Here is a 57,671-nt window from a genome sequence, read left to right as displayed (position 1 = left end):
GATGCAAAAGAGTTCCAATTTGGTGAATATAAATCAGTAGTTGCTCAAGTAAACGCTGTGGATGTTAATGACGTACTTGGTCGTCAAGAAGAACTAGAAAATCTTTTAAACAAAAGTGTTGCTGAAAATGGCTTAGATTTATTCTTCTTCGTTGTAACAGATATTTTAAACAATGATTCAACGGCAGTAGCAATTGGACAAGTTGCAGATGCATCAGCAAAAGCATTTGGTGCTGAAATTGTAAATGGACGTATTGTACTACCAGGTGTTGTATCTCGTAAAAAACAAATCGTACCAGTATTAACTGATGCCTTAAAATAAAAAAAATCCGAATGCTCCTAGGAGTCTTCGGATTTTTTATTGTTTTGTTGAATATAAAATGTAAGTTTATGATTCCTCGAGCTTCAATGGGTAGACAGCAGGACCTTCGATGACTTCTCCTTTAGCATTGAAGCGAGAGCCGTGACACGGACAATCCCATGTTTTATCAGCTTTATTCCATTTTGTTTTGCAGCCCAAATGTGTACATTTTGGTGCTTTTTTATGCTTTATATAGCCGGTCACTAATTCCTTCGATACAAAACCACCGACCTTAAGCATTTGCATAAATGAGGCACCGAATTTAGTATGTGAAGGTGAATAAAGTGCCTCTGCTCCAGCATCTACTTTTTTTCCTGTAATAAGTGAACAGAGCAAATCTCCCGCAACAAATGAGTTTGAAATGCCCCATTTTCGATAGCCTGTTGCCATAAAGACGTTTGGAACAGATTTTGAAATGTTTCCAACGTACGGAAGCATGTCGGGCGTTTCAACATCTTGAGCAGACCATTCATAGAGTGGAGGATGTTGGTCAAATTGTTCCTTTAAATCTTTCTGTAATGCAACATAAAAAGGCATTGTGTCTGTTAATTGCCCAGCAATATGATTGGCACCTGCTATTAGCAAGTAATTTTCGTCATTAATCGTCGTTGTACGAACAGATCTAGAAGGGAAGTCTACGGATAAATATTGAGCACGTAATGTATCGGTAATTTTACTAGCAACAATATAAGATCTACTATTTGAGAGTTTTAACAGCTGCAATCCTTTAATCGCTTCTATTGGGTAATGTGTACATAAGATTAGTCGTTTGTATTGGACACTCACGTCATTTTGCGTCTGCACTTCATCTTGATTAAGTAAGAGTTTTTGTACGCGTGTACTTGTGTAAAGTTTCGCACCTGCCGCTTGCGCTTTTTTTGCGAGTATATTGGCAACTTCAACAGGGTTAATTTGGGCTTGATGTGGCATGAGTAACGCTTTTTTTATAGTGAATGGCAGTTCAATATCGGTGGTCAGTTTTCCGTCTATTTTCAGGCCATTATATGCACTCCATTCATCTAATAAATCTGAATTTCCTAAATCTGTTTGGCTATAAAGTACAGAATCTACTTTACGAACAGCTGTCGGTGGTAGTAGATGCAAAGCTTTGTCAATGGCTTGCTGATTGAGTTGGTAGTAAAGTTGAACATCGCTAAGAGGTAGCTTTTCCATTAGTTTAGAGTAGATGATACCGTGCTGAGCGGTCAATTTTCCTGTTGAATGACCTGTAGTACCATGGCTAACATGCGAATTTGCCTCGAGTAGTACAACATCCACCCCGGCATTTGCTAGTGTATAGGCTGTATATAATCCAGATAGCCCCCCTCCAATAATACAAACGTCGCACTTGATTGATGTACTAAGGGTCGGTAAAGAAATTGAATCGGTAGTCGCAAGCCAAAGTGATTGTGTCATACATATGCCTCCACAGGTTTTTACTTTTAAGTATGGAAGACAATTTGAAAAATTATGCAAGTAAGCATATAAATTGCTTCATAATGGTGGGGGTCTATACAATGGGTGAAAGGGAGTGTGTTCATCTATGAAAATTGAAATTTGGTCAGATTACGTCTGTCCGTTTTGTTACATTGGTAAAAAACAATTAGAAAAAGCAATTCAAGATACGGGCTTTACAGGTCAAGTGGAGCTAGTCTATAAAAGCTATCAGTTAGATCCAAATACGCCAACTGATTCAAATAAGTCAGTTTATGAAGAGTTAGCTGGAAAATATGGAATGTCTATTGAGAAGGCAAAGGAAATGACATTAGGCGTAGCGGCACGTGCAAAAGAAGTCGGACTTGATTATAACTTTGAAGATTCAATGGTGGAAAACACATTAAAAGCACATCGTCTTGTAAAATGGGCAGAGAAACAAGGGGATGCATCGCCACTTGTAGAAGCATTATTACATGGCTATTTCATCGAGGCGAGTCGTATTGGACAGGATGAAGTATTACTAGCAATCGCCAAGCAAGTTGGCTTAAACCGAGAAGACGCAGCTAAAGTATTAGCGAGTGATGTTTATGCAGAAGAAGTAGAAGCGGATATTCAAGAAGGCTTACAACTTGGTGTTCGTGGCGTACCATTCTTCGTGATCAATCAAAAGTATGGAATTTCTGGTGCACAACCTCAAGAAGTGTTTGAAAACACGTTACTTCAAGTAGCAGAAGAAGAAGGTTTACAACCTGGATTAAAGATGCAAGGGTCGGCTACTACTAGCTATTGTACAGATGATCATTGTGAATTTTAAATCTTCTAAAGCCTCAAATCTACAATAAGATTTGGGGTTTTTTATTGCGCAAAAGTAATTACACAACGTAATTCGGTCAAAAGTCTGAGGTTACTTGCATTGACTTTTAGTTATTTTTTTCTTAAGATACTAATATATCTTGAATTCGAGATATCGAAAACTCGTAAACTAAGGGAGATTATATAAAATGAACGTATTAGTAGTAAAAGCAAACAACCGCCCAGATGGTATCTCAACAAAAATGTATGAAACTTTCATGGAAAACTTACAAGGTGTTAACGTAACAACTTTCGACGTATTCGCTGAAGATATGCCTTACTTCGGCCAAGATCTTTTCAACGCTTTTGGTAAATTACAAAACGGTGAAGAACTATCTGAAATCGAATCTCGCATCTTAGCTGCAAAACAAAAAGCAACTGACGCATTATCAGCTGCTGACGTAGTAGTATTTGCATTCCCACTTTGGAACTTAACAATTCCAGCTGCATTACAATCTTTCATTGACTATACTTATGCTGCAGGTTATTCATTCAAATATGATGAAAACGGCAACTTAGTAAGCTTAATGACTGACAAAAAATACATTGTACTTTCTGCTCGTGGTGGTATTTACTCAACTCCAGAAACAGCACCAATGGAAATGAGCGTAAACTATATCAACACTGTAATCGGTGGCGTTTATGGTATGCAAAAAATTGATGAAGTTATAATCGAAGGTCACAACGCTGCTCCAGATCAAGCGCAAGAAATTATCGCTGCTGGTTTAGAAAACGTGAAAAAGGCTGCGCAATCTTTACAAGCAGTAACTGCATAAGAATATTGTTTAAATAAAAGGTTCTTTAAAATTTAAGGACCTTTCATTTAAAAGCGGAGAGAGCGAAACTAATCGTAGCTCTCCTTTTTTTCGTTTAAATGTTTGGAAATGTGTCTCTTAGAATGTTGGTAGACCAAAAATATTTTCAGCCAGTTGACCATATTCTCGGGCACTCGACTTGTACGCGTTCGATTTGTGACTACTTTAGCAAGTACTGTTAATCCAGGTGAGCCGTTATGTTTGACCATTCTTTAAGCTTACTCAGGTCAATTGTATAATTTATAACAATGAAAAAAGCTAACTATAAAAAATAGTTAGCAGCAGATTTAAATAGGGTTTATTTCAAGATCGACGTTGATATCGATTTCATCACTTATTAATACACCACCAGTTTCAAGTAATGTATTGTAAACTAATTTAAAGGCACGTCGATCAATTTGTGTTTCTGCTTGGAATCCATGCACCTCTTGTCCCCAGGTGTTAATGGCGCTACCAGTGTATGTAGTATTAAAAACAACAGGCTTTGTGGTATCCTTAATCGTTAAATCGCCATGTAAAGCGAATAAGTTATCTTTAATTTTTTCAATCTTAGTTGAGGCGAACGAAATTTTAGGATAAAGATCGGCATCAAAAAAATCTGGTGATACGAGATGTACATCGCGATCAAAGTTTTTCGTTGAGATACTTGCTACAGCAATTGAAAACGAAATTTGTGCATCTAACATGTCTTCAATATTTGTTACAGCTAATGTAGCGCTATATGACTCAAATGTCCCGTAAATTCGTGATACCATCATATGTCGTACCGAAAAACCAATCGTTGAGTGACTAAAATCAATCGCATATTTCTTCATCGAATCCCCCCTAAAACATTATCTTACACGAATCATAAATTAAATAATTCACTGATTCAATGAGTTTTAATGAAAGAAATGAATTATACGGTGAATTAGAGTTAAATTTGTGAATTTTTGTAATTATTATTAAAAAAAGGTGCTTGGAAAATGATTTCATTAATGTTGAGGTCAATATTAATGAAGCGACGAAATTTAATTGAGCATTAATGAGAAATCGTATTACTTTTGAAGTTTGTCATAATAATAAAGCTCAGTGCATCTATATAAAAGTAAGTCGTTTTTTTACTTATTATTTTGAAAAAAAATTTGTCTAACATTGCATCTGAAAAAATTTTCACAGACGATTATTTAAAGCTACAATACGCCAGAAGTAGCCTGCTTATCCATTCAGTAGTGGAAGAATAGGTTCGATTTCTTCTGGCTATAATAGTAGAATGCAGTTTGAATTACTAGGATTAGAAATTAAACGTATGCAGGGGATGGTTGAAAGTCTTCGAGTATATAAAATGTGATAATTTCTGAGGACATTTAAAGAGTCACTAGAATTTTAATTACTTTTAATAATTAGGTATAAAAAAGTAAATAAGTTACTATAAATTTACTTTCACCATAGAAATCGTTACAATAGAATACATAAGAGGTGAAATATATGAATGAGACAGGTTTATGTCCTCGTCTAGCAAAAGCAATGGATTTGATAGGTAAACGCTGGACTGGGCTAATATTATATCAGTTATTAGACGGTCCACAACGTTTTAATGAAATCGAATCTTCACTACCAGTAAGCGGACGTTTATTATCAGAGCGTCTAAAAGAGCTCGAAAAGGAAGGGATCGTTGAACGCAAAGTTTATACTGAAGTACCAGTGCGTGTAGAATATTCTTTAACCGACAAAGGGCAATCGCTGGAAGGTGCCATTCGCAATATTGAATCCTGGGCTGCAGATTGGTTATAAAACCCACTTCATTTTACTTGTCAAAATGATGTTCTAAATCCATACTAGTGTAGAGTAAAAAGGACTTTAGAAAGGAATTAGCTCTATGACAAAAGAACAATGGGCTGCGGATTTAGCGAGAAGCATTAATCCAGCCAACATCAAGTTAGATGAATCGTTACAAATATATACAATGACAAAATTGGGTGGTAAGGCAGATTTATTTATCTTACCTGAAACTGAGCAGGAAGCGGCAGCGGTTATTCGCTACGCATATACAAATAATATTCCATTATTAATGTTAGGTAATGGTTCCAATATGGTGGTACGTGATGGCGGTTTACGCGGCATCGTAGTGACATTTACACATTTAGATGAAATTCGTATAAACGGAGATCACGTTTATGCACAAAGTGGTGCACTTATTAAAGATGTATCTAAATTAGCAGCAGAAGCATCTTTAACAGGGTTTGAATTTGCATGTGGTATACCTGGTTCAATTGGCGGTGCGATGGCGATGAACGCTGGCGCTTACGGCGGAGAAATTAAGGATATTATCATTTCTTCTAAAGTAATAACAAAAGAAGGAGAAATCCTAACGCTAACAAAAGAAGAGCTTGAGCTTGGTTACCGTCAAAGTATTATCGCTAAAAAGGGTTATTACGTATTATCTTCCGAATTCCAATTAGCAAAAGGTGTGAAAGAAGAAATTGATGCAAAAATTGCTGATTTAACGTATCAACGAGAATCGAAACAACCGCTAGAATATCCATCGGCAGGCAGTGTATTTAAACGTCCACCGGGTCATTTTGCTGGTAAGCTCATTCAAGATAGTGGCTTGCAAGGGCAAGGTGTCGGTGATGCAGAGGTATCAACCAAGCATGCGGGCTTTATCATTAATAAAGGAAATGCCACTGCAACTGACTATATCGAAACAATTCGTATGGTACAGCGAGTAGTAAAAGAAAAATTCGGCGTCGATTTAGAAACTGAAGTGAAAATCGTCGGTGATGAATTAAACGAATAGAGAATTTTGAGCGCTCTTCGCTAGCTGCGAGGGGCGCTTTTTAGGAGTGTAGGATAATGAAGTTTATCTCATGGAATGTTAATGGAATTCGTGCTTGCTTAAAAAAAGGGTTTCTGGATTTTTTTCATGACATTGATGCAGATTTTTTCTGCATTCAAGAGTCAAAATGTCAGGCTGGACAAGTTGAGCTAGAACTGGAGGGGTACGAGCAGTATTGGAATTATGCAGAGAAGAAGGGGTATTCTGGGACAGCGATTTTTACGAAACATACACCTCTATCTGTACACTACGGCGTAGGTGAAGATGAATCGCAGGAAGAAGGACGAATTATTACGCTTGAATATGCGGACTTCTATTTAGTCAATGTTTATACGCCAAATGCCCAGCGTGATTTAGCGAGGCTGCCGCTTAGATTAGCATGGGAAGATCGTTTAGCGCTTTATTTAAAGGAGCTAGATGCGAAGAAACCTGTTATTTACTGTGGCGATTTAAATGTTGCACATATGGAAATAGATCTAAAAAATGCAAAATCTAATATTGGTAATTCAGGATTTACATATGAAGAACGCGCTAAAATGACGGAGCTATTGGCAGTTGGTTTTGTAGATTCCTTCCGTTACAAGCATCCAGATGAAACAGATCATTTCACTTGGTGGTCGTACATGAATAAAGTGAGAGAGCGTAATATCGGCTGGCGCATCGATTATTTCATTGTATCGGAGCGTATTAAGGAGCGAATCACGACAGCAACAATTCATCCACATATAATGGGGAGCGATCATTGCCCGATTGAATTACAGTTGTCGTAACGGATAAAAAAATAGTGATACTTAGGCGAGAATTGCTCGCGTAAGTATCGCTATATAACATTATAGTGCCTCTCGGATGACCTTTTTATAATATAAAACAGACAACACACCAAAAATAGAGTACAAGCATGTGTAAACAGCCATAACGATGAACATGGGTGCCCAAACTTCAGTACCAAAGAGGAACCAACCAGATTGAACAGCAAAGTAGCTATGTGAAAGGCCAACAACTAGTGGAATACCAAAATTGAAAAGTTGTTTAATCTTGATCCCTTGTAGTAAATCACTTTGTGTGTAGCCAAGCTTTCTTAAAATCGTATAGCTATCTTTCTCATCTTCACATTCATCCATTTGTTTAAAGTATAGAATACAACCAGAAGTGATAAGGAATGCTAGACCTAGAAAGCCAACAATGAACATTGTCAGTCCCATCATTGATTTTTGGTTTGAAATGGAGATGAGTTGAGAAGCTGACAATCGATTTTCATGTAACCCAAGCTGGATGAAAACATCGTTCGCTTGCTCCATTTGTTCTTTGCTATTTACATCAATGCCGATGTAAGTTGACAAATCTTTTTGAATAGATGGATCGAGATCCTTTTTTAATGCTTCAAAAACTCGGTCTTTAACAATGGCAGTCGGGATTCCTCCAGCGGTAAACTGCCATGAAAGAATAGGCTTCTTGTCTAATCCGATAAAGTACTGTTCATATTTGAGTGTGGAACCTAATAATTCAATCTTCCCGGAATCTTTCATGGGCATAAATTTTTGTATGATGTCACTAGCACCTGAAAATAATACCTCGCCATCCGCAAGGTTCGTGCCTTCCACATCCTTCTCGCTAACAATAGGCAATAATGCACTTTCGGATTCAACCATCTCTGGCAATGCAACATCTTCTAAAATGTTTGAGATATTGGCTTTGATTAGCACGACATCAATATTTTTTTGACTATAGGCAATATTCTTTTCAGCTAATGCCTTTGTAAATGTTTCTACTTCCTGCTCATTACCAAAGGTGAAATGATTCGGTACGGTGCTTTCCGCCATTTTTTCAGCGGAATAGTAAGAAATGTAACTCAGTGACAATAACCCAATTGCGAGTGCTGACACCGTAGTGATAATCGTCAATAATAGAGCATTGGACTTCATACGGAACATAATAGACGATAGTGATAATACTTCTTTAATGTTTAAGTAGCCGCCTTTTTTCTTACGAATGATATTTGCGACGAAGCGTACAGACCCTTTATAAAATAAATACGTACCGATAATGACTGCCGCGAGAATAAAGATCATAGCCCCGAATAATTCGTTTATTGTGACAAAATCACCACTAAATAATTGTTGCGAGACATAGTAACCTGATACAATTAATGTGATGCCTAATACCCCGATAAGTATTTCTGAAATTGAGATTCTTTTCACTCTTTCTTCCGTTTTTGAAACAGCTTTAAATAACGAAAGAATGCTTTGGCTTTTTATAAAGATATAGTTCGTCAGTAAAATGAGTACATAGATAATACTAAAAACAATGAGTGTCTGAATCAATGCTTTAGATGAAAAGTGAAGCTCCGAAATACTGGCTACTCCCGTTAATTTAAACAATATCATCAAGAAAAATTTTGAAACGGCAAAGCCTACAAACGTTCCGATGAATAATGAACTGAAGTAAAGAATAAAGTTTTCGACGCTTAAAATGCGGAAAATTTGGTTTTTTGTCATCCCAATCAGCTGGAACAATCCAATTTCCTTACTACGGCGTTTAATGAATATTTTATTTGCGAATAGAAGGAAAATACCTACAATTGCTACAAGTAAGACAGAGGCTGTTTTAAACGCAGCAGCTCCCTTAACAGATCCCTTGGCTGCATCCATCGATGGATCATATTGTAATGTTACAAAAGCAAAGTACAATGCCGCACTAAATACTAATGCAAAAACGTACAAATAGTAGTTTTTAAAGTTCTTTTTCAGATTTCTGAAGATGAGTTGATTAATGCTCATGATGCACCCCGCTCAATACTTCTTGCGTTTTCATGATGCCTTGGAAGAAAGTTTGTCGCTCCTCCTGACCTTTGTTCAGTTGCGTATAAATTTGTCCGTCTTTTATGAAAATTACACGACTACAATAACTCGCTGCCACTGGATCATGAGTGACCATGACAATGGTAGATTCTCGACGCGCGTTTAGATCACTCAACTTATTTAATAAATCCGACGCGGCTTTCGAATCGAGTGCTCCAGTAGGCTCATCTGCAAAAATGATGCTAGGCTCATGAATGAATGCTCTTGCGGCAGAAGTACGCTGCTTTTGCCCCCCTGAAATTTCATTTGGGTATTTGTCCTTTAATTCATGAATACCTAGCTCTTTCGCTAAAGTTTGAAACTTATGATCTGCTACTTTTTTCGGAACCTTTTGGATCGACAGTGGTAGTAAAATGTTCTCTTTCACTGTTAACGTGTCTAGCAAATTGTAATCTTGGAAGATGAATCCTAATTGCTGCTTGCGAAACGTTGCTAGCTGCTTTTCCTTCATGCTCGTCATTTCAGTCTCATTAATATGAATGGTACCCATGCTGACTTTATCAATAGAAGAAAGCACATTGAGTAAAGTCGTTTTACCTGAGCCAGATGCTCCCATAATGCCAACAAACTCACCTTTTTCGATACTTAGGTCGATTCCTTTTAACACCTCTTGCTTATTGAATTTGTTGCCGTAGCTTTTGTGAATTTTGGTCGCTTTTAAAATCGTCATGTTAATCACTCCTTGATATTTGATAACGCTAATAAATGTTAAGTTCTAGTTCATTATAAAAGGGGGTGGTGTAATTTTCCTTCGATTCACCGAACAAAACCGTAAAATCATGTGACATTCTTGTCACTCCTTGTATGCATAATAAAACGCTGAACATTGACGTTCAGCGTTTTTTATACATGCAATACTAGAAGATAACCTCGAGAAACTACGGGTTGCTTATATCACAAAATCATTTCGTTTAGGAAAGGTGAGTGTAAAGTTGGTTCCTTTCCCCAGTTGTGATTGGACTGTAATCTGAATGAGCAAAGACTGTGCCACATTCTTTGTTAAATAGAGACCCATTCCAGTAGCAGCATTGTCATGGTGTACGGTCGTAGAAGTAAATCCTTTGTCAAAAATACGTGGTAAATCCTTGGCATCAATTCCGCGTCCTGAATCTTCTATAACAAGAATCACTTGTTCATCTTGTTTCTCGCTTCGGACGTGTATATCGGATGCATCGCTATATTTCACGGCATTAGTTAGTAGCTGGCGTAAGATAAAGGCAAGCCATTTCGCATCGCTCACCACAGTTGCGACAGCTAAGTCGATATCAAAGCCAATCCCTTTTTGAATGCACCATGATTGTAGTGTTTTAATTTCTTGAAAAAGAATGTCCTCTAAATCCATTTCTTCGATATATATATCATTCTCCATGAATGGAATCCGTCTTTGATGGAGCTGTTGATCGAGAAGTAGGTGTATACGTAGCCATTCATAAGTCATAAGTACTTTGAGTTCCTCGTCTTTCATTCGCTCGAGCATTAAATGCATAGCAGTCAATGGCGTTTTCACTTCATGAATCCAAGCTAACAACTCATCCTTTTCCTGCTCGAGCAATAGGCGATTATATGTGGCTTGTTGCTTCAACTTCTCGGTTTGAGTAGTCATGCTTTGCTCTACAATGTGTTCAAACGGACTATTAGGTATTGGCAAACTATTCAAATCCAAGTCGTTGCTACGTTTATCTAAGCTTCTATAGAATTTGGTTTCTTTGCTAAAACGGACAGTCAAAAAGATTACAAAAACGAGCAGTGACAAAAACACAATATAGAACATTGACTCTAACGGGATGGTCGTGTCGACAAAAGATATAGAGAGAACAAGTAATTGAAGAAACAAAAATAATAGGATCCAGCTAATACGTTCTAGTAAGAATTTTCTAACCATCGCTTTAATCCTCGCCCATCGCTAGATAGCCTTGACCGACCTTCGTGACGATGAAATGCCCCAACTCAAGCTCATCTAATTTTTTTCGTAAACGGTTCAAATTGACCGTCAATGTATTATCACTAACAAATCGTTGGTCATCCCATAAGCTATTAATAAGTTCGTCACGACGGACAATCTTATTCTTTTTCTCCAACAAGCACTTTAAGATAAAAATCTCATTTTTCGTCAGTTCAATCGACCCAGCTTCATTAGATATAGTATTTCGTTCAAAGTCTACGGTCGCACCATTCCATCGGTTTAGCTCTATAGGCTCCGCGCTGTAATTATAAACACGTCGCAGCACTGCTTGAATTTTCGCAATTAACACATCAAAATGGAACGGCTTTTGCACGTAATCATCCGCACCCAATTGCATCGACATCACCATGTCCGTTGGATGATCACGTGATGACAAAAATAGAATCGGCACTTTCGACTGTGTTCGAATAACACGGCACCAATGGAACCCGTCAAACTTAGGAAGCTGAATATCAATGAGCACTAAATCAGGTTGTATCGCGGTAAACTCCTCTTGCACCTCACTGAAATTAGAAATCCCATATACATCGTAAGACCATTGACTCAACCTATCTTTAACCTCTTTAAATAAGCTAGCATCATCCTCTATTAACAGAACCTTGAACATTCCAAACACCACTCTTATTTATAGTTTTCTATCTTAAATTGTATCGAAAAAAGACAGCATGCGCTAGGAGGTCTCTGAAAAGTCCATTTATCTGTATTCAGAAAAACTTGTTTAGGGACAAGTACAGGTGTATTTCACATGAGATTGAAGAGGTTTATTGGAGGCCCAGAAGGACGCTTCCTAATTTATGGTGATAAACCATATTTATCTTGACCTTCAAGTTGGTTGAAGGTTTAACATTGTATTTGGGGGTGTTGGAAGTTTGAATAAATTCATGACGATACAAGATTTTTCTGAAAGGACAGGCGTTTCCAAAAGTACATTAAGGTTTTATGAGTCGAAGAATCTACTTCTACCAATTGAGAGAAGCGCGAATGGTTATCGAGTTTATGCTGATCATCAAGTAGAGACGGTGAAACTAATAGCAACTTTACGTGTAGCTGAAGTATCGATTAATGAGATACAAACTTATTTGAATGAGAATGACGATACAGTTCGCCAAAAAATGAAGGAGGAGTGGATTCAAGATATAAAAAAGAGGCGAGATCTTTTGGATGTCAGCTTACGCTATTTAGAAAGTGATTCTATTCGTGATCAAATTTATTTAATAGATAAAAGTGAGGAAAAGATTATTTGGTTTGTCGCGGAATCCAGAACAGGTAAATTTGGAGAGCATTTTGTGAAAAGATCTGATGAATTAAAGAAGTTAAATATACGGATTAAAAGTTATTATTTAAATTATTTATCAGGATTAGATTTAATAAAAGCGCAAATTGGTTTTGGTGTACCATTGGATGTTAAAACGAGTGATTTATTAGAAGTTGACTTCGTGGAATATATGCCTCCATGTATATGTTTAGCATTACCATTTAAAGAGCATCCAACTAAATTAAAAGAAGGCTATCATAAATTACTACACTACGCCGTCGAACATAAATGGATTCCAACACGCTCAATTTTAGAGTGGTATCGCGGAGAAGACTTTACAGATTTGGATTTATTATTGCCAGTGATACAAATTGAGCAAAGTGAGAAATGAGTTGTCAATCAAGGTGAAGCGCGCGTGTATACTTCTCCTTAAAAATAGCACTTATTATTTTGTTGGACATTAAGAGGTGGGGACTATTCTTGTGGATAAAATAGTGTGGGTCGTTTCGTTTATGTTGCTTGTATTATTTGTTGTAGTGGTTGTAGACTGTTCTGCTCCAACAAATTTAGAGGATTACAATTTTGATTTTAAACAATCTTGTGATGTTCCCAATAGTTTAGTAGAAGTAAGTGCAATCATTCCAAAGGGAGATACCCCATTTGAAGGCTATGGTTCTATTACGTTAATAAATAATTTTACCTGGTTGGAATCTAAGGGATTTCAAGATGAGTCTGGTCAATATCGAAGGGGATTATTGAAATAATGGTCTATATAAATATTGAAATTTGAATTTTCTGTATTTCATTGATTTTTATAATGAAAATAGCGTATTTTAAGTTGAGTAGTCCATTTTTTTGAAAAGGATTTACTAAAAAATAAGAATTTTGTCGAAAGTAAGCGGGGTGTATGAAGTGAGAAAAGGAAAGTGGAAAAAGTGGCTCCTTGGTGTTGTTGGCTTTTTAGCAGTTGTACTGGTTGTAGTCTTTATCGGTTTTACCTGGTTTATGAATAAATCAAAGCCAGTCATTGAGGGAGAACTTGCTGTAGATGTGCTCGAACAAGATGTTACGGTGACAAGAGATGAAAAGGGTGTGCCGCATATATTTGCGGAGACGGATGCTGATTTGTACCGTGCACAAGGTTATGTACAAGCACAAGATCGTCTGTTCCAAATGGATTTAGCTCGAAGACAGGCAAGCGGTCGACTCTCAGAAGTTATTGGAGAGGCAACGGTAGATACGGATAAGCATTTCCGTACATTTAGCTTACGCGATGCAGCAGAAAAATCATTAGAAGCATATGATACGGAAAGTAAACAAGTACTTGAGTGGTTTGCCGAGGGGGTTAATGCCTTTATTGCTCAGGCAAAGGCAGATAACAAGTTAAGCTATGAATTTACATTACTAGGTTATGAGCCTGAGGATTGGGCTGTTGTAGATTCACTTACCATTGGTAAATACATGGCGTATGATCTAGGTGGCAACTGGGATAAGCTTGCTTTCCGTCATTGGGCTTTGCAAAATTTTAGTAAGGATAAAGCAAAGGAATTATTTATAACGTATCCTGAAAATGCATCATCTATTATCGAGGCAAATATAGAGAAGCCCGTAGCGGTGGCAGGTCAATTTGATGCAGACTTGTTGCCAAATGAATTTAATGGTAGTAATAACTGGGTCGTATCAGGCGATAAAACAAAATCAGGTGCACCATTATTAGCAGATGATCCACATTTAGGGTTAGGGACACCGTCTATTTGGTATCAAATGCATTTGCAATCACCTGAACAAAATGTCAGTGGTGTTATTTTTGCAGGGATCCCAGGTATTATTTTAGGGCATAACGATGAGATTGCTTGGGGAGTAACAAATGTGGGTCCGGATGTTCAGGATTTATATATTGAAACGCCAAACCCAGATAATCCAACGCAATTCCGCTATGATGGAGAGTGGGAGCAAGCAGAAGTACGTGATGAGTCGATCAAGGTAAAGGGCGGAGAAACTGTCGACTTCGAAGTGGTTGTGACACGTCATGGACCTATTATGACAGATTTAGCGTTTAAGGAGACAGAACCTTCAGCACAGTTTTCAATGCAGTGGACTGCGCTCCAATCAACAGCAGAGCTGCGCGCAATATTAGGCTTTAATAAAGCAAAATCATGGGATGAATTTGAGTTGGCATTAGAAGACTTTAAGGCGCCAGCACAAAATTTTGTCTTTACATCAACGGATGGTACGATTGCCTATAAAGCGAATGGTCAAATTCCGATTCGTAAGCAGGGAGACGGACAATTACCTGTGCCTGGCGATTCAAGTGAATATGGTTGGGAAGGCTTTATTCCATGGGATGAACTACCAAAAGTAGTGAATCCGAAGGAAGGCTTTATAGCGACAGCTAATAATGAAATCATTGGTGAAGAATACCCTTATCATATTACAAATTCTTGGGCACAGCCTTATCGCTATGAGCGTATTAAGGAAGTATTAGAAGCCAATGATTCACTTACCGCAGAAGATATGATGAATTTACAAATGGATCAGCATAATTTATATGCACGTGAATTTTTACCGGATTTATTATCATCGATGAAGGAAAAAGATAGTGACGGTAAATATAAGGAAGTTATTACTTTATTAGAAGAATGGGATATGGTAGATGCCAAAGAATCTGGAGCACCTCTTGTGTTCCATATGGTCATGGAGCAACTGCAAGAAGTTCTATTTAAAGATGCCATGCCTGAGGATATGTATAAGTTTATGTCAGGCAAATACAATATTACAGACCAATTACTGCGAAAAGTATATAGTGGTGAAAAAAGCGCTTGGATCGAAGAGCAGGGGGGCGTAGATGCTGCAGTGTACAAAGCATTAGAACGCTCTGTGGCGCTTATTGAAGAGCGTTTTGGTGACAAAGTATCGAAATGGCAGTGGGGAAATTTCCATCAGCTAACATTCGATCATACATTAGGAAGTGCATCTCCTATTCTAGCAAAGTATTTTAATGCGAAAAAAGTGCCGATTGGTGGATCGAAGGTGACTGTGCAGGCAGCTGAAGATGATAAGGATGGCAATGTCGACCACGGTGCTTCCTGGCGCTTCGTTGCGGATGTCAGTGATTTAAGCTCGGCATATCATATTGTCGGACCAGGACAAAGCGGGCATGTGAAGTCTGATTGGTATCAAGATCAAGTAATGGATTGGGCCAATGGTGACTTCCATGAAACCTTTGTGAAAAAAGAGGCTATTAAAGGTGATACAGTGCAATTAAAAGCACAATAAAATAAACAAGCACGTACCAGTTAGAAGGCACCTCAATTGTTTGATACAACCAAACAATTGAGGTGCTTTTATTTTTTGAGAAAAATTCATAAAAAAACGATAAATAGCCGTATCATTCAAACCGTTGTTTGAATATGGTAAAGTACTATGCTATATTGAAAACAATCAAACTAACATTTGAATGAGGTGAGAAGATGAAGAAAGAATTATGTGAAGTTTCGCATGTAAACGAAGCTGCAGTCACAAAGGTGCAACAACAAATGCCGGACTTGTCGGGTGTAGCAAAGTTTTTAAAGGCACTGTCGGACGAAACAAGATTAAAAATAGCATATGCGCTAACGCTAGAAGATGAATTATGTGTATGTGATGTTGCGACAATTATCGGTTCGTCAGTAGCGACGGCATCACATCATTTACGTTATTTAAAAGAAAATAATCTTGCGAAATCGCATCGACAAGGAAAGCAAATGTATTATTCCTTAGCAGATGCACATGTCTATCAAATTGTAACGATTGCTTATGAACATGCGAAGGAAGGGATTGTACATGACGACACCATCTAAACAAGAATACCGATTACAAAATTTATCCTGTGCTAGTTGTGCAGCGAAATTTGAGAAAAATGTAAAAGCGATTCCTAAAGTGAAAGAGGCACAAGTGAATTTTGGGGCATCTAAAATAACAATTGTTGGGGAAGTTAGTGTCAATCAAATTGAAGAAGCGGGTGCATTCGATGGCATTAAAGTTTCGCAATCACCGAAAAGGACGATAGAAAAATCCACGCCATTTTATAAAAAAACAGAAAATATTTTAGCGGGTGTTTCACTGATTTTTGTTGTACTTGGATATGCGTTAGCCTCTATGCGTGGAGAGGGAGATATGTTGGCTATTGCGACGTTTATCATAGCAATCATCGTCGGTGGTATTGGCATCTTTAAAACGGGTTTCAAAAATTTACTACGCTTTGAGTTTGATATGAAAACACTAATGACCATCGCGATCATTGGTGCTGCCATTATTGGTGAATGGGAAGAAGCGGCAGTTGTCGTATTTTTATTTGCAGTGAGTGAGGCACTTGAAGCGTATTCAATGGATAAAGCACGACAGTCAATTCGTCAATTGATGGATATTGCACCACCAACAGCCCTTATTAAACGTGCACATGGTGAGCATTTTCATGAGATGGAACTGCCAACGGAGCAAATTGAAATCGGCGATATTTTGATTGTAAAGCCAGGACAAAAAATTGCGATGGACGGTATTGTATTGAGTGGACTATCCGCGGTCAATCAAGCAGCAATTACAGGTGAATCGATTCCTGTTAACAAAGCGACAGGTGATGAAGTATTTGCGGGTACGTTGAATGAGGAAGGTGCACTCGAAGTACGTGTCACGAAGCGTGTAGAGGATACAACAATTGCGAAAATTATTCATTTAGTAGAAGAAGCGCAGGCTGAAAAGGCACCGTCTCAGCAATTTGTAGATCGTTTTGCAAAATACTATACACCTGCGATTATGATTGTGGCATTACTAGTTGCTGTGATTCCACCGTTATTTATGGGAGATTGGCAGCATTGGATTTACCAAGGTTTAGCGGTACTCGTTGTCGGTTGTCCTTGTGCGCTGGTTGTATCAACGCCAGTTGCTATTGTGACAGCTATTGGGAATGCTGCAAGACAGGGTGTACTTATTAAAGGTGGTATTCATTTAGAACAGTTAGGTCATATTGAAGCGGTTGCTTTCGATAAAACGGGTACGTTAACAAAAGGGAAACCAGAAGTAACGGACATTATCACGTATAATAATATGACTGAAGAGACTGTACTACAGTTAGTAGCAGCGGTCGAAAAACAATCTCAACATCCACTAGCAAAAGCAATTTTAACGACATTACATGAAAAAGGCTTAACGGAGCTTGTACCGACTGATTTCCAATCTGTAACAGGTAAAGGCGCTTATGCAACGGTAGACGGGCAAAAAGTGTCTGTCGGTAGTTTAAAATGGATTGCCACTTTAACGACTGTGGATGAAATGACAAAAGAGCAAGCAAATCAATTGCAATCACAGGGTAAAACAGTTGTCGCGGCTGTTAGTGACAATCAGTTAATCGGCATAATCGGAATTGCTGACCAATTACGTGAGGAAAGCAAAATCGTACTGCAAAAGCTAAGTACATTAAAAGTAAAGCATACTGTTATGCTAACAGGTGATGCTAAACCAACTGCACATGCCATTGCCACTTCTCTAGCTATGAGTGATGTAAGAGCAGGGTTACTGCCAGCTGAAAAACTAACGGCAATTAAAGAATTACGCACGAAATACGGAGCCGTCGCAATGGTCGGAGATGGCGTGAATGATGCGCCAGCCTTAGCATCTGCCAATGTGGGTATCGCCATGGGCGGTGCAGGTACGGATGCAGCATTAGAAACAGCTGATATTGCTTTGATGGGCGATGATTTAGCGAAGTTACCATATACAATTGGATTAAGTAGAAAAACATTACGTATCATTAAAGAAAATATTACCTTTGCCCTCGCATTGAAATTGATTGCTCTGTTACTAGTGATTCCAGGCTGGCTAACACTATGGATTGCAATATTTGCAGATATGGGCGCTACATTATTGGTAGTATTTAATTCATTACGATTGATTCGAAATCATAACAAGTAAAAAAGAAAGCTGGCACGCTTAAAATATTAGCGTGTTAGCTTCTTTTTGTATCGTTCAGATGCTGTAAGTACCTTTTGCTACAATATTCTAATTTGAATAAATGAAGATGCGATTGTTCTAATCCTCATTCAAAGGGATTAATTAAATAGAATGTCGTGAAATCAGTCTTTTTACAATGGAATTACCTTAACGTAATAAATTGGTGTGTTTAGATAGTAGAGGAATTATATCTTAAATAATCACCCATAAGTTTACAAAAAAATAAGACTATTCCTCGATAATGCTAGTTAAAAATATCGGGAAACGTTCGAGGTTTTTAGTGCCATTGATAACTTTATTGCTAATTTTTTTATGCGTAAGTGTTACTAGCAATTCTTGATAAAATCGTTATTTAGCGCTATGATATATCTAGGAACAATGTAACAAAAATTATAAACGAGGCGAGTTTTGAATATGTCAGAACCTATTTTAGTAAACGTTACAGAAGAAATTGTGCGTGGTTTAGTAAGCTTTCTATTAAGAGGTCCGGAATATCAAACATTTTGTAAATGCCAAACTTGTGAATATGACACAGTTGCACTTACGTTAAATGCTTTGCCTAGTAAGTATGTTACATCGCTAGAATCACGAGATGAAGCGTTTAAAATGATGAATGTACCCGAAAATATAGAGCTGATTAATAAAGAGATCATTCATGCACTGCATGCAGTGAGTAAGTATCCTCGACATAAAGTAGAGCCCACTTCGCTATGAAGTCGGCTCTTTTTATGTCAATCTTGAGGATTAAGGCACATGAATGTATTTTCAGTTAACTTTTATTGCATCATTGTAGTAAACTAAAGAGTAAAGATAGGAAAGAGAGGGAATACGGTATGCCAACACCAAGTATGGAAGACCACATCGAACAAATATATTTATTAATCTCTAATAAGGGGTATGCACGTGTGTCTGACATTGCGGAAGCATTATCTGTTCTTCCTTCTTCTGTTACGAAAATGGTTCAAAAATTAGATAAAGATGGCTATTTAGTTTATGAGAAGTATCGTGGTTTAACATTAACCCCTAAAGGTCAAAAGCTGGGGAAGCGACTTGTTCAACGACATGAACTTCTTGAGCAATTTTTAAGAATCATTGGTGTAGATGAAGAACGTATTTATGATGATGTAGAAGGTATTGAACATCATTTGAGCTGGAATTCTATTGATCGGATTGCGGATCTTGTGCAAGTAATGGAGGAAAATCCTGATATTACAAAAAAATTAGAGGCATCAAGATCTCAGGCCTAACACGTAATATAAGAGGTAAGAGAGAAAGGAAGACATTATGAACGAATTAAAATCAGGTGAAGTTGTTACATTAACAGTTTTAGAGCAACAAACATCTAAATGGATATTAACGAATGGAGAAGTTGAACTCCCATTAAATGCATCTGAAGTAACGGAACCACTTACAGTAGGCGACCGTTTAAAAGTATTTTTATTTGCAGACCGCCGTGGTGACTTAGCTGCTACAACTGCTATTCCGGCATTTGCACAAGGTGAATACGGTTGGGCACGTGTTTTACGCGTGACGCGTGAAGGAGCTTTTGTAGATATTGGCACATCACGTGAAGTGTTAGTAGAAGCTGAGGACTTACCTGCTCTAGAAGAGGTATGGCCAGCTGCGGGCGACCATTTATTTATGACATTGCGTACAGACCGTAATGGTGATTTATTTGGCCGTTTAGCAACGGAGGAGAAAATCTCTGAATTATATGAAGGCGCTTTGGAAGAGATGCATAATAAAAATATTACAGCGCGTCCATACCGTTTACTACCAGTAGGTTCATTTCTTTTAGGCGTTGATACACCGTATAGAATTTTTGTCCATGAATCGGAGAGACAAGCAGAACCACGTCTTGGACAAGATGTAGAAGTACGTATTATTGATGTAAAAGAAGATGGTTCGTTGAACGGGTCACTCTTACCACGTAAACATGAACGCATTTCAGGAGATGCAGAGCAAATCTTGAAGTATTTACATGAAGTTGGTGGGAAAATGCCATTCGGTGATAAATCTTCTCCAGATGAGATTCAAGAAATGTTCCATATGAGTAAGGCTGCATTTAAACGTGCGTTGGGTACACTTATGAAAGCCGGGAAGATTAAGCAACAAGAAGGATGGACCGAAGAAATTTAACATCAACAAACAAAATGACGAGGAATGAGACATGAACTATGACATGAAACCTTCCCGTCATTTTTTCGTACTAATAGTTGTATAGCGACGTAAGCTATAAAAGCTGGATGATTTGCAATATAGGGAATCATAAAAAGCGAGAGGAGTAACAGCATGAAAACAAAATGGATGAAAATGCTAGCGATAGTCGTTTTAGCATTAGGTGTGATGACACCCGCTTCGGGATTTGCAGCAGATAATAGCAAAAAAGCAATTGATGAAAAGCTTGGTGTGCCAATCGTAGTATATGGGGCAAACTTATCAGCTGACGAAAAAGAATCCGTAAAAAAATCATTAAAAGTAAAAGATGAACCTGAAATTGAAGAAATTACAGTGTCGGGGTCAGATTTAGTCAAATACATTAAAGACAGTAACTCAAGCTCACGTATGTATTCTTCTGCGAAAATTACGCGCAAAGATGCTGGAAAAGGCTTAGTGATTGAAATTGTCACACCGGAAAATATTACACAGGTAACAGCTGAGATGTATGCCAATGCAATGCTAACAGCAGGTATTGAGGATGCAACTGTACAAGTAGCGGCACCTAAAGCGGTAACTGGTCATTCTGCGCTTGTAGGTATTTATAAAGCATACGAAGTAACGACTGGAGAAACTCTTGATATGGAACGTACAGACGTTGCCAATGAAGAATTATCTGTCGCAACTTCTATAGCAGAATCATCAGGTGTAGAAGATGCTAAAGTTGCAGAATTATTAACAGAAATTAAAAAAGAAATAGCGGAATTGAACCCTACATCACGTGAGGAAGTTCAACAAATCGTAGAAGGTCAATTAAGTAAGTTAGACATTAAATTAAGTGAACAAGATCGTCAATTGCTAGTCGACCTTATGGACAAAATTAGTAAACTAGATATCGATTTTAGTAAGTGGTCTGAGCAATTAGATGATATTAGTAATACATTAAAAGAGAAATTTGATGCACTTATGGAAAATGAAGGTTTTTGGGCAAGTGTGAAAAATTTCTTTGCCAATTTAAAAGAAACTGTTTCTTCATGGTTTAACTAATGATGCAAAAGCTTATTGTCACAATTGGCAATAAGCTTTTTCTTATTTTGTTTAGCGAGTTTAAAAGGAAAATAAGACCACTTTCTTTGTAATGCGGAAAAACTCTATGTTACTATGAAAAAAAGGAGTGGTGAGAAATGGAATTCCAATTACAAGAGCTAGGGGATAATAAGTTTGCATTTGTAGGCGAGCAGAACGGTGAGCGTTTAGCAGAAATTTCTTGGGTACAGCAAGGTGAAGTGATGGTAATGGACCATACCGTTGTATCTGATAAGCTTCGTGGACAAGGGGTAGCGAAAAAATTACTGGATCGTGCTGCAGAGTATGCACGTGAAAACAAGTACAAGATGCAAGCAGTTTGTACGTATGTAGTTGCTGCTTTTGATAAATCAGATGCATATGATGATGTGAAACAATAAAAATAAGGCAATCCTTCATTAGCTCTTTGCTGATGTGTGGATTGCCCCTTTAATTTTCCCTGCCATAATTTAGTACACTCCTTAAAGTTGCATGACACCATAAACAAGCATAGTTAAAAAAGCGGCCCCTCCGATCAATGAAGCCATATCTACCCAATCATAGGTTACATCTACTTCTTTCATAATTACCACCATCCTATCATTTATAATATTTCATTATTTCCCTCTGATCTTTAGATATAATCAAAAGCAATTACAATTTTATAATAATTGATGAAAATAATATTAGAATTGTGCGATAATATCGATTAGGAGAGTGATAGAGTATGTCTTGGAAAATTCAAACGTATGATGAATTATCGAAAGAAGAGCTATATAAAATTATACAATTACGAGTAAATGTGTTTATTGTAGAACAACAAACATGTTATGAGGATTTAGATGATCACGATCAAAACTCCATACATTTATCATATGCGAAAGATGGGAAAATATTCGCGTATACACGTTTATTACCCCCAGGGGAAAAATTTGAAATGGCCTCTTTAGGTCGTGTGATTACGAGTCAAGAGACACGTGGAACAGGTTTAGGTAAAGAAATGATTCAACTAGCACTAGATACGATTGAAAAAGAATGGCCGGGTTCTGAAGTATTTATCCAAGCACAAGAATATTTAAAGGGTTTTTACGGATCATTCGGTTTTGAACCAGTATCAGAGCCTTATATTTATGATAGTTTGCCTCACCGAGATATGTTGTACAAACCCAAGAAGTAATGTTTAACTTTCTAAAGAATAGGGGAAAGCTATGTAAATAAGGCTTATTTCTTTAATTTTTAGGAGGAATTTAGGATGGCAAAAGGTAAAGGAATTATATTTGCAGGATTAGCGGGATTTGCTGCTTCTTATTTGAGTAAAAAGGAAAACCGTGAAAAGACGCTTGAAATGTTTAATAACGCAAAGTCTAAATTAGAATCTTATATGAATACATCTAGAGTCGATATGAATTCAAACATTGCTGAACGCGTAAAGGTGGAAGTGGCTACGGAAGCTGGGACAACGCCGACTAATCTTGCATCAAATGAAATGGTTGCTGAAGGTGGCGGTCATACGGCTGTTCATTTTTATAACGAAGAAATTCAAGCAAAAGAAAAATGAAAAAAACCTTCTCATGTAACGGTGAGAAGGTTTTTGTTGTTATTCTTCTTAAAGTTCTTTAAATGTGTTGAGAGGTTTTATTTTTAATTGGAATAATCGTGAAACCAGCAAAGCATAGTAGCACGAATCCTGTAAAGATAAAGCCGCTTGTAATACCGAGCGATAGCCAACCAAGTAAGGACGAACCAAGTACAACACCTAAAGAGAAGAAGGCATAGAAATAACCATAGGCTTTTCCTCGTATTTCAACTGTTGTAGAGTCAATTAAAAGTGAGTTGACGGAAGGGAATAAAAATCCAAATCCACAACCATAGCAAATCATTGCCAAATATAACAATGTGCTAGAATCTGCCTGACTAATAAGTATTTGACTAATCCCCATAAGGCTAATTCCTAATGCTAGTGTTTTAATGGGTGCAACTTTATCGAAAATTCGATTTGTTGGTAAGATGAAAACAAGGACAGCGACAATGCCAAATACACTCATTAACGTACCACTTACTCGAGAATCAAAACCTAAAGATTGCACTTTTAACGGTAATAAATAGGCGATGACCCCTTGTGAAAACATTAAGAAGAAAGCGCCTGAAAAGGCCTTTAATGTACCAATATTATTAAAGAAAACACTAATTGGAATACGTTTACTAGATACAGTTTCTTCTTTTTTTGCTTTAGCAGTTTTTAATAAGAAGAATGCAAGGACTCCTAAAATAAGCATGAAGCTAGCAGTAATATTGAATACAAACGGTACGCTTGTACGGCTTGCGAGAATGCCACTAAAAGCGGGACCTATTATAGCTGCAATCCCAACGAATGCCCCGGAGATTGCACTCCCTTTTCCGCGTTTCTCTTGTTCTGTAGCGTTTGCCAAAAATGTAAAGGCGGCAGGGACAATAAAGCCAGCTACTAAGCCATGTATAAAACGCACAACTAGTAGAAAGGTAGGGTCATCTACTAAATTGTATAAAGTCAAAGAAACGCCTGTTGTTAGTAGACCTATGACTAAAATCATAAAAGGTCCTTTGCGATCAGTTAAAAAACCGGAAATAATATTACCGAAAGTGTTAGAGAGGGAATACATACCTACTGCTAACCCTGTTAAAAAGGCAGATGCACCTAAAGATTCTGCATAAGTACTCATAACAGGAAGTTGTGTAAATAAATCGAAAAAAGAAAAGAATATTATTACATAAATAAATGACTTCATATTTCCTCCAACAACAAATTACGCCGTAATGCTTTCATTATATCATTTTCGACAAAAAAAGACCGCTTGATTAGTCATAAAGGACTCATCAAGTGGTCTTAAAAGAAAAGAAATTAAGCTTTTGCGATTTCTTTTTTCATTGTTTTGTTTTTAGCAAGGTTTACGTGCCAAGAAAGAGCTTCCTCTAAAATATGAGGTGTTTGTTGGTTTCCTGTCGCTTCAAGAGCACGGTTGTAGTAATCCCATAATTGTTCTTTGTAATCTGGGTGAACGCAGTTTTCGATGATTAGTGGTACTCGCTCTTTTGGAGCAAGGCCGCGTAAATCAGCGATTCCTTGTTCAGTAACGATTACATCTACATCGTGTTCAGTATGGTCTACGTGTGAAACCATTGGTACGATTGAAGAAATCGCGCCACCTTTTGCGTATGATTTTGTTACGAAGATACCAAGACGCGCATTACGTGCGAAGTCACCAGAACCACCGATACCATTCATCATTTTTGTACCTGAAACGTGTGTAGAGTTTACGTTACCATAAATGTCTAATTCAAGAGCCGTGTTGATAGAGATTAAGCCCAAACGACGGATAAGCTCAGGGTGGTTAGAAATTTCTTGTGGACGTAAGCAAATTTTATCAGCATACTTTTCTAAATTGCCATATACTTTTTTCTGTAATTCTTCAGTAAGTGTAATTGAAGTAGCAGCTGCAAATTTAACTTTTCCAGCATCGATTAGGTTGAATACAGCATCTTGAAGTACTTCAGAAGCAACAACTAAATCTTCAAATTCTGAATCAGCGAAGCCATCAAGTACAGCATTTGCTACAGAACCTACACCAGATTGTAATGGCATTAATTTGTTCGTTAAACGACCAGCTTTAATTTCATCGCGGAAGAAATCTAATAAAATGTTCGCCATTGTTTGTGTTTCTTCATCTGGAGGAACGATTAATGAAGGAGCATCTGGCTCTTCAGAAATAACGATTGCTTTAATTTTTGCTGGATCTACTTTAATACCAATTTCACCAATACGTTGTGTAGCATCAGTCATTGGAATTGCTTCACGCTCACCTTGTTCAGCAGGTACGTAAATATCATGAATGCCGATTAAAGCTTCTGGGTGAGAGATATTTAATTCGACAATAATATTTTCAGCATACTCGGCAAAAATAGGTGAGTTACCTACAGAATTTGTAGGGATAATTAATCCATCTTCTGTAATAGCAACAGCTTCAAGAATTAAATATTTAATTGGTCCGATAATTCCTTGGCGAACTAATTCAGCGTTATGAGAAAGATGTGCATCTACATATTGAATATCACCAGAGTTGATAAGATTACGGATACCAGCATCCCCTTGGAATGGTCCACGTTTGCGGATAACGCCAGCCTCAGCTAAATATTTATCTACTTCAGGGCCTAAAGAAGCGCCTGTATATACATCAATTTTGAATTTTTCATTTTTAGCGCGTTCTACTAATGCCATAGGAACAACTTTTGCATCCCCCGCACGAGTGAATCCACTCATACCTACTACATCACCATCTGAAATAAGTGCTGCAGCTACATCAGCTGTAACGATTTTACTTTCAAGTTCTTTAATACCTATACGTTTTTGAATAATTGCATCCATAAAAAAAATCCTCCCCTAAAAAATTATTGATGGAAACCGTTTACAAAACAAGAAAATCTTGTGAGAATTTTCTGTTTATTTAGTTGTAGTATGACTCCAACCATTTGATTAATACTATCACCAATGTGTCACAAAAACTGTATAAACAACATTAAATTGCCTAAAAAAAGATTAATCGAGAAAATTCGAGCATTAATGACAGAGAAAACGCTTTAATGTAGATTAGTCTTTTTGAAAATATCCAAACTTAAGAAAAAATACAATAATCATTCAACTAGAGAAAAATGATTATTGTACTTTTTAAAAAATTAGAAGCCTAATGAGCGACGGAAGTAGCTCGCATAACGTTGACTGACAGGAATTCTAGTCCCGTCTTTCATAATTAATAAGAATGTTGAATGTGAATCCGGTTGAATCTCGTCAATATAATCGATGTTGACGATGTAAGAGCGGTGGCATCGAATAAATGAGTCTGGTGCTAGGAATAGTTCAAGGTCACTTAAGTTTAGACGATGATAACCTTCACGTCCCATAGTTTTGACAAATGTTTTACGAAGTTGTGTTTCAAGGTAAATTACTTGATCATGTTTAATTGGGTACCAACAGTCATCAATTTTAATCGTGATGTAGTTTGTTAAAAATGCTGATGGCTTTTGTGGGAAAATGGCAGTAATGGCACCTTTTGTTTCGCCTTCTTCCATAAGAGGGATACTCATACCGAAATAAGCAACACCAAACACATCTGGTTCGATGTACGTGCTGATTTTTTGACCATAAGCTAATGCTTTGTGTGCAGCTGAACCTTCTTTGATAGGGTCACCTGGTTTTATTTTTAAATCTACTTTTTTGCTTGGCTGGTAATACAAGTATTCATTTGTGTCTGAGATTGCGATGGATGTATTTTCAGGGAAAAACTCCTTAATAATATCCATAATTTCTTCTATTTGCTTTGGATCCACTATTAACACCTCATTTTGTACTTTGTAAAAAATATTATTATCATCTATTTTACTACAAATTCATACAAATTATATAGAGAAGATTTAGGAATAAGCTAGAGAAATGTTGAATAGAGTAAGGAAGGTTACATAATATGTAATTAATTTTAATTAATTACTAATATATTTTATATTGTATGTGGTAAAATATGATTGGTAAATAATTGTTTTCTGTAGTTTCTACTACGTTTGAATGATAAATTAGCACTATAATATGCGGCAAAATATGGTTGAAAGAAAATCGCAAAATATGGTAAAATCCACTGTACAGTCTAAATTATTTTAGTCTTGTAGTATTAATGGCAGGTTATTATTAATTTAAGATCACAAAATTATGAAAATAAGTACTCGATTTATCCTTAAAATGGCGAAAAAGCATTTTAAGTTTTAGATTGATGTCGATTCATGTAAGGTTATTCGTGTACTCTGAGGAAAGATGGGGAAGATTATGCAACTACATCAACATTCTATGTCAGAAACGATATCAAAAAGATACTTTCAAGAAATCGATAATATTAACCAATACGTCGGTGTGGAAGAATTTTTTAATATTGAGTCAAAATTAATATTTGAAATTTATCATCTAGAGTCAGCAAAGGCAAAGAAATCTTTGCATGAAATAATTGATATTCTTTCAATCCGTTTTGGTAAGCAAGTTATTAAAATAGTCCGTGGCTACTTTTCGGTTTTATCATCGATTGTTGCGCGTAAATTGCTAGACAATCAAGTACCATCGAAAAAAGCATTTGCTTTCAATGTTGCATGTAATGATATGATTGAAAATCAAATGAAAGATGCAGAGTTTTTACAGTTTGCAGATGACTTGATTGATTTCTTCATTTACTTTATTGCAGATCGAAAACAACCGACATTCCGTCATCAAACGGTTAATAAAGTAATAATGTACATAAACGATGAATTAGAAAATGACTTAACAGTGGAGATAATTGCAAACAACTTCCATATAAGTACAAGTCATTTATCTCGTATTTTTAGAGAACATGTCGGTATTACGCTTGTAGAATATCTAAATGTCCGTCGTGTAGAAGAATCACAATATTATTTACGACATACTAATAAGAGCATTACATCTATTTCAGATCAGTTCCATTTCTGTAACCAAAGTTATTTCACACGTATTTTCAAAAAATATACGAATGTAACACCTAAGCATTTCCGTGATGAGTTGCATCATGAATTTTATCGTTTTGAGATGGCAGAATTGGAACTTCAAAACGTATAATTAAAATCTGCACAGTTTAACGGATGCTATGGTTTGAATGTATCTTAGATTACAACTAGAAGTACTTATGAAGAAATAACAAAATGCAATCCTAATTGTTAACTACATGATTGCATTTGAAATTCGTATATTACAGCGCCTGCTATTTGATTATGTAAGTCTTGATAAGGTATACTTCACATTAGTTGAAAATTAATAGTGGGTGAAAAAATGAAGAATTTGAAGCTATTATCAATGCTTGGATTAGTTGTCTTCGTTCTTAGTGGATGTCAGGCCGTTGAAAACAAAGAGGGCTTTTTCTATAGTGTTTTTGTTAAACCTATGGAATTTATGCTGGAGTTTTTAGGGAATGACATTTTTTCAGGTAGCTATGGACTTGCAATTATTGCGATTACAGTGTTAATACGATTAATTTTAATGCCGATTATGTTGAAAAACTATCGTCAGCAACAAACGATGAAAACGAAAATGGACGCATTTAAGCCAGAACTTGAAGAAGTTCAAAAGAAAATGAAAGAAGCTGAAACAAAAGAAGAGCAAATGCAATATCAACAAGAAATGGTTGGTCTATACAAAAAACACGGCATCAATCCAATGAATATGGGTTGCTTACCAATGTTAATCCAAATGCCAATTATTATGGGTCTGTACTTTGCGATTTTATATTCAGCCGATGTAAAAACACATCAGTTTTTATGGTTTAGCCTAGGGTCGCCGGATATCGTTATGACGATCATTGCCGGTCTTGTCTACTTAGTACAAGCGCGTGTATCTTTATGGACTGTACCAGAGCAACAAAAAGCACAAATGAAGATGTTTATTTATATTTCACCAATTATGATTGTCTTTATTTCGATGTCATCTATGGCGGCATTACCACTATATTGGTCTGTCAGTGGTGCGTTATTAATTTTCCAAACATATATTGGTAGAAAATATTATTCGGATTATCCAGATAAAGCAAATTCATAAATGAGCAGATATCGAGGCGATTTGTAGCCTCGATTTTTTTTAGGAGGTAAATGAATGAATACAAAATGGATTTCTTCCATCCTTGTTGCTTTTTTTAGTATTCTAGCCATTGTATTTGTCGTAAAGGGTAATTTTAATTTTGCAGTACTTTCTATGACGGTTATGTTTGCGCTATCAAACGGTTTTAGAGCAAAAAGTTTTAAAGAGCAAGGTTATGTCAAAGAGGCGAAGTGGATGCAATATATGGCGATATTTTTTGGTATCTCTTCAGTGGCTGTTTTGGCAATTATCGTAACATCATAATTAATGAAAACATCAATTGTAGATACGATTGATGTTTTTATCTTTAGTCTACAGTTAGTCCAATATAACTTGAAGTTTAAATATCAAATCTGTTTTTAGTCTATTTATTTAGATAGGAACATTTCTAAAATATTATTGTGAAAATAGATACTTAAAAATGTGAACAGTGATAAAATGAGGGCAAGAGGTTAAGTGAAAAGGGGCATATAAAAAGTGAAAAACAGTCGTACAAAAATCATTATCGGCGCCATTATTTCGGCAGCTCTAATAATCTCCATTTTTGTGGTGGCCAATTATAAAAATAACCAGGTTGGTGTGAACTCAGATAATGGTGAAAATTCAACAGTGCAAAATTCAAACAATAAACCAGCTGATGAGGGATCAAAAACACCTGAATTACCAAAAGAACCAGAAGTAAAGCCTGATAAAAATGGTTACATCCCTAATCAGACATTGCCAACAGAACCAACTTATATAAAAGAAATCTTAATAGCCAATAAAAGATATCCATTACCGTCAACTTTTGCGCCAGAAGAAGATAAAACTGCGCGTGCTGCACTTGATACGATGTTAGCTGCAGCGAAACAACAAGGTTTTGATTTAGTCGCATTTAGTGGCTATCGCTCATTTGAATATCAAACGACTTTGTACAATAATTACGTCAAACGTGATGGGGTGGATGCTGCTGATCGTTATAGTGCACGCCCAGGTTATTCTGAACATCAAACAGGTTTGGCATTTGATATTGGCGAAAAAGGTAAAGAAGATTTATGGCTTACAGAGGAGTTCGGTGAAACTGCAGCAGGACAATGGCTTTTTACTCATGCTGATGAATACGGATTTATCTTACGATTCCCGCAAAATAAGGAGCATATTACAGGCTATATGTATGAATCTTGGCATTATCGTTACGTAGGTACTGAAATTGCCAAAGAGATAAAAAAACAAGATATAACATTAGAAGAATATTTAGGTGTAAATTAAAAAGGAGTGGGCGTATGCCCACTCCTCAGATTGTCGACAAAAGGCCTTCAGAATCGTCTCATCCTGAAAGCCTTTTGTATTTTTGAAAGTTTTTTTGGTATTTTACAGTCTTATTTTAATCAATAGAACTCTTCGAGTATTCAGAGCTAGACCATTTCTGGAGCTTGCCATGTCCAATTGGCAAGCTTCTTTAAATTCATGGCAGCAAAAGTAAGCATCGCTTGCATGGACAATTTTTTTATCCCACGTAGGGTTGTCCATCGCATACCATGCTTTTCTTTTGCATCCGCAAAGACACGTTCAATTGTTTCTTTACGTCTCGCATATATTTGTTTAATATCGTTCTGATGACGAAGATGATCTGCTTCTTCCACATACTGTGCCCAAATATGGCGTTCAATGATTTTTCGATAATCCTTACTATTTGTGCATCGATCAAGTAAAGGACAGTTTACACATTGAGCTGGGTTCGACTTATATTGACGTTTACCTTCTTTAGTAGTAGTCGAATATTTAAGGACTTGCCCTTGCGGGCAAAGATAGCAATCATAATACTCATCATATACGTATTCTTGTTTACGTAAAAATCCAACCTTCGTTTTTGGCCGTGTATATGGAAGTGCTGGTTGAATATCTTGGTCAAATAAGAATTTAGTAATCGCAGGAGTTTTATAAGCAGCATCGGCAGCAACAGCTAGTGGCTTTTTCACTTTTTCCATTACCTTTTCAACAAGTGGTTGAAGCATATGACTATCATGAACATTACCAGGTGTCACAATTGATCCGAGTATAAATCCATATCGATCCGCGGCTGCATGAAATGAGTAAGCAAACTGCTTAGTCCTTTCATCTTTTACATAGTAGCCACTTTCAGGGTCTGTCGTACTTTTTTTAATTTCCTTCATCTCTTCTTTTTCAAATTTATCTGGCGGAAATGGTTTCTTCCCATGATCAATCCGATCTTGATTCAATTCTTCTTGAAGTTTAGCTTCATATGCCCGAGTCTCTTTACGCACCATTTTCTTTTCGAATTTACGTTTATTCGCACTCGCTTTGACATGAGTTGAATCGATGAAAACATGGTCAGCACTTAGTAAACCTTTATCAGCGATTTCTTTAAGTATGCGATAGAAAATCTGTTCAAAGATATCAGTATCTTGAAAACGACGTTCATAATTTTTACCGAAGGTAGAAAAGTGCGGTACCTCCGAATGGAATCCAAATCCTAAAAACCATCGATATGCCATGTTCGTCTCAATTTCTTTTATTGTTTGACGCATTGAACGAATCCCAAATACATATTGAACAAAAGTCATCTTGATTAATACAACTGGGTCGACACTAGGGCGACCTAATTTAGAATACAGTGGTTCTACTAGTGGATAGATGAAAGAAAAATCAATCGCAGCCTCAAGCTTTCTTACAAGATGGTCTTGTGGTACAAGTTGATCAATAGTTATCATTTCAATTTGATCACGTTCATGATTGTGAGTTTTCGTCATCATATATATCACCTCTAGTAGTTTTCACTTTAATCTTAAGCACTAATTTTATTTTAAAAGAAAAAAGACTGTAGACAAACTCGAATTTTTCGAGTTTGTCTACAGTCTGAGGAGTGGGCGTATGCCCACTCCTCTTTATAATATTGGCGTTAATAAACGTGAAATCGATTCTTTAAACTTAATTAAGTTCGATCGGTTTTGATATATTTCCAATGTAAGTTCTGTGCAGTCAAACATGTCCTTTTCAAAAATTTCTGCAAGTTGATGGGAAATTGGACAATCATAAATAAAGGCATTTACTTCAAAGTTTAAGCTAAAGCTGCGTACATCAATATTGGCTGTACCGACAGTAGACGCCTCATCATCAATAACAATGGTTTTAGCGTGGATAAAGCCCTTTTCGTATATATACACTTTAGCCCCTGCACGTAGTAATTGGCCGACATATGAATATGTAGCCCAGTAAACAAACATATGATCTGGTTTGTTTGGAATCATTATACGGACATCAATACCTGACAACGCAGCAATTTTAATGGCGTCTAGAAAACTTGCATCCGGTATAAAATAGGGCGTTTGAATATATATATATTTCTGCGCCATATTTATTAGTTTTAAATAACCGATTTTAATTTGTTCCCAGTCAGAGTCAGGTCCACTCGATACAATTTGTAATCCTGCATCACCTTTCTCAGGTATCGCGGGAAAATATCTATCCGAGTATCCCATTTTTTGTTGCTCACAAGCTTGATTCCAATCGAGTAGAAATCGTGTTTGTAATGGATGGACAGCACTACCTTCAATACGCATGTGCGTATCTCGCCAGTAGCCAAATTTCTTTTGGAGACCGAGGTACTCATCACCTACATTAAAGCCTCCGATATAGCCAACGCGACCATCTATGACAACTATTTTACGATGATTTCGGAAATTTAGACGTGGGTTAACGAGTGGAAAGATCGATGGGAAAAATACTTCAACTTCTCCCCCAACAGCTAGTAACTTTTTAAAGTGACGCTTTTTTACATTGCGTGAACCCATCTCATCATACAATAAACGTATTTTGACGCCTTGTTTAGCTTTTTTAATAAGAGCGTTGACGATGCGAGTACCTAAATCGTCAATACGGAAAATATAATATTGAATATGAATGTGGTCTTTCGCAGATTCAATATCATTTAGCAAAGCTTCAAATTTATTCGCACCATCATCGAAAATTTTGACGCGATTATCTTGTGTTAGCACAGCGTTATTTGTTTTCAAATGCATGTAAATTAAATCTTTATAGTTCTCAGCGTTATTTATGCGAAACTCAAAAGTATCCTCTTGAATCGCTTCTTTTTGGTACCTAATAAGATTATCAATCCCGATATCTTTGCGTCCTTCCCATCGAAAAAGATGCTTTTTACGCAACTTTCTTCCAAACATTAAATATAATATGAATCCAACTAAAGGGATGAAAAATAATACAAGTATCCATGCCCAAGTTGAGGAAGGGTCTTTACGCTCTAAAAAGATAACCATCATGGCTAATAAAATATTGGCCACTAAAGTTAAAGGTACGAAAAAATTTAATTCTGTGAATAAGCTCATTTTTTATCCTGCCTTTAACTTATTTAGTAAAAATCCACCGCTTTTTTAGGTGGTAAGATGAATATGATTTTTGACTGTCATTTCGCGACGTTTAGACGTAGACGAAATAGTGGGACTCTTAGGTGGATGTCGCGAATTTTAAGAGGAACGAATTGTGCAAGTAGAAACTAGAATTCAAGCGCTATTACGTCAGGATGTAATTAATTATATTCGACCGTGTATTTAGTATAGCTTACTTTTAATGTTGAATGAAAGAAGTTACGCTGACAGTTTCTAAATATAAAGGGATACTAGGGAAATGATGGCGTAATCTGAAATATAAAATTAGATTTATCATGATTATTACTTTGAAAGACTAATAAAAAAAGACGTAACTTTATAGCGTTACGTCTTTTTAAAAAATTATTCAAAGCGCAAAGATTTCTTAGAAGCTTTATAGATATAGATCAGCAAAATTGACATGACTGCAATAGATGCGGAAATATAATAGCCAAGATTTGATTCTATTGTGAACAACCATGTAAAGAATAGTGGACCTAGAATACGACCTAAATTATCCATAGAGTAGGAAAGTCCAGCTGCAGTACCGTATTGACCTCCAGATTCCTTAGTGGAAAGTGATACGACACATGTTCTTGCTAGAGCGTTACCTGCGGTGAACACACAAAGTGCAAGTCCAGCCAAGAATAGGTTAGATGTTAGGGTAAATAAAATCATTCCGCTAGCAGTAATAATTTGTGCACCAATTAACCAGCTTGTTTCTGCGCCATCTTTTATACGTCGTACGACACCGCCCTGAATTGCTGCGTCAACAAAGCCGCTAAACATAAATAGGTAACCGATTTGCAGAGGTGTAATATGAATACGATCAATTTGGAAAAGTTGGAATGTCGCTTCTACACCTGCTAACATAAATGTTACTAAGAAGGAGAATATAAATAAATAACGTACGCGGTATTGCAGCATTTTTCCAGCACCCTTAGGCACAATTGCGCGTTTATTTGCTTCTTTATGCTTTTCTGGTTCTTTTAATACTAGACTTGCATAAATAAATAATAGAGCAATTAGAGACGCAGAGGCGATAAATGGTAGTTGCAAGCTATAATGTCCGAGTACGCCGCCAATTGCCGGTCCAAAGATGAAGCCAAGACCAATGGACATGCCCATAAAGCCCATATATTTATTTCGATCTTCCTCGCTTGAAATGTCTCCAATAAAGCCTGTAACAGCTGTATACAAAGCGCCGGAAAATAGTCCGCCTACAACACGTGAAGCATACAGAATAACTAAGTTATCGATAAATATTGAGAAAATCACAAAGCTGAGACTAAAGCCAACTAGCCCTGTTAATATGAGCTGTTTTCGGCCAACTCGATCAGACAGCATCCCCCAAAGTGGTGCAGTGAAAAAGCTTGCGAGTGAATAGACGGTTAGTAAGCCACCAACATGCATCTCAGCCCAGCCATTTTGTACAATAACTTCGGGTAATACGGGAATAATAATCCCGAAGCCTAAATAAACGAGAAATTGTACAGACATTAATAATAAAATTGCTTTTTTCATACAGTTCCCTGCTTTCTATCAGATTCGGCTTGCGTATTAGCTTGCCTATCGTGCTGTCTATCTTTGATTTTTATGCGTTAACTACGTTCGAATAGAAAAAATCGTAGAACTAGCGTTAAATGATACACGGTATGTATATTCTACCTCTGAAGGTATTTCAATGACAAGAAAAGGGGAGGTGGGATTAGGTCAACTGGGCGTTTACATCTAGAGTTGGATTCTCAACCAAATAAAGTTATACGGACTTTCCCTATGACAATAACTTTATACAGCGCATTAGCTTACGATTTAAGTCGGCAAGACAATTTTATTGGCCGAATGTGCAGAAATACTTTTGGAGAGGTATATAAAGCTTTTTATATGAACACTTTAGAGGTAACGGTATTAATTTATGCGTAGTAAAAATTTAATATTGTAACATAATTGAAAAATTTATTAGGCGAGTAAAGTGATATGATATAAATACATGTCAGACATCTTACGCTTAAATAAATGAAACTTTTTGATAATTAAAACGTTATATAAATTCGAGGAAAGATTGAGGTGGAACGTATGACGAAGGAAGTAGATTTGAAAAAGATTGTTTCGAATTTATCGAAGTTGGGTGTGACAGCTACTGTTACAAAGTCTCGTTTGGAATTGTTAAAAGTACTGACACCCCTAGCGCAAACGCCGCAAGTTCAAACTTAACTCGCTTTCAAATGTAAAAATGGGTAGTCTCGAAAAATTGAGACTACCCATTTTTAAAAAAGAAATATTGGATTTCAAACCGCTTAGTGCTTTCTTAATCTTCTTCATCATTTGTAGTGAACATATACGTACGATAGTGGAAGCGCATGCTAAAGACTAGACCGATTGCTAATGCGTTCCCCATTAGAGAACTTCCCCCGTAGCTAATGAACGGTAGTGGGATACCAGTAATCGGAAGTAATTGAATGGTCATTCCGATGTTTTCGAATACATGGAAGGTGATCATCGCGATTATCCCAGCACATACATATGTTGAAAATGGATCTTTCAATAAAAGGGTTGTTTTTGTTAAATGATAAATTAATAAGAAGAATATACAAATAACGAAACTTGCACCAATGAAGCCCCATTCTTCTCCGATAACAGTAAAAATAAAATCTGTATGGTTCTCAGCAACGTAAACTTCCCGTTCACGGAACCCTTTTCCGAAGATTTCACCGGAACCTATCGCATTCAAGGAAGTAATTAAATGATAACCATCGCTTGATGAATATGAATACGGATCCAGCCAAGAATAAATACGAGCAAATTGATAGGCCTTGAAGCCGAATTTGTCTTCTAAGAAATCTTGCATATACAGTGCCATCCAAAGAAGTGTCCCACCTATGGTAGCGGCACCTGCAATCAGTGGTAAAATAATTTTCCAAGAAACACCTGCAACAATAACGAGCGCAGCTGTAATGGCAAGGAATACTAGAGAAGAACCAAGGTCAGGCTGTTTCATTATTAAAGCTAGCGGTACAATAAGTGTTGCTGCAATTTTACCAAGTAAAATAAAGTCGGATTTAATAGATTTTAAAGAGTAGACCTCATGATGCTTACTGATTAGTCGCGCAAGTGCTAAAATATAGAAGGTTTTCATAAACTCGGAGGGTTGAATATTCCCGATTGGTGTATGATACCAACTTTTGGCGCCGTTAACTTTTTGACCAATCTGCCCTTGTCCTTCAGGCATGAAAATAAGTAGAACTAAAAGCACAATACCAGCTGCGTACATGTACCAAGCCATTTTTTTGTATTGATCTGGCTCGAAGAACATGACAATACTGATAATTACAGCTCCGATCACGTACCATTGTATTTGTTTTGGCACGAAGTTAGTGCCGTATTGACCAGATGTTTGTGCCGATGCAATAGCAAGTAAGCTAATCACTAAGAACGTACAGAGTATGATAGCGAGCGTCCAGTCGAAACGGTTCGAAAAATTTCGTTTGTTTTCCATAAAAGCCACCTAATAAAAAGTATTGTATATAGACGTAATGTGCATGTTTTGAACACTAATATTATAACGCATAAAATGTATTTCTGCTTGTGTATAATGTTGGGACGAATTTGTAGATAAAATGTTTCAAAAAAACACATTTTAGTCTTATAATGAATTGAAGAATGGGGTGATGGATGTGGCTAAAAAATTGAAGTCAGCAGAAGATTTTATGTACCATATTTATATTCATATGAATGATGTTGATAAATTCGTTATTTTTAGTGGGTTAAAGCTTACACAATTCGTGGCTTCAGTGCAACCGCTGCATCACTTGCTTTTACTAAAACATTCCTATGAAGATGGCGCGTTTAACATGCACACACATTTAGGTTATGTGCCTGATGAGGAAGTTGCTCATTTTGTGAAAAAATCTGCAGAATCAAAAGAACTTTGTTGGGTCGATTTTATGGATGAACGAAAGTTGAATCAACTAACACCGATGGAACAGGCAGAATTGCTTTACATAAGCCACAAAAAAGAACCGGTTACGTCGCCGTTTTTTAACAAATTGCAAAATCGATTTGTTTATTATTCTTCAGATATTGAAAAAATGACAAAGATTTATTTCCGTCATTTAAACGACTCTGAGTTGCTTGTAGCGAATGTTTTTAATTCTTTAATTCAAGAAAAGGAACGAAGTATTAGTTTTTGGCGTCGTAAAGTGAAATCTACTATTCCTTCTCTAACACCAGAGTTTTTACGTGCGTATCGCTCATTTGCAAAAGAAGGCGCACTATTATCCTTATATAGAATAGAAAAACCTAAATCGACTTATGGCATTGAAATACGTAACTTATCAGATTATTCTTTCCCAGATGAAGTTTGGGACGATTTAAATACAATTTTGAAAAACGAACATGATGAATTAATTCATATTATTTAAATGTAAGTTTTTTTTGTGATTGTCTAAGTTACACAATTTAATATTGGGGCAGTCAAGTACGCCTAGGCGAATATGTTAAATTACTCAAATCTCACCGTCAATTTTACGGTGAGATTTTTAAGTCATTTATCGAAGTGTTTCGTGATAAACTAATAGTACTCAAGAAGTATGTGGAGGGCACAAAAATGAAAAAAAGAATCGGCTTATTATACGGCGGAAAGTCAGCGGAGCATGAGGTGTCATTGTCGACGGCATGTGCAGTCACTGGAGCTTTGAATTTTGAGGAGTATGAAGTATATCCGATTTTCATTACACTTGATGGGGAATGGCGTTGTGGCGAACGTTTAGAACAACCTGCAAGTACAATTGAAGAATTACAATTTGGTGATGATGCCAATATTTTAGAAAACAATATTACAAACTTTTTAGTGAGTGAAGGCGGCGAAAACCTGCAGTTTGATGTTGTTTTCCCTTTATTACACGGAACAAATGGCGAAGATGGTACTGTGCAAGGCTTATTAGAAGTATTAAATCTACCGTATGTCGGTAATGGTGTGCTTGCATCATCAGCTGGAATGGATAAAGTCGTTATGAAGCAATTATTTGAAATTGCAGGGTTACCACAGGTGCCGTATACGTACTTCATTCGTAGTGAATGGAAAACAGAACAAGAGTCAATTTTAAATCGATGTGAAGAAAAATTAACTTGGCCAATGTTTGTCAAACCAGCAAACTTAGGTTCAAGTGTTGGGATTAATAAAGCTTCTAATCGACAAGAACTTAAAGAAGCAATTGAAGTAGCGCTACAATTTGATCGTAAAATTATTGTAGAACAAGGCGTTGTAGCACGTGAAATTGAACTAGGTGTATTAGGCAATGACTTCCCCGAAGTTTCAGTACCTGGAGAGATTAAACCGATGACAGAGTTTTATGATTACGATTCAAAATATAAAGATGGTTCGACTGCGCTGATTATACCTGCTGAGCTACCGACTGAGATAGTTGCTAGTTTAAAAGAACAAGCAAAACGAGCATTTAAAATTCTAGATGGTAGCGGTTTAGTACGTGCTGATTTCTTTGTGACAGCAAACAATGACATTTACATTAATGAAGTAAATACTATGCCAGGATTCACACCTGTTAGTATGTATCCATTGCTTTGGCAGCATACGGATGTAAGCTATCCAGAACTTATTAATCGTTTAATCGCACTGGCTATTGAGCGTCACGAAGAAAAGCAACAGCTTCACTATAAAAAAGACTGAGTGGGATTATTGTGAAAAAGACATTAAAACAATTAGCAACATGGTTAAATGATGAAGTTCAAGCATTTGGAGACACTGTTGTTTCAGGGATCTCGATTGATACACGTACTATTCAACAAGGTGACTTATTCGTGCCATTTCGTGGTGAACAAGCAAATGGACATAAATTTGTGTTACAGGCATTTGAAAAAGGAGCAGCTGCTTCTCTTTGGCAAAAAGATGAACCGAATCCACCAGTGGGGGTGCCGTTGTTATTTGTAGACGACTCAGAAATAGCATTGCAACAAATGGCAAGAGCCTATCGTAACGAGCATAAAGCAAAATTCGTTGGGATTACAGGATCAAATGGTAAAACTTCTACTAAAGATATTTTAGCAGGTACATTAGCACCCTTTTTCAAAGTGCAAAAAACAATTGGTAACTTTAACAATCAGCTAGGCTTACCAATTACGATACTGCAGCTTGATGAAGATACAGATGTAGCGGTACTTGAGATGGGTATGAGTGGCTTTGGAGAGATTGAATTTTTAACGAAATTAGCTTGTCCGCATATAACTGTTATTACGAATATTGGGGAAGCACATATGCAGGACCTAGGCTCACGTGAAGGTATCACAAAAGCGAAGTTTGAGATTATTCAGGGTATGCAAGAAGAAGGCGTTCTTTTCTACGATGGCGATGAACCTCTTTTACAAAATCTTGTTATACAAAAAGAAAACTTACACGCACAATCATTTGGCCTAGAGCCTAGTAACTTACTGTATGCTGAAAATATCAAGGCGACAGCAGAAGGTAGTAGCTTTACCACGCATGGTTCGATTGAAGGGGATTTCTTCATTTCAGTACTTGGTAAGCACCAAGTGAAAAATACACTGATAGCAATGCTCATCGCCCAACAGCTTGGACTAAGTGATGAACAGATTCGGGAGTCTTTGAAACATGTGGTGTTAACGGATATGCGCATGCAGCAAATGGACGGTACGAATGGTGCATTGTTTATCAATGATGCCTATAATGCAGCGCCAACGTCTGTCAGGGCGGCGATTCAATTTATCGCTTCTTCAACGATTCGCCCAGAAAAATGGTTAGTGCTTGGTGATATGCTTGAACTTGGTCAAGATGAACAACGCTTTCATGAAGAATTAGCACAAGAAATCCATGCCGACCAAATTTCATATGTTTGTTTGTATGGACCGCGAATGGCTTATTTGTATGAAGTATTAAAAAAACGTTTTGATGCCGAACGTCTATTGCATACACAAGACGATTACACACCGATTATTGACAAATTACAGCAAGCAAGTAATGAGTCTATTGTTTTAATAAAGGGCTCACGTGGTATGAAATTAGAGAATATTTTAAACCAATTTAAAGCATAATTGAAAATAACGAAGTGCTAGTTGCAAAAACTAGCGCTTTTTTTCTAGAGGTGTAGCATATGACAACAGGTGTGTTATGTATACATGGTTTTTCAGGTGGACCTTACGAAGTCGAACCATTTGTTGATTTTATACGTGAACAAACGGATTGGAGAATTTCGGTACCAACTTTATCTGGGCATGGAGAAGATTTGAAGTTGCGCGGTTTTACGGCGAAGCACTGGCTGATGGATGCAGAATTAGCATACCGAGCACTGGCGAGGAAAGTTGATGAGATTATTGTAGTTGGTTTTTCGATGGGAGGTATTATTGCACTGTATTTGGCGAAGCGCTATAAAGTAAAAAAGCTAGTTCTGCTAAGTGCTGCGGCAAAATATGTTAGCCCGACGCAACTAGCTAAGGATGTAAAAATGTTGGCGAGCGAGGCGTATCGTCGTAACCTTAACAAAAATGAACTTTTTTTACGTTATCAGCATAAGTTTAATAATGTGCCATTAACAGCAACAATTGAATTTATGAAGCTTGTACAAGCAGTAGCTCCGTATTATAAAGATATTCGCAATCCAATATATATTGTGCAAGGAAAACTAGATGGAATTGTACCGTATCATACAGCGCAATTTTTATTTGATCAGCTTGCGTCTCAAGAAAAACACTTGTACTTTTCTGATAATGGTAAACATCATATCTGTTTTTGTGAAGACTGTGATGATTGGTTTTCGCAAGTTTTAGGTTTTTTACAAAAGGGGTAAGTAGTCAGATTATTACAACTCATGCGTTATCGTTGCATACCTACGATTACCATGATAGACTAGTGTAAGCAATGGATACATTTTGTGCGAAGACTCTTCAGCATTTGATTGAAGAGTACTTTTTTTTGAACATAACGGTTTTATTCTAAGTGAATAATTACGACAGAATTAAACCGCTCGGTAAAGACCGGGCTTTCCTTTTCATATAAGAGAGCTCTACATCCACGTAGAGAGAATTTTTAAGTAACGGAAACGTTCCACAACACAGGCTCGAATTTGCCGACAACTTCATCTGAAAATGTAACCATTTGTCAACTTAAAAGGAAAAAGGAGATTGAGAAGTTTGACAAATTTTTCAGAATTAAATATTAGCGAATCATCATTACGTTCATTAAAACGTATGGGATTTGAAGAAGCAACACCAATCCAAGAAGGTACTATCAAGTTTGCAATGGAAGGCCGCGACGTTTTAGGTCAAGCGCAAACTGGTACTGGTAAAACAGCAGCATTCGGTATTCCACTTATTGAAAAAATCGACCCTAAAAACCCTGCGATTCAAGCATTAATCATCGCGCCTACACGTGAGTTAGCGATTCAAGTTTCAGAAGAACTATATAAATTAGGTTACGACAAACGTGTTAAATTATTATCAGTATACGGTGGTCAAGAGATTGGTCGTCAAATCCGTGCACTTAAAAATCGACCACAAATTATTGTTGGTACACCGGGTCGTATTTTAGACCATATTAATCGTCGTACGCTTAAATTAGAAGAGGTTCAAACACTTGTCCTAGACGAAGCGGATGAAATGTTAAACATGGGCTTCATCGATGACATCAACACAATTTTAGAAAGCGTGCCAACTAGCCGACAAACTTTATTGTTCTCTGCTACTATGCCACCAGCTATTCGTAAAATTGCTGAAACTTTCATGAACAACCCAGAAGTAGTTAAAATTAAAGCAAAAGAAATGACAGTTGAAAATATCGAGCAGTTCTTCGTAAAAGCGACTGAACGTGAGAAGTTTGACGCATTATCTCGCTTATTAGATGTTCAAAAACCGGAACTTGCGATTATCTTTGGTCGTACAAAACGCCGCGTTGATGAATTATCACAAGCACTAAGCGTACGTGGTTACCTTGCAGAAGGTATTCATGGTGATTTAAGCCAAGCGAAACGTATTTCAGTTTTACGCCAATTCAAAGAGGGTAAAATTGATATTCTAATTGCTACTGACGTTGCTGCTCGTGGTCTTGATATTTCAGGCGTGACGCATGTTTATAACTTCGATATCCCACAAGATCCAGAATCTTACGTTCACCGTATTGGACGTACTGGCCGTGCTGGTAAATCGGGTACTGCAATTACTTTTGTAACACCACGTGAAATGGGTTACCTACGTATTGTAGAAGAAACTACGAAAAAGCGTATGAAACCACTTCAACCACCAACATCTGGTGAAGCATTAGTTGGTCAACAACGTCTAGCGCTTGAGAAACTTGAAGGTATTATTTTAGCTAATAACTTAAATGATTACCGTACACTTGCTGCGGAACTACTTGAAAATCGTGAAGCGATTGATGTAGTAGCTGCTGCAATTCGTTCAATGACAAAAGAGCCAGATGATACACCAGTAACAATTACTGAAGAACGTCCATTACCAATGCGTCGTGACCGTTCAGGCGGTGGCCGTGGTGGAGACCGTGGAGGCCGTGGAGGTCGCAGTTTCGGTAGCGGTGGTCGTCGTGATGGAGGCCGTGGTGGAGATCGTCGTAGTGGCGGTGGAGATCGTGGAGGCCGTCGTGATGGAGGCTCTGGTGGCCGTCGTGAAGGTGGTCGTCGTGAAGGTGGACAAGGCCAAAGCCAAGGTCGTTCACGTGCACCTCGTCGTCGCGAAGACTAATAGTAAAATCATAATCCAAAACCTTACAGTCAATACTGTAAGGTTTTTTTCTAATTTGAATATGAAACTAAAAGGTAATTGCATACGTATACATATATGAGAAAAAGGGGGAATAAATTTGAGAACACAACCAGTCCACCAAATTTCCCGTAAAGGGCTAACGGTATGGCGCTTATATGGTATTTTTCAGACACTAGTAGTAGCAATCATTGCAGGTGCAGTTTGTTATGGCACCTATCATTTTGAATGGCCATTATTTATTTATTATATTGCAGGTGTGAGCGTTGTATTAAGCATCATTTTATTGATTTACTTATTCCCGAAAATTCGTTGGGAACATTGGTGTTATGAAGTGCGTGAACATGAAATTGAATTACAGCATGGATTATTTGTTGTGAAGCGAACTTTGATTCCAATGGTGCGTGTACAACATGTGGATACGACACAAGGGCCAATTTTAAAAAAATACGATTTGGGCAATATTTCGATTTCGTCTGCAGCAACAGTACATACAATTCCAGCACTTGTAATGGATGAGGCGGATGTATTAAGAGCTCGTATTTCGGAATTAGCAAGGGTGGCGGAAGACGATGTCTAAAGAAATCTATCGCTTGCACCCAGTCTCGGCCATTATAACGAGTGTTAAAGCATTAAAAAGTATGATTTTACCGATAGCTATTATTATTATTACGAACGGTTTTAATTTTTCATTTAATATTCGTAGTGAGTATTTTTTTGGAACAATTATGTTAGTTGGTGTATGGGGGAGTGTGGCGGTTTTAGCGCTTGTTGGCGGTGTGGTTAAGTGGCGGACGTTTGTTTACTGGTTTGAGGATGGAGAATTGCGTATAAGATACGGCTTATTTGTTAAAAAGAAACGTTATATTCCGTTTGAACGTATCCAAAGCTTGAATTACAACGAGGGGATTTTTCATCGTATATTTGGCTTGGTGAAAGTGCAAGTTGAAACAGCCGGCAGTAAAAATGGTAAGCCTGAAGCGGAATTAACTGCAATTCATAAAGCGGCGGCGGACGTTATCGAACTTGAAATGCAACGTGCTAAAGTACAGAGAATTGACTTGCCTGACCCAGAAAATACGGTTGCACCAGTTGAGGAAACGAAAATTCCTGTTATTTATCGTATGTCGGTACGTGATTTAATTGTACTAGCGACAACTTCTGGAGGGATAGGAGTTGTGTTATCCGGGCTTGTGGCAATTCTCTCTCAGTTTTCAGATGTTATTCCATACGAAACTTTGTTCCATGAATTAGAGGATTTCGTGAAAATCGGTGTTTTTTTAGTGGCGTTAACGGTGATGCTTGTGTTGATGGTCGCTTGGTTAATGTCTGTGGTCATTACGCTTATTAATTATTATGAATACACAGTTCGTATTGAGAATGAAAAACTTATCATTACAAAGGGGCTGTTGGAAAAAAAACGAATTACGTTACCTTTAAACCGAATTCAAGGTATTCGTATCGTTGAAAATCCGCTTCGACAATTGACTGGTTTTGCAACGGTTGTCGTTGAAAGTGCAGGTGGTAATGGTGAAAATGGTAAAGATAAGAAAATTGCGTTATTTCCGCTTATAAAAAAGAGGGATTGTGTACAATCTTTAGCAGGTCTTTTCCCAGAGTTGAATTGGGAACCGGATTTAATTCGCTCTCCAAAACGAGCGAGGTCATTTTTCTATCGTGTTGATTTTATATGGCTTGTACCTGTGATTGGTGCATGTAATTATTTCTTTTATCCGTATGGTTTGTTGTCATTATTATTAGTGCCGTTATTGATCTTGTTTGGTATATGGCAACATAAAACAGCTGGATATATGTTAGATGATAAACAACTAATACTGCAGTACCGTATTTTTAGCCGTGTCACATTTTTCATGGAGAAAAGGCGTATTCAGTCACTTCAAAGTAGGCAAACATACTTTCAGAAAAGAAAACATGTTATGTCGGTGAAAGCTACGGTAATGTCAGGAATGACAGGGACTACAGGGAATGTACCTAGTTTAGAGCAAAAGGATGTTGAAGAAATTTTTGCTTGGTATGAGCATTAAACATAAAGCTAATTTCCATGTTAAGTAATGGGAATTAGCTTTTTTATCTACAAAATTACAGAAATGATGTATATAATAGAATAAATCGAACAAAAAGGGGTGGTAAATGTGTTTAAGTACGATATTAATGAAAACACGTATTTGAAATTGTTGGATTTAAATGATGCTGAAGAATTATTTGCACTAACAGACCGTTCGAGGGATACATTGCGTGAGTGGCTGTTGTTTGTAGACAATGTAAAGACGGTAAAGGATACAGAAAGATTCATCCGTGGTGCAATGCAACAGTATGCAGATAATAATGGACTTCAAGCGGGTATTTATTATGAGGGGAAGCTTGCAGGAGTTATTGGTTACCACCAAATTAATAAAGAGCATAATTGGACAAGTATTGGTTATTGGCTTGGTAATGACTTTGTAGGAAAAGGGCTTGTAACGAATTCAATGAGAGCCTTTATTGATTATGCTTTTGACTATCTAAAAGTTAATCGTATTGAGGTACGGGTTGCAGTTGGGAATATTCGGAGTCGCACAATTCCTAAAATTTTAGGTTTTAATGAAGAAGGCAGATTGCGAGATGCTGAATGGCTCCATGACCATTATGTGGATCAAGTTGTCTATGGCTTAACTGCGGCTGAATGGAGAAAAGTAAAAGCAACAGCTGAGGATAAAGTGACGATATAGAGATGAAAAACGAGTGTAGGACATATCGTCGTACACTCGTTTTCTCGCCTCTATTTACCAGCCATTCTTTGCTTACGCCAACTTAAAATCCTTTTTGGATGTAAGTATACAAGGCCGAGTAAGAATCCTGACACTAAGCCGCCTAAATGTGCAAAAACATTTACATTGGATTGTAGGAACGTCATAATCACACTTATTATGATAATCGGTAAAATTAGCTTTCGAAGCATAGGCATTGTCCGTCGTGTATAGTATACGAGTGCACCAAAAGCCCCGAAAATTCCAAAAACAGCACCGCTTGCACCGAGGCTTGTATAGCCAATATCGTAAAATAGATATGTAGCTACATTCCCTACGATACCAGCAGTCAGGTAAATCGTAGTGAAACGTGCTTTGCCAGCAATTTTTTCAAGCTCGGGTCCAAATAGATAAAGTGAAAACATATTAAAGAGCACATGCATAAAGCCTGCATGTAAAAACATTGCTGAGAAAATACGCCACCATTCACCGGTTAGGATGAGGTAATTTACTTGTATACCATTTTCCCATAGAATTGTTCTGATTCCAGGTAACAGGGTTAATACATAAAGAATAAGATTGACAGCAATTAATGTTGAAACGACAGGATAATACGTAGTGTATTGTTTGAAATTTTCTGTTCTACTAAACATAGCTCCACCTCAATTTACAAATATTATACATGGCTTTGTAGAAATAAGAAAAGGAGAACCTCGCATGATTAAAGGAATTGGTCTCGATATTATTGAAATCGAGCGCGTTGCAAATGCGATGGCACGTACAGATAAATTTAAAGATCGCATACTATCTGAAAGAGAAATAGCATTGTTTACTACCTATTCAACGTCTCGTAAAGTAGAATTTTTGGCTGGTCGTTTTGCAGCAAAAGAAGCTTTTTCAAAGGCATTAGGTACTGGGATTGGGGCTGAATGTAAGCTGCATGATATAGAAATTTTACGTGGCGATGCTGGAAACCCGGTTTTATATTTTAAAGGAGAACTTGTAAATGGTTTTGTTAGTATTACACATGCAAAACAATATGCGGCTGCACAAGTAATATTAATGTTGTAACAAAAATATATAACCCTTCTCTTGAAAAGACATAAGTACCAAATATGGCTCATATATTGTCGTAGTGGATTTGAAGAAGAAAGGGTGAAAACTTGGGCAACCGTTATGTTAAATGGCTCGTCTTAATTTGTATGATATTAGTTTTGTCAGCATGTGGTGCGGCCTCGCAAGAAAAGGTTTTGAAAAAGGCAAGCGGGAAGTGGTCGGATACAAATGGCTATGAGTTAGAAGCTACCATGGAGATTAAAGCAGGTGGAGAACCAAGATTGTATGATGTGAATGTGTGGCATACAAAACCAGATTTTTATCGAGTAGAGGTAGTTGAAGAAGGAAAAGATGTTTCACAAATGATTGTTCGTAATAAGGATGGTGTTTTTGTTGTCACACCAACGTTGAACAAAATGTATAAGTTCCAAAGTGATTGGCCGAAAAAAAATAGCCAGGCCTATTTAATAGGTGCACTTGCTGAAGATTTAAAAGAGGATAAAAATTTAGTCATGCGTGAAGAGGACAAAGCATATATATTTGAAGCGGCTACTAGAAATAGCTATAAAAATAGTATGCCTCATCAGCAAATTACAGTAGATAAGAAAACGATGCTCCCTACTTCGGTAGTCATTATGAATGACGTCAAAGAAGAGCAGATTCGTATTACATTTAAAAAAATTAAACTTGGCGTACAGCACGCAGAGAAAGAATATGCGGTAGATCAATTTACAGAGACAGATGAGACAAAGGGTGAGCAAGCGGCGCCTAAAGAAGAAGATAAAGAAGCTGTTGGTGCAGAAGTTGAATATGAGGAATTCCAAACGAGTTATCCATCTGCGAATTTAGAGAATACGAAATTAGTTGGTGAGAAAGTGATTCGTGAGGGGGATATGGAACGTGTTGTTCTCACATTTGAAGGAGACAAGGCATATACAGTTATGCAACAACCTGCTACAAAGAGTACTTCGATGTTACCAGTATCATCTCCTGGAGATCCAGTAGATTTAGGCTTTACAATTGGTGCAATAACGGATACCTCTATTAGCTGGGAGAAGGATGGTGTTGCTTTCTTCGTAGCATCAACCAAATTATCACGTGAAGAAATGATAGAAGTTGCAGGTTCTATGACGATAAGTAGTATGAAGTGATTTTTTCTAGATACAGTTTTCTAAAGTTAGAAAGCTGTATCTAGTTAAGCAAAATAGTACATTTTTTGTGACTGAGGTTGTATAGTGAAAAAAGAAAAAACAACAAAAAATGATACATAAGGTTTAATAAAAAATAAAGAGGGTATTCTAATGAAGATACAGCAGTACTTTAGACCAACGAAAGCGATAATAGATTTACAAGCAATCGAACAAAACGTAACGAATTTGCAAAAGCATTTACAACCACATGTACAAATAATTGCAGTTGTGAAGGCGAATGCGTATGGACATGGTGATGTAGCAGTTGCGGAAGCGGCACTAAAAGCTGGGGCTACAATGTTAGCTGTAGCTACTCCAGACGAAGCGTTACATATTCGAGCTCACTTTAGTGAGCCAGATATTCTAGTACTAGGTGGATCACCAGTATCCTTTGCTCCGTATGCGGCACAACAGCGCATAACACTCACAGTATTTTCTAGTGAGTGGGTACACCAAGTAGATGAATGTATGACAAATGAAGAAAACTCTTTACGCCTACATATTAAGGTAGATAGTGGAATGGGTAGAATCGGTGTACGAACAGAAGAAGAGTTACTGAATCTTTATCAAGAGATTCATGCGTCGAATAATAGTGTGCTTGATGGCATTTTCACTCATTTTGCGACAGCTGATGATGAGGATACCGAGTATTTTGAAAAGCAAGTGCAATTGTTTGAACGATTTGTTTCGTCATTGCCTGAGAAGCCGCGCCTCGTACATGCGTCAAATACGGCAACTTCATTAATAAAAGATATACGTTTACAATTTGATGCGGTACGATATGGTATTTCAATGTATGGATTGTCTCCTTCGCCATATGTCGGAGGGATTTTACCATTTCCATTGAGTCCGGCATTTTCGTTAGAGAGTGAACTTATACATGTGAAACAACTAAAGGCTGGAGAGTCAGTTGGTTATGGAGCAGCATATACAGCACCGACAGATATGTGGGTCGGTACAATACCGATAGGTTATGCGGATGGTGTGATTCGTAAACTAGGTGGGCAAGAAGTTCTAATTGATGGACAAAGAATGCCGCTAATTGGACGAATTTGTATGGATCAATGTATGGTTGCCTTGCCCAAAACATATGCTATAGGTAAGAAAGTAACTTTAATTGGTCAACAAGGGCAAGAAGAAATTTCGGTGGATGAATGGGCAAATAGACTTCAAACAATTAATTATGAGATACCTTGCGTAATAACGGCCCGAGTACCTCGGATTTATATCTAAATAAGGCAGTAAATTTAACAAATCGACAGGATTTTTATAATTTTCATTCTAAGTTGTCAGATATTTCGTGTTTTCGAGTCTTTTCAACACTATCTTTCAATGTTAGAATGAGAAGTAATTAAAAGCGGATCGTTTTGTTGGAGGTGCTTGCTATGTATAAGAAAAAATTCGAAGAACAAACAGTTGTTGTTCAAGGTCCATTACTTCTAAAAACAAAGGAAGTATTGGAGGAGCAGTCTTTTGTGCGTATTTCATCACGCATTAATTTATGGCAAGACCAACCAAATCAAATACGGGAAGCTATGAAGAAAGGGTATGTTGAAATGTCTTCTATAAATCTGTCCATAGCAAGTGAATGCTTGTATGCAGAATATGAAGCACAACATACAGTGGAGCGTCTCGTTAGCGGGGGATGACACTTTGAATGTAAAACGTGGTGACGTTTTTTTTGCGGATTTATCACCTGTAGTCGGTTCTGAACAGGGTGGTACAAGACCTGTACTGATTATTCAAAATGATATTGGCAATAGATTTAGTCCAACTGTCATCATTGCAGCAATTACTGCACAAATTCAAAAAGCAAAATTACCGACGCACGTCGAAATCAATGCTGAAAAGTATGGTTTTGAACGAGATTCGGTTATTTTGCTCGAACAAGTGCGTACAATTGATAAGTCTAGACTGACAGATCGTATTACTCAGCTAGACAATGCATTGATGGAGAAGGTAGACGGAGCACTAATGATTAGCTTAGGGCTCGTTAAATTTTAAATATACATATGTACATGTACATAGCACACCGGAGATAGTTCGAATTCCGGTGTTTTTTTATTTTTAGCTATTACAAAATAGGTAATTTTAAAATTTATAGTGGCACTTATAGCTTTAAAATATTACTAAGTATTATAATTGAGCTAAAAGTTGTTCAATATACAAAACAGTAAAAAAATGCCTATTCTAAATTATAGATTTATTCTGTTTAGAAAGGTTTTATTGGAAGAGATAGAAAAACATGATCTTACAATAGTATCCCATTTACTAAATTAAGATATAGATGGTAGGAGAAGCTCCAAAAGAAATTGGGGGGAGAATAAGTGAACGAGATGTCTGTAGTTGAAATAATTACTGAATGGGATATAGTGGCGGCTCGACAGCTGGGGCGAAATGAAGCGAAGGTTCTCGGGTTTGGCACAGTTGACCAAGCTCGAATTACTACTGCAATTAGTGAGTTAGCTAGAAACATTTATTTATATGCAAATATTGGGATTATTGAAATAGGGCGAGTCGAGACGAAGGATGAGCGGAAAATTGTAGTCGTTGCATCGGATAAAGGTCCTGGCATTTCAGATATTCGTGAAATCATGGTGGGCAATTATATGAAGGCGGAAGGTTTAGGGGCTGGCTTGCTAGGTGTGAAGAGACTTATGGATACTATGGATGTTCAATCGGTTGTGGGAGAAGGTACGATAATACGTACAGAAAAATGGCTGCGTTAGGAAGTGGAGTTTTTGAGAGAATTAGAGCTTCAATATAAAAAGATTTTATCGGATTATGTTACAAATCAAACGGAAAGAACTTTGTATATTGGTCAAAACTTTACGCGACAATTAATCCAAAAAAATATTCCGCCAGAAGATGTTGTCAGTATGCATAAAAATGCTATGCAGACAATTTTTCCAGGGGCTAAAAGAGAATTATATGCTGCATGTGATTTTCTAATTGAAGTAATGGTCCATTATGGGATGGCCCATCGAGAGCATCAAAGTCTATTGCAAAAGCAAGAAGAACTTCAAATAGAAATGAATATCGCTGCTAATATTCAAAAAACGTTATTGAAAACAGAAGTCCCATCATTAAACGAAATCGACATTGGTATGCTATCGATTCCGGCGCGCAATATGAATGGGGATTATGTTCACTTTTTTGAGGATAAAGAAGACTACGTTAGTGTAGCTGTCACAGATGTGGTTGGAAAGGGGGTGCCAGCCGCGCTCTGTATGTCGATGGTGAAGTATGGGCTTGAAACATTAGAATATGCTTATAAAGATCCTTCACATGTATTAGAAGCTATTAATAGAGTGATTGAAAAGGGTATCGATGACAGCATGTTTGTATCCATGTTTTATGGACGCTACGATATTCAAAATAGCATTTTTTCATATGCATCAGCGGGGCATGAGCCGGCGTTGCATTATATTTCAAACGAAAATGTATTTTATGAACTAGAAGCGAAAGGTCTTCTTTTAGGTATATTACCTGAGGTGAAATATTCGCACTATGACATTACGCTTGAAGCAGGAGACATGGTAATCATGATGACTGATGGTGTGACGGAATTTAGAACAAATGATGAGTTGAATTCTCGTGAAGTTATTACATCATTGATTGCTAAACATAGGCATTTATCAGCGCAACAATTGTGTGTGTGTTTACATAAAGAGATAGAACGGTTACAAGATTTTAAATTGACAGATGATTTTACAGTTGTAATTATAAAAAAATAGGTTTTTTTTTAATGTAAACGGGAAATAAAAGATAGTGTAGTAGGTAAATAACGTGGAGGTGGCTTTCATGGATGTGGCTATACATTTTAAAGAAGAGGATGCAAAGCTTCTAGGTTTTGTAGAAGGGGAAATCGATACATTTACAGCTTCTGTATTACGAGATGAGTTGGATGCTATTAAGATTACGGAAGGTTTAGAAATATATTTAGATTTATCGAAAGTACATTATATGGATAGTACGGGATTAGGGATTTTTGTTGCTTTTTATAAAAGGGTTCTACGGGAAAAAGGCGAAGTGAAATTAATAGGCTTATCAAACCGTTTGCAAAGATTATTTGAAATTACAGGACTAAGTGAACTGATGGATATTGAAACTGATAAGAAGGTGGAATTAAGTAATGAAGGAATTTGATTACATTGAAATAAGAGTTCCTGCAAAGCCGCAATTTGTCAGTGTAATTCGATTAACAGTTTCAGGGTTAGCTAGTCGCATTGGTTTTAACTATGATGAGATTGAAGATTTAAAAATTGCAGCGAGTGAGGCAATCACTAATGTAGTTCATCATGCTTATAATGAGGGTGAAGCAGGCGAGGTTGTAATTGGCTGTGCGCTTTATAAAGAAAAGATAGAGATTATGATTGCAGATTATGGAAACAGTTTTAACTTTGAAGAGATTAAATCAAAAATCGGGCCATATCATCCAGAAGAAAGCATTGCTGGACTTCGTGAAGGTGGTTTAGGACTTTATTTAATGGAAACTTTAATGGATGAGGTGATGATTAATAACGATGGTGGCGTAACTGTTTTCATGACAAAGTATGCCGCTAGAGAGCAGGTGGGATAAAATGCCGAGAGAATCACTACCTAATTCTTCTCAAGATGAAGTTTTACAATGGATTGCCAACTATCAAGCGACTGAGGATGATAAGGCACAAACAAATTTAGTGGTTCATTATCGATATTTAGTTGAATCAATTGCTAGAAAATATGCGAGAGGTAAATCGAATTATGATGATATCGTTCAAGTAGGTATGCTTGGTTTATTAGGGGCCATTAGACGTTTCGACTCTGATTTTGGCCGAAGTTTTGAAGCGTTTGCTATTCCGACAATTGTGGGGGAAATTAAACGCTTCTTACGCGATAAAACATGGGATGTTCATGTTCCGAGGCGTATTAAAGAGTTAGGGCCACGTATTAAGGCAACTGTGGAAGCTTTGACTATTGAACTTCAGCGCTCACCAACGATTGATGAAATTGCAAAGCGATTAGAAGTAAAAGAAGAAGAAGTATTAGAAGCGATGGAAATGGGGCGCAGTTATCAAGCGTTGTCGATGGATCGTTCCATAGAGGCGGACTCTGATGGTAGTACGATAACGTTTTTTGATGTGCTTGGAAAAGATGACGAAGGCTTTGAAATGACTAATAAAAGATTGGTAGTCGCAGAAGCGTTTGAAGTTTTGAATGATCGTGAGAAGCAAATTATTCACCTTACATATATAGAACAACAGAGTCAAAAAGATGTTGGTGAACGATTGGGTATCTCCCAGATGCATGTATCTCGCCTGCAAAGAAAGGCAATTAAAAAATTACAAGCTGTCTTATTAGAAACTGATTACGTGTCCAGCTAAGGCTATTCAAAATATCCCACTATTATATTTGAGAAATGTAGGTTTTGAGTCTATCTTAAGTGGATAGGCTATTTTTTTGTACTGCAAATGAAATGTTTTGGAAGTAGAGTGGTAAAATAAAAAGAAAAAGGCAGTGATGATGGTGGAACAAAAACAAATGCTACAGTTAATCGCTAAGGATGTAGCTGTCAAACCAGGACAAGCAGAAGCAGTCATAAAATTACTAGATGAAGGGAATACGGTCCCGTTTATTGCACGTTACAGAAAAGAAGCTACAGGCTCACTCGATGAAGTGCAAATTAAAGCTGTAGAAGATCGCTATCACTACATACAACAGCTAGAACAACGTAAAGAAGAAGTTATTCGTCTTATAGGAGAGCAAGAAAAATTAACACCTGAATTAGAAAAGGCAATTCAAGTAGCTACTGTATTGCAACGAGTGGAGGATCTTTATCGACCATTTAAGCAAAAGCGACGTACAAAAGCGACAATCGCAAAAGAAAGAGGACTAGAGCCATTGGCAGACCTCCTATTAGAATATCGTAGCGATGCGTTAGAAACCTTTGCGAAAGATTATGTAGATACAAACAAAGGCGTAGAAACAGTAGAGGATGCTCTTGCAGGAGCTCGAGATATTTTAGCAGAGCGCTTTGCAGATGATGCGGGTGTTCGTGAAAAAATCCGAACGTTTTCTTGGAAAGAGGGCATTCTGGTTACTAGCGGTAAAAATGTAGAAGCTGATGAGAAAAACGTTTTTGAAATGTACTATGAGTATGAAGAGCCGGTAAATCGAATTGTGCCACACCGTATTTTAGCTGTAAACCGCGGGGAAAAAGAGGAGATTCTAAAAGTAGCTATACAAGTACCGATTGATCGTGTGCTAATGATCATGTGGAAAGAATGGATTCCAGCAACTGGTTCGTCACCTAGTATTGCAGAAGTGAAGTTGGCGATTGAAGATTCCTATAAACGATTGATCCAACCGTCGATTGAACGAGAACTTCGGAATGAACTAACGGAGAAAGCGGAAGCACAGGCGATTCATATTTTCTCGGAAAACTTACGTAATCTCCTATTACAACCACCGATGAAGGGGAAGTATGTATTAGGTGTAGATCCTGCCTACCGTACAGGATGTAAATTAGCGGTTGTAGATGAGACGGGGAAAATGTTAGAGGTAACCGCAATTTATCCGCATCCTCCAAAACCCGATGTGGCAAAATCAACATCAGTGGTGAAAGCAATTTTAGCAAAATATCCGATTAGTATAATTGCAATTGGTAATGGTACAGCCTCACGTGAAACGGAGCAATTCATTGCTGACGTATTGAACGATGTAGAAAATGATATTGCATACGTTATTGTCAATGAAGCGGGTGCCTCAGTTTACTCGGCGTCAGATGTTGCACGCGCGGAGTTTCCAGATTTACAAGTAGAGCAACGCAGTGCTGTATCAATTGCTCGTCGCTTGCAGGATCCGCTTTCTGAACTTGTGAAAATCGAACCAAAAGCAGTAGGTGTCGGCCAATACCAACACGATGTTTCTCAAAAGAAACTAACAGAGTCACTAACATTCATAGTAGAAACAGCTGTAAATCAAGTAGGGGTGGATGTAAATACTGCCTCATCTTCATTATTACAATACGTGTCAGGTCTCTCGAAAACAGTTGCTGAGAATATCGTAAAAGTACGTGAAGAGAATGGGCAGTTTACTACACGTACTCAGCTGAAAAAAATCCCACGCCTCGGTGCAAAAACTTATGAGCAAGCAATTGGCTTTTTGCGTGTACCTGAAGCAAAGAATCCATTTGATTCAACAGGTATTCACCCAGAAAGTTACGATCTTGCCGAGAAGATATTAGGAGCTGCGCATGTAACGAAAAAGGAAATAGGTACAGAAAAGGCGGAAGAGGCAATCGCGAAATTGGATATCCAAGCATTAAGTGATGCTACAGGCGTTGGTACCGTGACAATTCAAGATATTGTGGATACTTTGATGAAGCCTAGTCGCGACCCTCGTGATGCCTTCCCGCAGCCATTGTTGAAAACAGATGTACTAAAGATGGAAGACTTAAAAGTAGGGATGGAACTGCAAGGAACTGTGCGGAATGTTGTTGATTTCGGAGCATTCGTCGATATTGGTGTGAAACAAGACGGACTTGTGCATATTTCTAAACTACAGAAACGTCGTATTAAGCATCCGCTAGAAGTTGTAGCACTTGGTGATATTGTTACCGTTTGGGTGGAGCAAATCGAAGTTAACAAGGGGCGCATTTCCTTAACGATGCTTCCACCGAAAGATCAAACAATTTAAAAGTAATAATTTTGACCACATTGTCTATACTAGGCAGTGTGGTATTCTTGTTGTTAGAGGTGATTTTTATGAACAACGAGGAACTGCAACAGCTAGTGAGTCGCATTTCGTTAGAAAATTTTCATAAACCATTTTTACATCAAGCATATTTTAATCCAAGGTTGCGCTCGACAGGTGGTCGTTACTTATTACAGTCACATCATATAGAGGTTAACCCTAAAGCTTTTGAAATGTATGGCTTAGAGGAAGTAAAAGGGATAGTGCGACATGAGTTATGTCATTATCATCTTCATATAGAAGGAAAGGGTTATCAACACCGTGATAAGGATTTTAGAGATTTATTAAAAAAAGTGAATGCCCCACGCTTTTGTTCAACACTGCAAACGCCTAAAGTCAGGAACAAGAAGGAACGATTGCTTTATACATATAGATGCCTAAAATGTCAGCAATTATATGTCAGGAAAATTAGACTTAATATCAAGAAATACTGTTGTAGCAAGTGTTTAGGAGCTTTGGAATTAATGAAATAAAAAAAGTTTATAAAAAGGGTTGACGTTTGATGTGGTTATCCCTATAATAATAAAAGTCGACAAGATAAAGACGACAAAAACAAATTGAATTATTCCGAAGTAGCTCAGTTGGTAGTAGCACCTGACTGTTAATCAGGTTGTCGCAGGTTCGAGTCCTGCCTTCGGAGCCATGGCCCCTTGGTCAAGCGGTTAAGACACCGCCCTTTCACGGCGGTAACACGGGTTCGAATCCCGTAGGGGTCATTTCTTTTAAAAATATACAATATAAGGTCCCGTGGTGTAGCGGTTAACATGCCTGCCTGTCACGCAGGAGATCGCCGGTTCGATCCCGGTCGGGACCGCCATTTATTGGGGTATAGCCAAGCGGTAAGGCAACGGATTTTGATTCCGTCATGCCCTGGTTCGAATCCAGGTACCCCAGCCATTTTTCTTGTTTTGAGCCATTAGCTCAGTTGGTAGAGCATCTGACTTTTAATCAGAGGGTCGAAGGTTCGAGTCCTTCATGGCTCATCTCTTTATAAGAAAAGCTATTGACATTTTGATTTATCGTAGTATAATGAGAAAAGTTCTTAATTGAATGCGGTCGTGGCGGAATGGCAGACGCGCTAGGTTGAGGGCCTAGTGGGGGCAACCCCGTGGAGGTTCAAGTCCTCTCGGCCGCACCAAGTCATTTAACTAATTAATGCGCCCGTAGCTCAATTGGATAGAGCGTCTGACTACGGATCAGAAGGTTGTGGGTTCGACTCCTGCCGGGCGCGCCAAAATAACATTTTTTAAATTAACTTTATATCTGCGGGTGTAGTTTAATGGTAAAACCTCAGCCTTCCAAGCTGATGTCGTGAGTTCGATTCTCATCACCCGCTCCAAAAAAACTTAAAAAAAGATATTGACATTCAAAATCATACGAGTTATGATATAAGAGTTGTTAATAATGAACCTTGAAAACTGAACAAGCAAAACGTAATCAATAACGTTTTAAGTAACTAACAATTAAGTTAGTGAACGAAACATAAGTAATAAATAGATATCAACTTTTGGTTGATACGCTAGCAAAGCTAATGAGCTTTCAAACTACTTTTATGGAGAGTTTGATCCTGGCTCAGGACGAACGCTGGCGGCGTGCCTAATACAT

The 57,671-nt window shown here is 37.3% G+C and carries 57 protein-coding genes and 8 tRNA genes (1 of these 65 running past the window's edge); 51 read left to right on the top strand and 14 right to left on the bottom strand.

Features of this window, described 5'->3' with window-relative positions; genetic code table 11:
• Positions 1-321: the final stretch of a manganese-dependent inorganic pyrophosphatase gene (locus ACIQZG_RS17745; protein ID WP_402756796.1), read on the top strand. The gene continues 606 nt to the left of window position 1, outside the view; only the last 321 of its 927 coding nucleotides appear in the window; its start codon lies beyond the left edge, outside the window; it ends in the stop codon at positions 319-321.
• 66 nt (positions 322-387) lie between these two features.
• Here the strand turns inward: ACIQZG_RS17745 and ACIQZG_RS17740 are convergent, their stop codons facing one another.
• Positions 388-1,776: an FAD-dependent oxidoreductase gene (locus ACIQZG_RS17740; protein ID WP_402756795.1), complete on the bottom strand. Its 1,389-nt coding sequence runs from the start codon at positions 1,774-1,776 to the stop codon at positions 388-390.
• A gap of 127 nt (positions 1,777-1,903) precedes the next feature.
• Here ACIQZG_RS17740 and ACIQZG_RS17735 point away from each other — a divergent pair, with 127 nt between their 5' ends.
• Together ACIQZG_RS17735 and ACIQZG_RS17730 are read left to right on the top strand one after the other, a co-directional pair.
• Positions 1,904-2,611 (top strand): DsbA family oxidoreductase, encoded by a 708-nt coding sequence (locus ACIQZG_RS17735; RefSeq protein ID WP_402756794.1) that lies wholly within the window; start codon positions 1,904-1,906, stop codon positions 2,609-2,611.
• A 187-nt stretch (positions 2,612-2,798) separates the two neighbouring features.
• A complete protein-coding gene (locus ACIQZG_RS17730) occupies positions 2,799-3,425 on the top strand; it encodes an FMN-dependent NADH-azoreductase (RefSeq protein ID WP_402756793.1) in 627 nt (208 codons plus the stop codon).
• 326 nt (positions 3,426-3,751) lie between these two features.
• Here the strand turns inward: ACIQZG_RS17730 and ACIQZG_RS17725 are convergent, their stop codons facing one another.
• Positions 3,752-4,279, bottom strand: a complete 528-nt coding sequence (locus ACIQZG_RS17725; protein WP_402756792.1) for a YceI family protein — start codon at positions 4,277-4,279, stop codon at positions 3,752-3,754.
• A 652-nt stretch (positions 4,280-4,931) separates the two neighbouring features.
• Here ACIQZG_RS17725 and ACIQZG_RS17720 point away from each other — a divergent pair.
• The 3 genes from ACIQZG_RS17720 to ACIQZG_RS17710 all read left to right on the top strand — a co-directional run bounded on the left by ACIQZG_RS17720 (position 4,932) and on the right by ACIQZG_RS17710 (position 7,052).
• Positions 4,932-5,237, top strand: a complete 306-nt coding sequence (locus ACIQZG_RS17720; RefSeq protein WP_402756791.1) for a winged helix-turn-helix transcriptional regulator — start codon at positions 4,932-4,934, stop codon at positions 5,235-5,237.
• Positions 5,238-5,322: 85 nt separating this feature from the next.
• Complete coding sequence (murB, locus tag ACIQZG_RS17715; protein ID WP_402756790.1) at positions 5,323-6,243, top strand: UDP-N-acetylmuramate dehydrogenase; 921 nt, start codon at positions 5,323-5,325, stop codon at positions 6,241-6,243.
• A 56-nt stretch (positions 6,244-6,299) separates the two neighbouring features.
• Positions 6,300-7,052, top strand: a complete 753-nt coding sequence (locus tag ACIQZG_RS17710) for an exodeoxyribonuclease III (protein ID WP_402756789.1) — start codon at positions 6,300-6,302, stop codon at positions 7,050-7,052.
• A gap of 60 nt (positions 7,053-7,112) precedes the next feature.
• Here the strand turns inward: ACIQZG_RS17710 and ACIQZG_RS17705 are convergent, their stop codons facing one another.
• The 4 genes from ACIQZG_RS17705 to ACIQZG_RS17690 form a co-directional block, all read right to left on the bottom strand.
• Positions 7,113-9,059: an FtsX-like permease family protein gene (locus tag ACIQZG_RS17705; RefSeq protein WP_402756788.1), complete on the bottom strand. Its 1,947-nt coding sequence runs from the start codon at positions 9,057-9,059 to the stop codon at positions 7,113-7,115.
• A complete protein-coding gene (locus ACIQZG_RS17700) occupies positions 9,049-9,810 on the bottom strand; it encodes an ABC transporter ATP-binding protein (protein WP_402756787.1) in 762 nt (253 codons plus the stop codon). Before ACIQZG_RS17700 ends, ACIQZG_RS17705 begins: the two co-directional genes overlap by 11 nt.
• A gap of 219 nt (positions 9,811-10,029) precedes the next feature.
• The gene (locus ACIQZG_RS17695) at positions 10,030-11,022 is read right to left on the bottom strand and encodes a sensor histidine kinase (protein WP_402756786.1); all 993 of its coding nucleotides are present in this window, start codon (positions 11,020-11,022) and stop codon (positions 10,030-10,032) included.
• A gap of 4 nt (positions 11,023-11,026) precedes the next feature.
• The gene (locus ACIQZG_RS17690) at positions 11,027-11,710 is read right to left on the bottom strand and encodes a response regulator transcription factor (protein ID WP_402756785.1); all 684 of its coding nucleotides are present in this window, start codon (positions 11,708-11,710) and stop codon (positions 11,027-11,029) included.
• A 262-nt stretch (positions 11,711-11,972) separates the two neighbouring features.
• Here ACIQZG_RS17690 and ACIQZG_RS17685 point away from each other — a divergent pair, with 262 nt between their 5' ends.
• The 12 genes from ACIQZG_RS17685 to ACIQZG_RS17630 all read left to right on the top strand — a co-directional run bounded on the left by ACIQZG_RS17685 (position 11,973) and on the right by ACIQZG_RS17630 (position 23,123).
• The gene (locus ACIQZG_RS17685) at positions 11,973-12,749 is read left to right on the top strand and encodes a MerR family transcriptional regulator (protein WP_402756784.1); all 777 of its coding nucleotides are present in this window, start codon (positions 11,973-11,975) and stop codon (positions 12,747-12,749) included.
• A gap of 91 nt (positions 12,750-12,840) precedes the next feature.
• Positions 12,841-13,122: a hypothetical protein gene (locus tag ACIQZG_RS17680; protein ID WP_402756783.1), complete on the top strand. Its 282-nt coding sequence runs from the start codon at positions 12,841-12,843 to the stop codon at positions 13,120-13,122.
• Positions 13,123-13,261: 139 nt separating this feature from the next.
• Complete coding sequence (locus ACIQZG_RS17675) at positions 13,262-15,634, top strand: penicillin acylase family protein (RefSeq protein ID WP_402756804.1); 2,373 nt, start codon at positions 13,262-13,264, stop codon at positions 15,632-15,634.
• A 194-nt stretch (positions 15,635-15,828) separates the two neighbouring features.
• Complete coding sequence (locus ACIQZG_RS17670) at positions 15,829-16,197, top strand: ArsR/SmtB family transcription factor (protein WP_402756782.1); 369 nt, start codon at positions 15,829-15,831, stop codon at positions 16,195-16,197.
• Entirely contained in the window at positions 16,181-18,304 is a 2,124-nt protein-coding gene (locus ACIQZG_RS17665; RefSeq protein ID WP_402756781.1) for a heavy metal translocating P-type ATPase, read from the top strand. Before ACIQZG_RS17670 ends, ACIQZG_RS17665 begins: the two co-directional genes overlap by 17 nt.
• A 453-nt stretch (positions 18,305-18,757) precedes the next feature.
• Complete coding sequence (locus tag ACIQZG_RS17660; RefSeq protein ID WP_402756780.1) at positions 18,758-19,057, top strand: late competence development ComFB family protein; 300 nt, start codon at positions 18,758-18,760, stop codon at positions 19,055-19,057.
• 119 nt (positions 19,058-19,176) lie between these two features.
• Positions 19,177-19,590 (top strand): transcriptional regulator MntR, encoded by a 414-nt coding sequence (gene mntR, locus ACIQZG_RS17655; RefSeq protein ID WP_402756779.1) that lies wholly within the window; start codon positions 19,177-19,179, stop codon positions 19,588-19,590.
• A 37-nt stretch (positions 19,591-19,627) separates the two neighbouring features.
• Positions 19,628-20,482, top strand: a complete 855-nt coding sequence (locus tag ACIQZG_RS17650) for a CvfB family protein (protein ID WP_402756778.1) — start codon at positions 19,628-19,630, stop codon at positions 20,480-20,482.
• Positions 20,483-20,635: 153 nt separating this feature from the next.
• A complete protein-coding gene (locus ACIQZG_RS17645; RefSeq protein WP_402756777.1) occupies positions 20,636-21,547 on the top strand; it encodes a DUF1002 domain-containing protein in 912 nt (303 codons plus the stop codon).
• A 137-nt stretch (positions 21,548-21,684) separates the two neighbouring features.
• Complete coding sequence (locus tag ACIQZG_RS17640; RefSeq protein WP_402756776.1) at positions 21,685-21,966, top strand: GNAT family N-acetyltransferase; 282 nt, start codon at positions 21,685-21,687, stop codon at positions 21,964-21,966.
• 326 nt (positions 21,967-22,292) lie between these two features.
• Entirely contained in the window at positions 22,293-22,742 is a 450-nt protein-coding gene (locus ACIQZG_RS17635; protein WP_402756775.1) for a GNAT family N-acetyltransferase, read from the top strand.
• Between the two features lie 75 nt (positions 22,743-22,817).
• Complete coding sequence (locus tag ACIQZG_RS17630; RefSeq protein WP_402756774.1) at positions 22,818-23,123, top strand: hypothetical protein; 306 nt, start codon at positions 22,818-22,820, stop codon at positions 23,121-23,123.
• Between the two features lie 58 nt (positions 23,124-23,181).
• Here ACIQZG_RS17630 and ACIQZG_RS17625 read toward each other — a convergent pair whose 3' ends face one another.
• From ACIQZG_RS17625 to ACIQZG_RS17615, 3 genes are all read right to left on the bottom strand, one after another.
• Entirely contained in the window at positions 23,182-24,330 is a 1,149-nt protein-coding gene (locus ACIQZG_RS17625) for an MFS transporter (RefSeq protein ID WP_402756773.1), read from the bottom strand.
• Positions 24,331-24,443: 113 nt separating this feature from the next.
• Entirely contained in the window at positions 24,444-25,964 is a 1,521-nt protein-coding gene (gene scpC / locus ACIQZG_RS17620) for a succinyl-CoA:acetate CoA-transferase ScpC (RefSeq protein ID WP_402756772.1), read from the bottom strand.
• 308 nt (positions 25,965-26,272) lie between these two features.
• On the bottom strand, positions 26,273-26,923 hold the full coding sequence (locus ACIQZG_RS17615; protein WP_402756771.1) for a LytTR family DNA-binding domain-containing protein: 651 nt from the start codon (positions 26,921-26,923) through the stop codon (positions 26,273-26,275).
• A gap of 487 nt (positions 26,924-27,410) precedes the next feature.
• On the opposite strand from ACIQZG_RS17615, the gene ACIQZG_RS17610 reads away from it, so the two are divergent.
• The 4 genes from ACIQZG_RS17610 to ACIQZG_RS17595 all read left to right on the top strand — a co-directional run bounded on the left by ACIQZG_RS17610 (position 27,411) and on the right by ACIQZG_RS17595 (position 30,464).
• The gene (locus tag ACIQZG_RS17610) at positions 27,411-28,205 is read left to right on the top strand and encodes a helix-turn-helix transcriptional regulator (RefSeq protein ID WP_402756770.1); all 795 of its coding nucleotides are present in this window, start codon (positions 27,411-27,413) and stop codon (positions 28,203-28,205) included.
• A gap of 210 nt (positions 28,206-28,415) precedes the next feature.
• Complete coding sequence (gene yidC, locus ACIQZG_RS17605; protein WP_402756769.1) at positions 28,416-29,177, top strand: membrane protein insertase YidC; 762 nt, start codon at positions 28,416-28,418, stop codon at positions 29,175-29,177.
• A gap of 54 nt (positions 29,178-29,231) precedes the next feature.
• Positions 29,232-29,480: a hypothetical protein gene (locus ACIQZG_RS17600; protein WP_402756768.1), complete on the top strand. Its 249-nt coding sequence runs from the start codon at positions 29,232-29,234 to the stop codon at positions 29,478-29,480.
• A gap of 213 nt (positions 29,481-29,693) precedes the next feature.
• Entirely contained in the window at positions 29,694-30,464 is a 771-nt protein-coding gene (locus ACIQZG_RS17595) for a M15 family metallopeptidase (protein WP_402756767.1), read from the top strand.
• Positions 30,465-30,610: 146 nt separating this feature from the next.
• Here ACIQZG_RS17595 and ACIQZG_RS17590 read toward each other — a convergent pair whose 3' ends face one another.
• From ACIQZG_RS17590 to ACIQZG_RS17580, 3 genes are all read right to left on the bottom strand, one after another.
• Positions 30,611-31,969, bottom strand: a complete 1,359-nt coding sequence (locus ACIQZG_RS17590; protein ID WP_402756766.1) for an IS1182 family transposase — start codon at positions 31,967-31,969, stop codon at positions 30,611-30,613.
• Between the two features lie 132 nt (positions 31,970-32,101).
• A complete protein-coding gene (gene cls, locus ACIQZG_RS17585; protein WP_402756765.1) occupies positions 32,102-33,559 on the bottom strand; it encodes a cardiolipin synthase in 1,458 nt (485 codons plus the stop codon).
• 402 nt (positions 33,560-33,961) lie between these two features.
• Positions 33,962-35,122, bottom strand: a complete 1,161-nt coding sequence (locus ACIQZG_RS17580; protein WP_402756764.1) for an MFS transporter — start codon at positions 35,120-35,122, stop codon at positions 33,962-33,964.
• 552 nt (positions 35,123-35,674) lie between these two features.
• Here ACIQZG_RS17580 and ACIQZG_RS17575 point away from each other — a divergent pair.
• Complete coding sequence (locus ACIQZG_RS17575; protein WP_402756763.1) at positions 35,675-35,812, top strand: Lmo0850 family protein; 138 nt, start codon at positions 35,675-35,677, stop codon at positions 35,810-35,812.
• A 94-nt stretch (positions 35,813-35,906) separates the two neighbouring features.
• Here the strand turns inward: ACIQZG_RS17575 and ACIQZG_RS17570 are convergent, their stop codons facing one another.
• Positions 35,907-37,094, bottom strand: coding sequence for an FtsW/RodA/SpoVE family cell cycle protein (locus ACIQZG_RS17570; protein ID WP_402756762.1), 1,188 nt, complete (start codon positions 37,092-37,094; stop codon positions 35,907-35,909).
• A gap of 172 nt (positions 37,095-37,266) precedes the next feature.
• Here ACIQZG_RS17570 and ACIQZG_RS17565 point away from each other — a divergent pair, with 172 nt between their 5' ends.
• From ACIQZG_RS17565 to ACIQZG_RS17530, 8 genes are all read left to right on the top strand, one after another.
• On the top strand, positions 37,267-38,019 hold the full coding sequence (locus tag ACIQZG_RS17565; protein ID WP_402756761.1) for a hypothetical protein: 753 nt from the start codon (positions 37,267-37,269) through the stop codon (positions 38,017-38,019).
• 185 nt (positions 38,020-38,204) lie between these two features.
• Positions 38,205-39,284 carry a D-alanine--D-alanine ligase gene (locus ACIQZG_RS17560; protein ID WP_402756760.1) on the top strand — a complete coding sequence of 360 codons (1,080 nt, stop codon included), beginning with the start codon at positions 38,205-38,207 and terminating at the stop codon, positions 39,282-39,284.
• Positions 39,285-39,295: 11 nt separating this feature from the next.
• The gene (locus ACIQZG_RS17555; RefSeq protein ID WP_402756759.1) at positions 39,296-40,663 is read left to right on the top strand and encodes a UDP-N-acetylmuramoyl-tripeptide--D-alanyl-D-alanine ligase; all 1,368 of its coding nucleotides are present in this window, start codon (positions 39,296-39,298) and stop codon (positions 40,661-40,663) included.
• A gap of 59 nt (positions 40,664-40,722) precedes the next feature.
• A complete protein-coding gene (locus ACIQZG_RS17550) occupies positions 40,723-41,415 on the top strand; it encodes an alpha/beta hydrolase (protein ID WP_402756758.1) in 693 nt (230 codons plus the stop codon).
• A gap of 343 nt (positions 41,416-41,758) precedes the next feature.
• Positions 41,759-43,318, top strand: coding sequence for a degradosome RNA helicase CshA (cshA, locus tag ACIQZG_RS17545; protein WP_402756757.1), 1,560 nt, complete (start codon positions 41,759-41,761; stop codon positions 43,316-43,318).
• 118 nt (positions 43,319-43,436) lie between these two features.
• Positions 43,437-43,916 (top strand): PH domain-containing protein, encoded by a 480-nt coding sequence (locus ACIQZG_RS17540; protein WP_402756756.1) that lies wholly within the window; start codon positions 43,437-43,439, stop codon positions 43,914-43,916.
• Positions 43,909-45,381, top strand: a complete 1,473-nt coding sequence (locus ACIQZG_RS17535) for a PH domain-containing protein (protein WP_402756755.1) — start codon at positions 43,909-43,911, stop codon at positions 45,379-45,381. Before ACIQZG_RS17540 ends, ACIQZG_RS17535 begins: the two co-directional genes overlap by 8 nt.
• A 108-nt stretch (positions 45,382-45,489) precedes the next feature.
• On the top strand, positions 45,490-46,065 hold the full coding sequence (locus ACIQZG_RS17530; RefSeq protein WP_402756754.1) for a GNAT family N-acetyltransferase: 576 nt from the start codon (positions 45,490-45,492) through the stop codon (positions 46,063-46,065).
• A 50-nt stretch (positions 46,066-46,115) separates the two neighbouring features.
• Here ACIQZG_RS17530 and ACIQZG_RS17525 read toward each other — a convergent pair whose 3' ends face one another.
• Positions 46,116-46,736 carry a rhomboid family intramembrane serine protease gene (locus ACIQZG_RS17525; RefSeq protein ID WP_402756753.1) on the bottom strand — a complete coding sequence of 207 codons (621 nt, stop codon included), beginning with the start codon at positions 46,734-46,736 and terminating at the stop codon, positions 46,116-46,118.
• A 64-nt stretch (positions 46,737-46,800) separates the two neighbouring features.
• Here ACIQZG_RS17525 and acpS point away from each other — a divergent pair, with 64 nt between their 5' ends.
• The 20 genes from acpS to ACIQZG_RS17425 all read left to right on the top strand — a co-directional run bounded on the left by acpS (position 46,801) and on the right by ACIQZG_RS17425 (position 57,405).
• Positions 46,801-47,154 carry a holo-ACP synthase gene (acpS, locus tag ACIQZG_RS17520; RefSeq protein WP_402756752.1) on the top strand — a complete coding sequence of 118 codons (354 nt, stop codon included), beginning with the start codon at positions 46,801-46,803 and terminating at the stop codon, positions 47,152-47,154.
• Positions 47,155-47,246: 92 nt separating this feature from the next.
• Positions 47,247-48,290 carry a LolA family protein gene (locus ACIQZG_RS17515; protein ID WP_402756751.1) on the top strand — a complete coding sequence of 348 codons (1,044 nt, stop codon included), beginning with the start codon at positions 47,247-47,249 and terminating at the stop codon, positions 48,288-48,290.
• A 150-nt stretch (positions 48,291-48,440) separates the two neighbouring features.
• Positions 48,441-49,562 carry an alanine racemase gene (alr, locus tag ACIQZG_RS17510; protein WP_402756750.1) on the top strand — a complete coding sequence of 374 codons (1,122 nt, stop codon included), beginning with the start codon at positions 48,441-48,443 and terminating at the stop codon, positions 49,560-49,562.
• Between the two features lie 152 nt (positions 49,563-49,714).
• Positions 49,715-49,978: a hypothetical protein gene (locus tag ACIQZG_RS17505; protein WP_402756749.1), complete on the top strand. Its 264-nt coding sequence runs from the start codon at positions 49,715-49,717 to the stop codon at positions 49,976-49,978.
• Positions 49,979-49,982: 4 nt separating this feature from the next.
• The gene (locus ACIQZG_RS17500) at positions 49,983-50,333 is read left to right on the top strand and encodes a type II toxin-antitoxin system PemK/MazF family toxin (RefSeq protein ID WP_370079933.1); all 351 of its coding nucleotides are present in this window, start codon (positions 49,983-49,985) and stop codon (positions 50,331-50,333) included.
• A gap of 323 nt (positions 50,334-50,656) precedes the next feature.
• Positions 50,657-51,058, top strand: a complete 402-nt coding sequence (locus ACIQZG_RS17495) for an anti-sigma regulatory factor (protein WP_402756748.1) — start codon at positions 50,657-50,659, stop codon at positions 51,056-51,058.
• A gap of 12 nt (positions 51,059-51,070) precedes the next feature.
• Entirely contained in the window at positions 51,071-52,066 is a 996-nt protein-coding gene (locus ACIQZG_RS17490; RefSeq protein ID WP_402756747.1) for a PP2C family protein-serine/threonine phosphatase, read from the top strand.
• 67 nt (positions 52,067-52,133) lie between these two features.
• Positions 52,134-52,478, top strand: a complete 345-nt coding sequence (locus ACIQZG_RS17485; protein WP_402756746.1) for an STAS domain-containing protein — start codon at positions 52,134-52,136, stop codon at positions 52,476-52,478.
• Entirely contained in the window at positions 52,465-52,911 is a 447-nt protein-coding gene (gene rsbW / locus ACIQZG_RS17480; protein WP_402756745.1) for an anti-sigma B factor RsbW, read from the top strand. Before ACIQZG_RS17485 ends, rsbW begins: the two co-directional genes overlap by 14 nt.
• A 1-nt stretch (position 52,912) precedes the next feature.
• Positions 52,913-53,695, top strand: a complete 783-nt coding sequence (sigB, locus tag ACIQZG_RS17475; RefSeq protein WP_402756744.1) for an RNA polymerase sigma factor SigB — start codon at positions 52,913-52,915, stop codon at positions 53,693-53,695.
• Positions 53,696-53,837: 142 nt separating this feature from the next.
• The gene (locus ACIQZG_RS17470; protein WP_402756803.1) at positions 53,838-56,009 is read left to right on the top strand and encodes a Tex family protein; all 2,172 of its coding nucleotides are present in this window, start codon (positions 53,838-53,840) and stop codon (positions 56,007-56,009) included.
• A gap of 68 nt (positions 56,010-56,077) precedes the next feature.
• The gene (locus ACIQZG_RS17465; protein WP_402756743.1) at positions 56,078-56,539 is read left to right on the top strand and encodes a SprT family protein; all 462 of its coding nucleotides are present in this window, start codon (positions 56,078-56,080) and stop codon (positions 56,537-56,539) included.
• A gap of 93 nt (positions 56,540-56,632) precedes the next feature.
• Positions 56,633-56,709: transfer RNA gene (locus tag ACIQZG_RS17460), tRNA-Asn, on the top strand.
• A gap of 1 nt (position 56,710) precedes the next feature.
• Positions 56,711-56,782: transfer RNA gene (locus tag ACIQZG_RS17455), tRNA-Glu, on the top strand.
• A 25-nt stretch (positions 56,783-56,807) separates the two neighbouring features.
• Positions 56,808-56,883 (top strand) — tRNA-Asp (locus ACIQZG_RS17450).
• 5 nt (positions 56,884-56,888) lie between these two features.
• A tRNA-Gln gene (locus ACIQZG_RS17445) sits at positions 56,889-56,963 on the top strand.
• A 13-nt stretch (positions 56,964-56,976) separates the two neighbouring features.
• A tRNA-Lys gene (locus ACIQZG_RS17440) sits at positions 56,977-57,049 on the top strand.
• A gap of 69 nt (positions 57,050-57,118) precedes the next feature.
• Positions 57,119-57,204 (top strand) — tRNA-Leu (locus ACIQZG_RS17435).
• A 19-nt stretch (positions 57,205-57,223) separates the two neighbouring features.
• Positions 57,224-57,300: transfer RNA gene (locus ACIQZG_RS17430), tRNA-Arg, on the top strand.
• A 31-nt stretch (positions 57,301-57,331) separates the two neighbouring features.
• Positions 57,332-57,405: transfer RNA gene (locus ACIQZG_RS17425), tRNA-Gly, on the top strand.
• The last annotated feature ends 266 nt before the right edge of the window (positions 57,406-57,671 follow it).

Source organism: Lysinibacillus sp. NPDC096418, assembly GCF_044762775.1.
Lineage (GTDB): Bacteria > Bacillota > Bacilli > Bacillales_A > Planococcaceae > Lysinibacillus.
This window is presented reverse-complemented; position numbering and strand designations above follow the sequence as displayed.

Coding starts and splice junctions, on each gene's coding strand:
- ACIQZG_RS17740 (WP_402756795.1), bottom strand. CDS start 1,776: ATGACACAATCACTTTGGCTTGCGACTACCGATTCAATTTCTTTACCG.
- ACIQZG_RS17735 (WP_402756794.1), top strand. CDS start 1,904: ATGAAAATTGAAATTTGGTCAGATTACGTCTGTCCGTTTTGTTACATT.
- ACIQZG_RS17730 (WP_402756793.1), top strand. CDS start 2,799: ATGAACGTATTAGTAGTAAAAGCAAACAACCGCCCAGATGGTATCTCA.
- ACIQZG_RS17725 (WP_402756792.1), bottom strand. CDS start 4,279: ATGAAGAAATATGCGATTGATTTTAGTCACTCAACGATTGGTTTTTCG.
- ACIQZG_RS17720 (WP_402756791.1), top strand. CDS start 4,932: ATGAATGAGACAGGTTTATGTCCTCGTCTAGCAAAAGCAATGGATTTG.
- murB (WP_402756790.1), top strand. CDS start 5,323: ATGACAAAAGAACAATGGGCTGCGGATTTAGCGAGAAGCATTAATCCA.
- ACIQZG_RS17710 (WP_402756789.1), top strand. CDS start 6,300: ATGAAGTTTATCTCATGGAATGTTAATGGAATTCGTGCTTGCTTAAAA.
- ACIQZG_RS17705 (WP_402756788.1), bottom strand. CDS start 9,059: ATGAGCATTAATCAACTCATCTTCAGAAATCTGAAAAAGAACTTTAAA.
- ACIQZG_RS17700 (WP_402756787.1), bottom strand. CDS start 9,810: ATGACGATTTTAAAAGCGACCAAAATTCACAAAAGCTACGGCAACAAA.
- ACIQZG_RS17695 (WP_402756786.1), bottom strand. CDS start 11,022: ATGGTTAGAAAATTCTTACTAGAACGTATTAGCTGGATCCTATTATTT.
- ACIQZG_RS17690 (WP_402756785.1), bottom strand. CDS start 11,710: ATGTTCAAGGTTCTGTTAATAGAGGATGATGCTAGCTTATTTAAAGAG.
- ACIQZG_RS17670 (WP_402756782.1), top strand. CDS start 15,829: ATGAAGAAAGAATTATGTGAAGTTTCGCATGTAAACGAAGCTGCAGTC.
- ACIQZG_RS17665 (WP_402756781.1), top strand. CDS start 16,181: ATGACGACACCATCTAAACAAGAATACCGATTACAAAATTTATCCTGT.
- ACIQZG_RS17660 (WP_402756780.1), top strand. CDS start 18,758: ATGTCAGAACCTATTTTAGTAAACGTTACAGAAGAAATTGTGCGTGGT.
- mntR (WP_402756779.1), top strand. CDS start 19,177: ATGCCAACACCAAGTATGGAAGACCACATCGAACAAATATATTTATTA.
- ACIQZG_RS17650 (WP_402756778.1), top strand. CDS start 19,628: ATGAACGAATTAAAATCAGGTGAAGTTGTTACATTAACAGTTTTAGAG.
- ACIQZG_RS17645 (WP_402756777.1), top strand. CDS start 20,636: ATGAAAACAAAATGGATGAAAATGCTAGCGATAGTCGTTTTAGCATTA.
- ACIQZG_RS17640 (WP_402756776.1), top strand. CDS start 21,685: ATGGAATTCCAATTACAAGAGCTAGGGGATAATAAGTTTGCATTTGTA.
- ACIQZG_RS17635 (WP_402756775.1), top strand. CDS start 22,293: ATGTCTTGGAAAATTCAAACGTATGATGAATTATCGAAAGAAGAGCTA.
- ACIQZG_RS17630 (WP_402756774.1), top strand. CDS start 22,818: ATGGCAAAAGGTAAAGGAATTATATTTGCAGGATTAGCGGGATTTGCT.
- ACIQZG_RS17625 (WP_402756773.1), bottom strand. CDS start 24,330: ATGAAGTCATTTATTTATGTAATAATATTCTTTTCTTTTTTCGATTTA.
- scpC (WP_402756772.1), bottom strand. CDS start 25,964: ATGGATGCAATTATTCAAAAACGTATAGGTATTAAAGAACTTGAAAGT.
- ACIQZG_RS17610 (WP_402756770.1), top strand. CDS start 27,411: ATGCAACTACATCAACATTCTATGTCAGAAACGATATCAAAAAGATAC.
- yidC (WP_402756769.1), top strand. CDS start 28,416: ATGAAGAATTTGAAGCTATTATCAATGCTTGGATTAGTTGTCTTCGTT.
- ACIQZG_RS17600 (WP_402756768.1), top strand. CDS start 29,232: ATGAATACAAAATGGATTTCTTCCATCCTTGTTGCTTTTTTTAGTATT.
- ACIQZG_RS17590 (WP_402756766.1), bottom strand. CDS start 31,969: ATGATGACGAAAACTCACAATCATGAACGTGATCAAATTGAAATGATA.
- cls (WP_402756765.1), bottom strand. CDS start 33,559: ATGAGCTTATTCACAGAATTAAATTTTTTCGTACCTTTAACTTTAGTG.
- ACIQZG_RS17580 (WP_402756764.1), bottom strand. CDS start 35,122: ATGAAAAAAGCAATTTTATTATTAATGTCTGTACAATTTCTCGTTTAT.
- ACIQZG_RS17575 (WP_402756763.1), top strand. CDS start 35,675: ATGACGAAGGAAGTAGATTTGAAAAAGATTGTTTCGAATTTATCGAAG.
- ACIQZG_RS17570 (WP_402756762.1), bottom strand. CDS start 37,094: ATGGAAAACAAACGAAATTTTTCGAACCGTTTCGACTGGACGCTCGCT.
- ACIQZG_RS17565 (WP_402756761.1), top strand. CDS start 37,267: ATGGATGTGGCTAAAAAATTGAAGTCAGCAGAAGATTTTATGTACCAT.
- ACIQZG_RS17560 (WP_402756760.1), top strand. CDS start 38,205: ATGAAAAAAAGAATCGGCTTATTATACGGCGGAAAGTCAGCGGAGCAT.
- ACIQZG_RS17550 (WP_402756758.1), top strand. CDS start 40,723: ATGACAACAGGTGTGTTATGTATACATGGTTTTTCAGGTGGACCTTAC.
- ACIQZG_RS17535 (WP_402756755.1), top strand. CDS start 43,909: ATGTCTAAAGAAATCTATCGCTTGCACCCAGTCTCGGCCATTATAACG.
- ACIQZG_RS17525 (WP_402756753.1), bottom strand. CDS start 46,736: ATGTTTAGTAGAACAGAAAATTTCAAACAATACACTACGTATTATCCT.
- acpS (WP_402756752.1), top strand. CDS start 46,801: ATGATTAAAGGAATTGGTCTCGATATTATTGAAATCGAGCGCGTTGCA.
- alr (WP_402756750.1), top strand. CDS start 48,441: ATGAAGATACAGCAGTACTTTAGACCAACGAAAGCGATAATAGATTTA.
- ACIQZG_RS17505 (WP_402756749.1), top strand. CDS start 49,715: ATGTATAAGAAAAAATTCGAAGAACAAACAGTTGTTGTTCAAGGTCCA.
- ACIQZG_RS17485 (WP_402756746.1), top strand. CDS start 52,134: ATGGATGTGGCTATACATTTTAAAGAAGAGGATGCAAAGCTTCTAGGT.
- rsbW (WP_402756745.1), top strand. CDS start 52,465: ATGAAGGAATTTGATTACATTGAAATAAGAGTTCCTGCAAAGCCGCAA.
- sigB (WP_402756744.1), top strand. CDS start 52,913: ATGCCGAGAGAATCACTACCTAATTCTTCTCAAGATGAAGTTTTACAA.
- ACIQZG_RS17465 (WP_402756743.1), top strand. CDS start 56,078: ATGAACAACGAGGAACTGCAACAGCTAGTGAGTCGCATTTCGTTAGAA.